Genomic DNA, 57,671 nt, shown 5'->3' on the forward strand with positions numbered 1-57,671 from the left:
CACGTGCGGCCGCACGCCGAATGACAGCGGAACACGGCCAAAGGCTGCAAGCCGACGTGGAGGCTGCCCTGCACGCGCGCGAATCCGAGCAGAAGCCGAAGCAGTACGTCGATCCGATCTCCGTGGCATCCCTGATCGTCAGCCTGACCGCCCTCACCTGGACGGTATACAAGGATCTTCGCACCAAAGCTCTGAAACCCAAACCTGAAGTAGTTGCGCGACACGTGCGAATCGACCTGCCGCCTGCGGAACACTCCCCATCTGTAGACATCGACCGGGTGATTGATATAGTCGTGGAGGAAATTATCAAGGACGCCACAGAGGGCGCAGACGGGTAAGTGCCCCGTCCCCAGTCGCTGCCTGATAGAACGCCAAGTCCGACCGATCTCACAGCGCTTCCTGACCGCACACGTGAATCCCGGAGGCGATCCGAACCAAACCATCAATACCTTCTGAGCAGACATAGACATCGACCTGACTGGGGTTAGATCCTTGACTTCGACATCACCGCGGCCGTATTCGAACAGCCAAGTTCGGTGCGGCCGAGTTTGATGAGGATGCCTGGTTCGGTGGGGCCATGTTCAGTGGGGACACCAGGTTCAGCGGGGCCAAGTTCAGCGGAGAGGCGGGTTCGGTGGTTCATTCACTCCGACGGCGTCCGAGTCCGCCTCGACGTGCATGTACAGGACGAACCGGTCTGGCCAGACGGTCTGGTTGTTGTCCAACCGCCCAGCAAGGACGAGGCGCGACTGCCCGATCGTGACGGCAGGTTGGGTACCTCATAACCACAGCAAGTGAGAAATTCTCTCCAGGCGAGTCGCAGACATGGCACCTGGTCAAAGGGTTGCTGTCCAGCAGCGAAGTACAGCAACCGTGATGACCAGGGGCGACCTTGAGCGAATGCCGCCGACCAGCTGACCTCGTACACAACCGGTGATGACCTTGCTGCCGGTAGTTCGCATCGAGATGGTCATGCCTGGCGCGGATGCGGTCCAATGTGGACTGACTTGGGCCGTCCTGGGGCCGTCAGACAGTGCTCGAAGACGCAAAACGACGCCGACCAACGGATGTTGTTTCCGCTGGTCAGCGTCGTTTTTGGCGTCCTGAACTCAGGCTGCCTTGGTCTCCCAGAAAATCTTGTCGATCTGGGCGATCAGGTCCAGCAGTTCCTGTCCCTTGGCCGGGTCCATGGAGCCCTTGGTGCCGCTGGCACCGGCCGCCTTGGTGGCGCGGTTGAACAGGTCGTGCAGTTCCGGGTACTTCTCGAAGTGCGGCGGCTTGAAGTAGTCCGTCCACAGCACCCACAGGTGGTGCTTGACGAGCTCGCTGCGCTGCTCCTTGATCAGGATCGCGCGCTCCCGGAACTCCGGGTCCTCGTTCGCCTGGTACTTCTCCTGGACCGCCTTGACCGACTCCGCTTCGATCCTGGCCTGAGCCGGGTCGTAGACACCGCACGGAAGGTCGCAGTGCGCGGTGGCCTCCAGCAGTGGGCGGCGGAGTTGGCGGATGCGCGACAGCAGTCGCATCTTGCCTCCCTGACAGTGAATGCTCCGACGTGGAGGACCCTACTCCGGACAGAACGGCGCGGCAGGCGGAGGTGATCGTTGGCACCGCGGGAGGAGAACCCGTTGCCGCTGCTCCGGGTGCGTGGACCGTCGATGGTTCCCGCGGTTCGGGACGGCGACGTCGTGGTGGTGCGGTACGGGGTTCCGCCGAAGGTGGGGGACCTCGTGCTGGTGAGGTGGGGTTCGCGACCCGACCAGCTGTCGATCAAGCGTGCCCACGAGCAGCGGGGAAGTGGCTTGTGGCAAGTACTTGGCGACAACCAGTTCGGGTCGACGGACTCGCGGACCCTCGGGCCCGCGGAGGTGCTGGGGGTGGTGCGGTGGCGGCTGTGGCCGCGACCGCGGCGGCTCAGGTAGTGCGGAGCTTCGCGTACCAGGCCTCGCACTCGGCGTAGTCCGGCAGGACGCCGTCGGCCACGGCCTGGGAGAGGCCGGGGGCGGCGGTGTCCTTCTCCGAGAGGATCGGGGTGAGGTCGGCGGGCCACGGGAGGGCCAACTCCGGGCACAGCGGGTTGAGGCCGCGCTCGCCCGCGGGGTTGTAGCCCTCCGAGCAGAGGTAGGCCATCGTCGTGTCGTCCTCCAGCGCGATGATCGCGTGGCCGAGGCCCTCGGAGAGGTAGACGGAGTTCAGCGTCGTCGAGTCCAGCCGGACGACGTCGTGCTCGCCGAACGTCGGGGAGCCGACGCGCAGGTCGACGATCACGTCGAGCAGGGCGCCGCGCGGGCAGTACACGTACTTGGCCTGCCCGGGGGGCACGTCGGCGAAGTGGACGCCGCGGATCGTGCCGCGCCTGGAGGTGCTGTGGTTCGTCTGCGCCAGGCGGAGCGGGTGGCCGACCGCCTCGACGAACGCGGGCTCCTGGAACGGCGCGGCGAACACCCCCCGGTCGTCCGGGAACGCCTTTGGGGTGAATTCCCAACTTCCGGGGATTTTCGTCTCGCTCACTCGCATGTCTCCTATGGTAAAGCGCGAGGTGATCTTGACCGATTCTGCCTGCGGAAATGGATCGGGCGTTCTAATAAACCGGACGGACGTCTTGGTAAACCCCCTCTGACCTGCGGCGGAAGTGTGACGCGCACCGCAGACACAAATCTTGATGACTGTCATGCTGACCGGACCGCAGCACTCTGACCGGACGGCAAAGCGCGTTCGGTCACACCCGTCAAGGCCCCGTGGATCGAGCGTGACAACGCTGGTCGCGGTGCGCCGCCAGGCACGCACCGCAGGAGGACCAGACGTGACCGCTTTGAACGAGAACCCCGTGACCACCGCCCAGCCGACGGACGACGAGATCTTCGAGGCGCACGTCGGCGGCAAGCTCAGCCTCGGCGTGACGGCGTCGCTGGCGGACCCGCGCGCGCTGTCCATCGCCTACACGCCGGGCGTCGCGAAGGTCAGCAGCGCCATCGCCCGCGAGCCGGAGCTGGCCGCCAAGTACACCTGGGCGCACCGGCTGGTCGCCGTGGTCAGCGACGGCACCGCCGTCCTCGGCCTCGGCGACATCGGCCCCTCGGCCTCCCTGCCGGTCATGGAGGGCAAGTCCGCGCTGTTCAAGACGTTCGGCGGGCTCGACTCCATCCCGCTGGTGCTGAACACGACGGACGTGGACGAGATCGTCGAGACGCTGGTGCGGCTGCGGCCGTCGTTCGGCGCGGTGAACCTGGAGGACATCTCCGCCCCGCGCTGCTTCGAGCTGGAGGCCAAGGTCGTCGAGGCCCTGGACTGCCCGGTCATGCACGACGACCAGCACGGCACGGCCGTCGTGGCGCTGGCCGCGCTGCGCGGTGCCAACACCGTCCTGGGCAAGGACATCGCGAACCAGCGGGTCGTCGTCTCCGGCGCGGGCGCCGCGGGCGTCGCCTGCGCGAAGATCCTGCTGGCCGCGGGCATCGGCGAGGTCACCCTGGTCGACTCGCGCGGCATCATCCACGAGGGCCGCGCGGGCCTGAACCCCGTCAAGGAGGGGCTGGCCGCCGTGACCAACGGCAGCGGGCTGCGCGGCGGCATCGCGGAGGCGCTGCGGGGCGCGGACATCTTCCTCGGCGTCTCGTCGTCGCAGGTCGGCGAGGACCTGGTCGCGAGCATGGCGTCCGACTCGATCGTGTTCGCCCTGTCGAACCCGCACCCCGAGGTGCACCCGGACGTCGCGAACCGGCACGCCGCGATCGTGGCCACGGGCCGGAGCGACTTCCCGAACCAGATCAACAACGTGCTCGCCTTCCCCGGCATCTTCCGCGGGGCGCTGGACGCGGGCGCCCGCCGGATCACCGAGGGCATGAAGCTCGCGGCGGCGGACGCCATCGCGGCCGTGGCCTCGGACGACCTGGCGGCGGACCGCATCGTGCCGAGCGCGCTCGACCCGAGGGTCGGTCCGGAAGTCGCGGCCGCTGTGGCTGCCGCCGCGCGGGTTGACGGCGTAGCCTGATCTTGCAGGAGTAGGACGAAATTCCGGTCCTGGCTCACTCGTCCGTCACCTTCAGGGAGAGCGTCTCCACGTTCGTGGTAGCGCCTTACCCCGCGAAGGGGGTGGGCGATGACGCTCCGAAGCGCTACCGTCCCTCTCCTCGGGTGAATGTCCGAGGAGAGGGACGCGTTTCTGCCGCAATTCGGGTGCAGCCAGGTCCGCCGGCTGATCACCCCTGCGCCGCGACAGACGTCGACGCGGGAAGGGTGGGGCCGTGCCCAAGCGGACCGGGAACGCTTCGGTGGCGCTCGAGCCTGCCCAGCGGAAGGCCGTCACACTGGACGGCGTGACGCTCCCCGACACCCCGTGCCTGCTGTGCGATTCCAAGGGTGTCGTCATGCAGGCGAACGCCTCCGCCGTGGAGCTGGCGCGGGCGGAGTCATCGGACGTCCTGGTCGGCAAGCGGCTCAGCCAGCTCCTGCTCGGCGACCAGTCGGACCTCCGGCTGCACCGGTCGACCGGTGCCCCGCTCCCGGTGCGCGTCGTGCGCAACCCCGTCCCCGGCACGGGCCTCCAGGCCGTGCTCCTGGTGGACGTCTCCGACCTGGCCTCCGTCGCCGACGCCCTGCGCGACGAGCAGCGCAGGCTGCGCACGGTGCAGCGGGTCGCGGGGATCGGGTCCTGGGAGTACGACCCGGCCACGGGCGTGACCGTGTGGTCGGACTCCCACTACGAGCTGCTCGGGCTCGAACCGGGCACGGTCGTGCCGGGCGCGCAGGCCGTGCTGGACGTCGTGCACCCGGACGACTACGAGATGGTCGCCAGCTACTGGACCAACCGGGAGCTGTCCGGCGACGCCATAGACGTCGAGTACCGGATCATCCGCCCGGACGGCGAGCTGCGGCGCATCCGCGGCGTCGCCGAGGCGAAGATGGCCGCGGACGGCAGCGCCCAGCTGATCACCGGCTACATCATGGACATGACCGCGCAGTGGCGGGCCGACCAGGAGCTGGCGCTCGAACGCCGCCGCCTGCTGGACGCCCAGCGGATCGCCCGCATCGGCAGCTGGGCCTTCGAGGTCGACACCGCGGCGATGCACCGCAGCGAGGTCCTCGTCGAGATGTACGACGAGATCGAGTACGAGCCGGGCGCCAAGCTGATCGACGGCGTGCACCCCGACGACCTCGGCCTGATGGACGAGCTGCGGGACAAGCTGCTCAGCGCCGTGGACGAGTCGACCGTCGAGGTCGAGGTGCGCAGCAAGCACAACGACAAGGTCTTCATCTGCCGCGCGCGCCCGGAGTTCGGGCCGGGCGGCCAGGTCGAGCGCCTGCACGGCACCGTCCAGGACGTCACCGAGGCCAGGCTGCTGGAGCGGCAGCTCCGCGAGGACCGGCGCAGGCTCGCCGACGCGCAGGCCGCCGCCAAGCTCGGCGTCTGGGAGTGGGACCTCCAGTCCGACGACACGGTGTGGTCGGACATGCTGACGGAGCTGTTCGGCGTGCCCCGCGACGAGCGGACGAGCTACCAGACCTACCTCGACCTGGTGCACCCCGACGACCGCGTCTGGGTGGACGAGCTGTGGCAGCAGCTGGTCGCCGACAAGTCGCCGGTGCAGTGCGAGCACCGGATCGTGCGGCGCGACGGCAAGGTCAGGGTGTTCCGCGCCCACGGCGTCGTCGTCGAGGGCCAGCCCGGCGACCGGCCGCGCGCGGTCGGCACGGCGCAGGACATCACCGAGCAGCGCGCCGCCGAGACGCGGATGAAGCGGTCCAGCCAGCGGTTCGCGGACCTCGTGTCGCTCACCCCGGTCGGCATCGGCCTGTTCGACGAGGCCGAGCGGCTGGTCGACGCGAACGACGCCCTGTGCGACCTGCTCGGCATGGAGCTGGAGGAGCTGCGCGGCGTGACCGCCGAGCAGATGACCCACCCGGACGACAACCCGTCGCGGCTCCAGTCGGTCGGCCGGATGACGGCGCTGGGCGCGGACCGCACCCACAAGATCCCGCAGCGCATCCTGATCCGCCCGGACGGCGAGCGGGTGTACTGCGAGCTGCACATCGCGCTGTCCGTGCAGGACGACGGCCGCCGGTTCTGGCTGATCGTGTTCCAGGACATCACCGAGCGCCGCCGCACGGCCGAGGCCCTGCGCCACCAGGCGACGCACGACGAGCTGACCGGCCTGCCGAACCGGGCGCTGGTCAAGGAGATCCTGGGCGAGCTGCTGGACGGCCCGGACCGCTCCAAGGTCGCGGTGCTGTTCTGCGACATCGACAACTTCAAGCGGGTCAACGACTCGCTGGGCCACGACGCGGGCGACGAGCTGCTGGTCGCGCTGGCGCGGAGGCTGGAGGACGGGCTGCCCGAGGGCTGCACGGCCGCCAGGCTGTCCGGCGACGAGTACGTGATCATCTGCGCCGACCTGGAGCAGGCGGGCGGGGTGGACGTGCTGGCCACCAAGGTCGCGGGCCTGCTGCGGACCGCCGTCCCGGTGCACGGCCAGCTCGTCCGGGTGTCCGCGTCGATCGGCGCCTCGGTGCCCAACGGCGCCCGCACGACCGGTGCCGACCTGCTGCGCTTCGCGGACGCGGCCATGTTCGAGGCCAAGAGGCGGGGCGCGGGCCGGGTGTCGCTGGCCAGCGCCGCGCTGATCGCCTCGGCCGACCGCCAGGTCCACCTGGAGGGCCAGCTCCGCGACGCGCTGGCCAACGACGAGCTCCAGCTCCACTACCAGCCCGTCGTCGGTGTCGACGGCACGGTCATCACGGCGGAGGCGCTGGTGCGCTGGCCGCACCCGGACCGGGGGCTGCTGCCGCCGGACGTGTTCCTGCCGGTCGCCGAGCAGGGCGACCTGATGCGCGACCTGGACCGGTGGGTGCTGCGGACCGCGCTGCGCGAGGCGTCGACGTGGCCGACCCACAACGGCAGGACCGTGTCCATCGCCGTCAACCTGTCCGGGCTCGTGCCCGGTGACGCGGAGTTCGTCGACATCGTCGCGGACACCATCGCCGAGGCCGGGATCCCGTGGAACCGGGTCGTGCTGGAGCTGGTCGAGACCGCGCTGGTCGACCTGCCGTCACGGGTGCGCCAGTCGATGGACGAGCTGGTGCAGCGCGGCGTGCAGTTCGCCGTGGACGACTTCGGCACCGGCTACTCGTCGCTGGCCCGCCTCAAGGACCTGCCCGCGCAGATCATCAAGGTGGACCGCCGGTTCGTCTCCGGGGTCGGCAACGACTCCTCGGACTTCGCCGTCGCGCGGGCCGTCGTCGACATGGCGCGGGCGATGGGCCGCAAGTGCGTCGCCGAGGGCGTCGAGACCGCGACCCAGTTCCACGTGCTGCGCGGCGTCGGCGTGGACGCCTACCAGGGCTGGCTGTTCTCCCGCCCGGTGGCGGCCAAGGAGTTCCGGGCCGTGCTCGCGCTCGGCCCGCTGCACGTCCCGCGCGCGGGTTAGCCCTCGACCGACGCCTCGACCAGCGGCAGCAGCGCGGCGATCCGGTGCCGCGGCAGGTCGACCAGCCGCACGTCCAGGTCGGGGTGCTCGCCGACGGCGGCGTCGATGCGCTCGCGCGCCGCGCGCTTGGTCAGCTCCCCGCGGGACGCGGTGATCAGCGCCTCGCGCCACACGTTGCCGAGCTTGCCGTGCGCGCGCAGCAGGACCTCGCGGACGACGAGCTTGCCGGGGCTCAGCTCACCCGCCAGAACCTGCTCCGCCACCACGACCGTGTGCTTGTTGTCCGGGGTGCCGCGGAGGAACCGGAGCCGGAAACGGCTGTCCACCAACGACGTCAGCTCGCGCTGGCCCTTCTCGCTCGACACGTTGGGGTGATTGTTGGGCACCAGCGCCGCCAGCCGCGCGGGGACGCTGGCGAGCAGCGTGCGCAGCAGCCACGGACCGGGGTCGCCGGTCAGGTCGACGGCGAGCGAGGCCGCGCCCCTGCCGATCGGCTCGTACCAGCCCGGCTTGCGGGGCTTCGGCGGCGGCGAGGACTCCGGGCGCGGCGCGAGGTCGGACAGCACCTCCAGCGCCTCCCGGCTGGGGCCCGCGCCCTCCAAGGACTGGGGTCCGTGGGTGTAGATGCCGGTCCGGCCGGACGAGCCCGAGCCCTTGCGGGACGTGGGGCGGCAGACGTAGAGGTCGGCGGCGCTGCCGATGGCCTGGGCGCCGTCGAAGCGGTGGAACGCGGGCAGGATCGCCTCGAACACCAGCCCGAGCCGTTGCAGCTCCTGCTGCACCTTCAGGCCGAGCGCGGGCGTGCGGTCGCTGAACCCGTACGCCAGCAGCACCCGGCCGAGGGCCGGGTCGGCGAGGCAGTCGATCGCGCGGCCCGCGAACAGGCCCATCCCCTCCGGCGTGTACGGCGGGTCGCTGAACACCAGGTCCGCCGACTCCAGCACCGACGGCGGCAGCCCGAACCGGAAGTCGGCGTGCAGGCAGCGGACGTTCCAGCCGCGCTCGGTCGCGAGGGCGTCGACGAACTCCAGCAGCCGGTCGTCCACGTCCACCACGGTGACCTCGACGTCCGGGTTCACCGCGCACACCGCCAGCGAGGTGAGGTCGTGGTCGCCGAGGCAGAGCAGCCTGCGCCCGCCCAGGTCGTACGTCGAGTCCAGCCACAGCGCCCGCTTCAGCGCCGTGTCGGCCGTGGCCTGCACGTGGTCGAGCGAGGTCAGCGGCGCGGGCACGCTGGCGATGTCCGCGAGGATCGACCGCAGGGTGTCGGTGTGCCGCGACACCAGGGTGTTCACCGGGTCCGCGAGGCCCTCGTCCACCCCGAACGCCTCGGCGTACGCCGAGGCCCGGTACGGGGCGAGCCGGTACCGGTCGCCCTGCGTCTCCAGGTCCTCCTCGGCGGCGGCCAGCAGCTCCTGCACCGTGCGCCGCGGCACCGCGGGAAGCCGCACCAGTTCGGCGAGGGTGTGCCAGTCCCGACCGAGCAGCGTCAGCACCGGGCGCAGCCTGCGCGCGTGCACCCCCCGTTCGGCCAGGAGGGCTCGTACTCGGTCGATCGGCTCGTTGGTACCCACAACCGGAGCAGAGTAGTGAGTGCGTTCCGGAAGGTTACGAGGAGGAGACGTCTGGCCTTCCACGCCTTGGAACGGCCTGCCGATGTCAGCCGTTCGGGCTAGGGTCGATTCTCCTGAACTTCGCTTTGTGTGAGAGCGGCCGACTGGCGGCCGTCCCTACCGGAGGGGTCTCGTGTGATCGAGTTCCGAGCCGTGACCAAGCGGTTCGACGACGGGACGATCGCCGTGAACAGCCTGGACCTGACGGTCGAAGCCGGCACGATCACCGTCTTCGTCGGACCGTCGGGCTGTGGCAAGACGACGTCGTTGCGCATGGTCAACCGCATGATCGACCCCACGTCCGGCACGATCCTGGTGGACGGGAAGGACGTGCTGTCCGTCGATCCACCGACGTTGCGCCGGGGGATCGGGTACGTCATCCAGCAGGCCGGGTTGTTCCCGCACCGCACCGTGCTGGACAACGTCGCCACGGTGCCGCTGCTGATGGGGTGGAGCAAGAACAAGGCCCGGAGCCGCGCCGCGGAGCTGCTGGAGCTGGTGGGACTGCCCGCCGAACTCGGCAGGCGGTACCCGGTGCAGCTCTCGGGCGGCCAGCAGCAGCGGGTCGGCGTGGCGCGGGCGCTGGCCGCCGACCCGCCGGTGCTGCTGATGGACGAACCGTTCAGCGCGGTCGACCCCGTGGTCCGGGAGGGGTTGCAGGACGAGCTGCTGCGCCTCCAGGCGGAACTGGACAAGACCATCGTGTTCGTCACGCACGACATCGACGAGGCCGTCCGCATCGGCGAGAAGGTCGCGGTGTTCCGCGAGGGCGGCATCCTGGCCCAGTACGACCAGCCCGCCGAGCTGCTCGCGCGGCCGGCGGACGACTTCGTCGCGCACTTCGTCGGCAAGGACCGGGGCTACCGCAGCCTGTCCTTCGTGGACGCGTCCGGTGTGGAGGTCGGCGCGGTGCCGACGGTCGTCGTCGGCGAACCGGTCGACGCCGCGCCCGCGTGGCGCCTCGCCGTGGACGAGCGGAAGCAGCCGCGCGGCTGGCTCCCGCCGGAGGCCACTGTGGACGGTGCGTTGACGGAGGACGTGCTGAAGCCCGGCGGCTCCCTGTTCGAGGTGGGGCAGTCGGTCCGCGGCGCGCTGGACGCGGCGCTGTCGTCGCCGTCCGGCCTCGGCGTGGCCGTCGACCCCGAGGGCGCGGCCGTCGGCGTGGTGACGGCGACCCAGGTGCTCGCGGTGATCGAGGGCCACCGCGAGAGCAGGGGCTGACCGTGGGCGACCTCGGCAAGTACCTCGGCGACGCGGGCACCCGCGGGCTGATCTGGGACATGCTGCTGGAGCACGTGTACCTGTCGCTGCTGCCGCTGGTGATCTCCGTCCTGCTGGCCGTCGTGCTCGGGTGGGTGTGCCACCGCTACGGCTGGTTCCGCGGCGCGCTGCTCGGCACCGCGAACATCGTGTACACGGTGCCGTCGCTGGCGCTGTTCGCGATCATCCCGGCGGTGATCGGCACCCAGGTGCTGGACATCAACAACGTGGTCATCGCGCTGACGGTCTACACGACGGCGCTGCTGACCCGCCCGGTCAGCGACGCGCTCGACGCCGTGCCCGCCCACGTCACCGCCGCCGCGACGGCGATGGGGTTCCGGCCGCTGCGCCGGTTCCTGACCGTCGAGCTGCCGCTCGCGGTGCCGGTGCTGTTCGCCGGGCTGCGGGTCGGGTCGGTCAGCAACATCAGCCTGGTCAGCGTGGGTGCCCTCATCGGCACCGGCGGGCTGGGCGTGCTGTTCACCGACGGCTTCCGCAGCCGCTACCTCGCGCCGATCGTCGTCGGCATCGTGCTGACGCTGCTGCTCGCGCTGCTGGTCGACGTGCTGCTCGTGGCGCTGCGCCAGTGGCTCACGCCGTGGAACAACCTGCGGGGGGTGAAGCCGTGATCTTCGCCGACGCCCTCGCGTGGCTGTTCGACCCGGTCAACTGGAGCGGGTCCAAGGGGATCCCGGTGCGCATCGGCGTGCACCTGCTGTACTGCCTGGGCGCCGTGCTCGGCGCGAGCGCCATCGCCGTGCCGCTGGGCCTGTTCGTCGGCCACACCGGCCGCGGCGGGACGTTCCTGGTCGGCGGCAGCAACGCGCTGCGCGCGCTGCCGACGCTGGGCCTGGTCACGTTCCTGTACCTGATCGCCGGTGGCGGAACAGGTCCCGTCCTGGTCGCGTTGATCGTCCTCGCCGTCCCGCCGATCCTGGCGGGGACCTACGCGGGCATCCAGGACGTCGACCGCGGCGTCGTGGACGCGGCCCGCGGCATGGGGATGACCGGCGGCCAGGTGCTGTGGCGGGTGGAGCTGCCCAACGCCCTCCCGCTGCTCATCGGCGGGCTGCGCAACGCGACCCTCCAGGTCGTGGCGACCGCGTCGGTCGCCGCGTACGTCGGGATCGAGACCCTCGGCCGTCCGCTGCTGGACGGCCTGCGCGTGCTGGACTACGGCCAGTTCGTCGGCGGCGCCGTGCTCATCGCGCTGGTCGCCGTCGCGCTCGACCTGCTGCTCGCGGGCGGGCAGAAGGTCGTCGTCCCCCGCGGCCTGCGGTTGACGGGCCAGCCGACCGGCCCGAAGAAGGGCAAACGCTCGCAGAAGCTGGTGGCAACCGCCGCTCAGCCTGATTCAGGAGGAAGCACGGCATGAAGCGCTCCTTGGCCGTGGTCGTCGCGGCGGCCGCACTGCTCGCGTCGGCCTGCGGTTCGGCGGAAGACCTCAGCGGCAGCGGACAGCAGGCCGCCTCGGGTGAGGTCGTCGTCGGCTCGGCCGACTTCACCGAGAACAAGATCCTCGCGGAGGTCTACGCGGGCGCGTTGAAGACCGCGGGGCTGAAGGCCACCGTGAAGTCGGGCATCGGCGCTCGCGAACTGGTCGTGAAGGCGTTGCAGGACAAGTCCTTGGGCGTCGTGCCCGAGTACACCGGCAACCTGCTCAACTACTTCGACAAGACGAACGCCACCACCACCGCCGAGGACGTGTACTCGGCGCTCAAGTCCAAGACCCCGTCCGGGCTGTCCGTGTTGGACAAGTCCGCCGCGGAGGACAAGGACGTGCTCGTGGTGACGAAGGCGACCGCGGACGCCGGCGTGAAGTCCGTCGCGGACCTCGCCGGGAAGCCGGACTTCGTGCTCGGCGCGGCCGGCGAGTGGGCCCAGCGCTGGGAAGCGAAGATCAACGAGGTCTACGGCGTGAAGTTCAAGGAGATCAAGACCACCGACGCCGGTGGCCCGGTCACCGTGGACGCGCTGAAGGGCGGCACCGTCCAGGTCGCCAACCTCTACACGACGTCCGCCGACATCAAGGCGAACGACTTCGTCGAGCTGGCCGACCCGAAGAACATGTACCCGGCGCAGAACGTCGTGCCGCTGCTGCGGTCCGACGCGCTGGACGACAAGGGCAAGGCGGCGCTGAACAAGGTGTCCGCCGCGCTCACCACGGAGAAGCTGGCCGAACTGGTCAAGCGCGTGGACGTCGACAAGGAGACGATCGCGAACGTCGCGGCCGACTTCCTGTCGAAGGAGAAGATCTGACGCTCCAGCTCGCGGAAGGGGCCGTCCCGATCGGGGCGGCCCCTTCCTTCACCTCACCGGACGGCCTCCGATGCGCGTGGTGAGCTCCTCGGCGGCGAGTCGCGCGTCCTCGGCGAGTTCGGGCCACGTTTCGCCGCACTCGGCGTCGCACACGTGGCGGAAGGTCACGGTGATGGCCGCGATGGGGCGTTCGCCGTGGTCGAAGACCGGAGCGGCGACGGAGGCGAAGCCCTCGGTCACGTAGCCGTCCTCGACCGACCAGCCCTGGCGGCGTTCGGTGCCCAGCACGGCGCGCAGCGCGGGCAGGCTGTGCGGGCCGCGGCCGGTGCGGTCCACGAAGCTCGCGGCGGTCGGGAACAGCGCCCGCACCTGGGCCGCGGGCAGCCTGGCGAGCATCGCCCGACCGGAGGCGGTCAGGTGCGCGGGGAGGCGGACACCGACGTCGGACACGATCGACTGCGGCTGCCTCGGCTGCTCCCGCACCAGGTAGAGGGCTTCGGCGCCGTGCAGGACACCCAGGTGGGCCGTCCGCTCGACGCGGTCGACGAGCCTGCGCAGCACCGGCCTCGCCAGCCGTTCGAGCGGGTCGTGGCGGAGGTAGGCCGAGCCGAGTTCGAACGACGCCACCCCGAGGCCGTACAGGCGCTCCTCGGGGAAGTGCGTGGCGAAGCCCGCCTCGGTCAGCTCGGACAGCAGGTGGTAGGTCGTGGACCTCGGCAACGCCAGTTCACGGGCGACGGCCGTCGCCGACACCGGGCCCGGTCTGCCCGCGAGGAACTGCAGAACGGCCAGCCCGCGGCGCAGCGCGGGCACGTCGCTGCTGATTCCCATGCGACCGAGGCTAGTTGGTCTTTTCCGTCCCGGGTGGGCGAAGTGGTGCCGCGGGACGTGGACCGCCACTCCCTCTCCGACCGTGCGCCGCTTCGCCGTTCCGAGAGGGTGGTGCTCGTCCCTCCCGGTCTTCTCCGCACGCCGCCATCAGCGGGAGGAGGTGGCTCCTCCTCGGCAGGCGGAGTGGTCCGGGAACGTCTCGCGGATCGCGCGGTCGATCGACCGCGGCGTTCCGCGCTTCACGAACAGCTCCCGCAGCATCAGATCGGCCATCCCGGCCGGGTTCATGCCGGACTGCTTGCCCGTCAGGTTCTGGACCAGCCCGGTGAGGGTCATGGCGCCGCGCACCGCCCCGGCGGGGAGGTCGTGGACCTTGCGGGAGTGACCGGCCGCGATGGCGATGCGGCTGATCAGGTCCTTCCACGTCAGGTTCTCGTCCACCACCGGGATGTCCTCGCCGGACGCCTCCTCCAGCGCCAGCACGGCGGCGTCCGCCACGCTGGTGGCGGTCGTCGCGGCGCTGCCGCCGGGCGGGACCAGCAGCGGCGAGCGCGACCGGACCCACCTGTCCAGGCCGCCCGACCAGTTCGGCAGCCTGCCCTCCGCGCGGCCGAACACGAACGGCAGTTCCAGCACGGCCACGGGCAGGTTCGGGCCCGCCGCCTCGCGGCCCGCCCGCGCCTGCTCGACCCGGCTGCGGACGTACGGGTGCGTGACCGCCAGCTCCCACTCGGGGTGCGAGCGGTCGAAGTGCGTGTAGTACGAGCCGAGCACGACCGCCCTGGTGGCGCCCGCCTTCCTGGCCGCCTCCATCAGCTTCACCACCGGTACCACGTTGCCCGCGTGGAACACCGGGTACGACGGCCTGCGCGGGATCCGCCGGTCGTCCCTGCCCGCGGCGAAGACGACGCCGTCGTGGCCCGCGAGCAGGGACGCAAGGTCGGCCTCGGTGACCTCGGTCGCGTCGAACGTCCTGTCGATCCCCGGCCGCGCGGTGCGGGCGACGGCGGTCACCTCGTGCCGCCGTTCCCGCAACCGCTCCACGACGTGCTGCCCGACCAACCCGCTCGCACCCACCACCAGGACCCTCATGGGAACGATCATGCCGGACGTCAGAGCCGGCCGAGGATGGTCGGGTCGGTCGTCCCGGTGTCCTCGGCAGGCAGCACGGCCTTGCTGAGGGTGATCGCCATCGTGCGGTCGCCCTCGAACGGCAGGTAGGTCTCGGTCCTCTCCGCCTTCGGCACGGTGCACAGGTACCGGTTGTGCGGCTCGATCATGGTGTTGCCGGAGCCGAGGTGGATCTTGTACGTGCGGCGGTCGCCCTTCACGTGCGGGAACCTGTCCTCGATCGTGCACCGCCCGCCGACCGCGCTCCCACCCCCGCTCCGGCGCCGGCGGCCCCGCGCCTGCCGCGACGGCGAGGGTGGCCGGTTGTCCGCCACCCCGGACGGCGGGGGACCACGTTCCTGCGGCGACCCGACCCGGCGGACGACGTCCTGGTCGAGGTGCTCGACAGCCGGTGGGAGGGCACGCGCCACGCCGCGGCGCTGGGTTCGCGGAAGCCCTTCGTCGACGGCGAGCCCGTGGAGGTCCGCGGGCCGCGGGGGATCGCCGGAGACCACGGCCTGGCCGCCCAGGTGGACCCCGGTGGCTCGGCGTCCAGCCCGTGGCGGGCACGGCCGACGTGATCCCCGTGGAGCGGCTGGTCGCCATCGCGAACGCCGCACGGGTCGACCCGCACCCGGACATGTCCTGGCCGGGCGAGCGCTGAACCGGTGCTGTCTGGGATACCAGACAAAGTCGTGCCCTCCGGGGTCGTGGAAACGGCCTCGGGGGGTTGTGATGTGCACATGGTGCAACCCGTGCAGCTGGGTCCGAAGCCGCTGACCCGCGAGGACGTGCAGGCCGTCGCCCGAGGCGGCGTGCCGGTGGAGATCCCGGAGGCCACCAGGGAGCTGGTGGCCTCGGCGAGGGCGCACATCGAGCGGCTCGCCACCGCGGAGCAGCCGACCTACGGCGTGTCGACGGGGTTCGGGGCGCTCGCGGTCCGGCACATCCCGCCGGACCGGCGGACGGCGTTGCAGCGGTCGCTGATCCGCTCGCACGCGGCCGGGGCCGGGCCGGAGGTGGAGCGGGAGGTCGTCCGCGCGCTCCAGCTGCTGCGGCTGCGGACCCTGTCGACGGGCCACACGGGCGTGCGGCCCGAGACGGTCGACGCGATGGCGGCGATGCTGAACGCGGGCATCACGCCGGTCGTGCACGAGTACGGCTCGCTGGGCTGCTCCGGCGACCTGGCGCCGCTGTCGGCCGCCGCCCTCGCGCTCATGGGCGAGGGGATGGTGCGCGACGCGTCGGGCGAACTGGTCGAGGCGGGCGTCGCGCTGCGCGCGGCCGGGATCGAGCCCGTCGTGCTGGCCGAGAAGGAGGGCCTGGCGCTGATCAACGGCACCGACGGCATGCTCGGCATGCTGGTGCTCGCCATCAGCGACCTGCACGCCCTGCTGGACCTGGCCGACCTCACGGCCGCGATGAGCGTCGAGGCGCTGCTGGGCACCGACCGGGTGTTCGCCGCCGACCTGCACGCCCTGCGCCCGCACCCCGGCCAGTCCGCGTCCGCCGCCCGGATCGCCGGGCTGCTGCGGGGCTCGGAGATCATGGAGAGCCACCGCGGCCCCGACTGCACCCGCGTGCAGGACGCGTACTCGCTGCGCTGCTCCCCGCAGGTGCACGGCGCCGCCCGCGACACCGTCGCCTACGCCGAGGTGGTCGCCGACCGCGAACTCGCGAGCGTGATCGACAACCCGGTGGTGCTGGCCGACGGCCGGGTGGAGTCGAACGGCAACTTCCACGGCGCCCCGATCGCCTACGTGCTGGACTTCCTGGCCATCCCGGTCGCGGACGTCGCCAGCATCGCCGAGCGCCGCACCGACCGGATGCTCGACGTGAACCGGTCGCACGGGCTGCCGCCGTTCCTCGCCGACGACCCCGGCGTCGACTCCGGCCACATGATCGCCCAGTACACGCAGGCCGCGATCGTGTCCGAGCTGAAGCGCCTGGCCGTGCCCGCCTCCGTCGACTCCATCCCGAGTTCGGCGATGCAGGAGGACCACGTGTCCATGGGCTGGTCCGCCGCCCGCAAGCTGCGCAAGGCCGTCGACGGGCTGACCACCGTGCTGGCCGTCGAACTCCTGACCGCCGCCCGCGCGCTGGACCTGCGCGCACCGCTCAAACCCGCGCCCGCCACCGCGGCGGCCGTGGCGAAGCTCCGCGAGACCGTCGCGGGCCCGGGCCCGGACCGGCACCTCGCCCCCGAAATCGCGGCCGCCGAGGCCCTGATCCGAAGTGGAGCCCTCCGTTGACCTCCGAGATTCGTGCCAAGCGCGGTCTGGACCTGACCGCCAGGAGCTGGTCCACCGAGGCCGCTCTGCGCATGTTCCACAACAACCTCGACCCCGACGTGGCCGAGCGCCCCGAGGACCTCGTGGTCTACGGCGGCACCGGCAAGGCCGCCCGCGACTGGCCGAGCTTCCACGCCATCACCCGCGAGCTGGAGAACCTGGCCGACGACGAGACGCTGCTGGTGCAGTCGGGCCGCCCGGTCGGCGTCCTGCGCACCCACGAGTGGGCGCCGCGCGTGCTCATCGCCAACTCGAACCTGGTGCCGGACTGGGCGAACTGGCCCGAGTTCCGCAGGCTCGAAGCCGCGGGCCTGACCATGTACGGCCAGATGACCGCCGGGTCGTGGATCTACATCGGCACCCAGGGCATCCTCCAGGGCACCTACGAGACGTTCGGCGCCGTGGCGGACAAGCGCTTCGGCGGCACGCTGCGCGGCACCCTCACGGTCACCGCGGGCCTCGGCGGCATGGGCGGCGCGCAGCCCCTCGCGGTCACGATGAACGAGGGCGTGGCCCTCTGCGTCGACGTCGACCCGCACCGCGTCCAGCGCCGGGTGGAGACCCGGTACCTGGACGAGGTCGCCGACGACCTGGACGACGCCGTCGCCCGCGTGCTCGCGGCCAAGGCCTCCGGCACCCCGCTGTCCGTCGGTGTCGTCGGCAACGCGGCCGAGGTGCTGCCGGAGCTGCTGCGCCGCGGCGTGGACGTGGACGTCGTCACCGACCAGACCTCCGCGCACGACCCGCTGGCGTACCTGCCCGCCGGGGTCGCGCTGGAGGACTGGCAGGACTACGCGGCCACCAAGCCGGAGGAGTTCACCGAGCGCGCCCGCGCGTCGATGGCCGCGCACGTCGAGGCCATGGTCGGGTTCCTCGACCGCGGCGCCGAGGTGTTCGACTACGGCAACTCGATCCGCGGCGAGGCCAAGCTCGGCGGGTTCGAGCGGGCGTTCGACTTCCCCGGTTTCGTCCCCGCCTACATCCGCCCGCTGTTCTGCGAGGGCAAGGGCCCGTTCCGCTGGGCCGCGCTGTCCGGAGACCCGGCCGACATCGCCAAGACCGACAGGGCGATCCTGGAGCTGTTCCCGGAGAACGAGAAGCTCGCCCGGTGGATCACGATGGCCGGTGAGCGCGTGGAGTTCCAGGGCCTGCCCGCCCGGATCTGCTGGCTCGGCTACGGCGAACGCCACCTCGCGGGCCTGAAGTTCAACGAGATGGTCGCGAGCGGCGAGCTGTCGGCGCCGATCGTCATCGGCCGCGACCACCTCGACTGCGGCTCCGTCGCCTCGCCGTACCGCGAGACCGAGGCGATGGCCGACGGCTCCGACGCCATCGCCGACTGGCCGCTGCTCAACGCCATGGTCAACACGGCGTCCGGCGCCACCTGGGTGTCCATCCACCACGGCGGCGGTGTCGGCATCGGCCGCTCCATCCACGCGGGCCAGGTCACGGTGGCCGACGGGACGGAGCTGGCGGCGCAGAAGATCGAGCGCGTGCTGACCAACGACCCCGGCACGGGCGTGCTGCGGCACGTCGACGCGGGCTACGACCGGGCCTCCGAGGTCGCCGCCGAGCGCGGGGTGCGCATCCCCATGTCCGCCCGTGGGTGACCTGCTCGCCGACATCGCGGACGTCGGCAGGGACGCCAAGCGCGGCGGGTACTCGCGCCACGCCTTCACGCCCGCGGAACTGGAGCTGCGGCAGTGGTTCACCGCCGAGGCCGCCCGGCGCGGCCTGGACGTGCGGGCCGACCGCAACGGCAACCTGTGGGCGTGGTGGGGCGCGCCCGGTCGCGACGCGGTCGTGACCGGCAGCCACCTGGACTCGGTGCCCGGCGGCGGTGCGTTCGACGGACCCCTGGGGGTCGTGTCGGCGCTCCAGGCCGTCGACCTGTTGAAGGCCAAGGGTTTCACGCCGACCCGACCGCTCGCGGTCGTCGTGTTCGCCGAGGAGGAGGGCGGCCGGTTCGGCGTGGCCTGCCTGGGTTCCCGGCTGATGACGGGCGCGATCACGCCGGAGGCGGCGTGCGGGCTGACCGACCCGGACGGCGTGACGTTCGGCGAGGCCGCCCACCGGGCCGGCTTCGACCCGTTGCGGATGGGCCGCGACGAGCGGTCGCTGTCGATGATCGGCGACTTCGTGGAGCTGCACGTGGAGCAGGGGCGGGGGCTGGACGTCCCCGTCGGCGTGGCGTCGTCGATCCTGGCCCACGGGCGGTGGCGGTTCAGCTTCACCGGCGAGGGCAACCACGCCGGTGCCACCCTGATCGAGGACCGCCGCGACCCGATGCTCCCGGCGTCGCAGGTGGTCCTCGCGGCCCGTCGCGCCGCCACCGGTGGCGCGCGGGCGACCGTGGGGCGGCTGGTCCCGAACCCCGGCGGCACCAACGTGATCGCGTCCTCGGTCGACGTCTGGCTGGACGCGCGCGCCGACGAGGACGCCCGGACGCGGGAGGTGGTCGCCGAGGTCGTGTCGGCCGCCGAGCGGGCCGCGCGCGACGAGGGCTGCTCGCTCAAGGTCACCGAGGAGTCCTACGGCGGCACCGTGCACTTCGACCCCGAGCTGCGCGACTCCCTCGCCGCCGTGCTGGGCGGCGTCCCGGCGCTCCCGACCGGGGCGGGCCACGACGCGGGTGTCCTCGCGGCGCACACCCGCACCGCGATGCTGTTCGTCCGCAACCCCACCGGCGTCAGCCACGCGCCGGAGGAGTTCGCGTCGTCGGACGACTGCGCCGCGGGCGTCGTGGCGCTGGCGACGACCCTGGAGCACCTGGCGACGTGACGAGCTACTGGTGCGAGCACGCGTGGCTGCCCGAGGGTGTCGTCCCCGGCGTGGTGGTCGACGTCGTGGACGGCCTGGTCGTCCGACTGTCCACCGCGGACGCTCCGGGTGATGCGCGCCGGCTGTCCGGCGTGGTGCTGCCGGGGTTCGCGAACGCCCACTCGCACGCGTTCCACCGGGCCCTCCGGGGGCGCACGCACGACGGCGGCGGCACGTTCTGGACGTGGCGCGACGCCATGTACGCCGTCGCCGCCGAGCTGACCCCGGAGAGCTACCTGGAGCTGGCCACGTCGGTGTACCGCGAGATGGCGGTCACCGGCATCACGGCGGTGGGGGAGTTCCACTACCTGCACGACCGGTCCAACGAGATGGGCGAGGCCCTCCGGCAGGCCGCCGCGAACGCGGGCATCCGCCTGACGCTGCTCGACACCTGCTACCTGGCGGGCGGCATCGACGTGCCCGTCAGGGGCGTGCAGGAGCGGTTCACCGACGGCACCGCGTCGGCGTGGGCGGCACGGGTGGCGGAGCTGCGCCCGGACGCCATGACCCGCGTCGGCGCGGCCATCCACTCCGTCCGCGCGGTGCCCCGCGCCGAACTGGCCGAGGTCGCCGCCGCCTTCCCGGACCGCCCGCTGCACGTCCACCTGTCCGAGCAGCCCGCCGAGAACGAGGCCTGCCTGGCGGCGTACGGGATGACCCCGACCGAGCTGCTGCACGAGGCGGGCGCCCTCTCGCCGCGCACCACGGCCGTCCACGCGACCCACCTGACCGGCGGGGACATCGCGCTGCTCGGCACCTCCGGCACCGGCGCCTGCTTCTGCCCCACCACGGAGGCCGACCTGGCCGACGGCATCGGCCCGGCCCGCGAACTGGTGGACGCGGGCAGCCCGCTGTCGCTGGGCAGCGACCAGCACGCCGTCATCGACCCGCTGCTGGAGTCGCGGGCGCTGGAGCACGGCGAACGCCTGCGCACCGGTCGCCGCGGCCGGTTCTCGCCGCGGGAGCTGATGGCGGCCCTGACCAACCACGCGTCCATCGGCTGGCCGGAAGCCGGGCGGATCGGCGTCGGCGCACCGGCCGACCTCGTCGCCGTCCGGCTGGATTCCGTGCGCACGGCGGGATCGCGGCCCGAACAGGTCGTCCTGACCGCGACCGCGTCCGACGTGGCCGCGGTCGTCGTGGCGGGCAAGGTCATCGCGGAGAACGGGGTGCACACGGCATGACCTCCAGCACGCTCATCACCGGCATCGGTGAGCTGACCACGAACGACCCCGAGGTCTCCGGCACCGCGCTGGTGCTGGAGGGCGACCGGGTCGTCTGGGTCGGCGCTGCCGCCGACGCACCCGCCGCAGACGAGAGCGTCGACGTCGAGGGCAGGGCCGTGCTCCCGGGGTGGGTCGACAGCCACACGCACCTGGTGTTCGCGGGCGACCGCACCGCCGAGTTCGGGGCGCGGATGGCCGGGAAGCCCTACGCGGCAGGGGGGATCGCCGTCACGGTCGGCGCGACCCGTGCCGCGTCCGACGACGAGCTGGAGGCGAACCTGCGCAGGCACGTCGCCGAGGCCGTCGGCCAGGGCACCACCTACGTCGAGACCAAGACCGGCTACGGGCTGACCGTCGCCGACGAGCTGCGGTCGGCGACGCTCGCGGCGCGGCACGTCGACGAGGTCACGTTCCTCGGTGCGCACCTGGTGCCCGCCGGTGTGGCCGCCGACGACTACGTGGACCTCGTGCGCGGCGAGATGCTGGACGCCGTGGCCCCGCACGTCCGCTGGGCCGACGTGTTCTGCGAGACCGGCGCGTTCGACGAGGACCAGTCGCGGGCGGTGCTGGAGGCCGCCGCCGCGAAGGGGCTCGGGCTGCGGGTGCACGGCAACCAGCTCGGCGAAGGACCCGGTGTCCGGCTGGCCGTCGACCTCGGCGCGGCGAGCGTCGACCACTGCACCCACCTGTCCGCCGAGGACGTCGACCTGCTCGCCACCTCGGAGGTGGTCGCCACGCTGCTGCCCGCGTGCGACCTGTCGACCCGCCAACCGCTGCCGAACGCCAGGGGCCTGCTCGACGCGGGCGCGACCGTGGCGCTGGCCAGCAACTGCAACCCCGGCTCGTCGTACACGTCCTCGATGGCCTTCTGCGTCACCACCGCCGTCCTCCAGATGCGGATGAGCGTCGAGGAGGCCGTCCGGGCCGCCACGCTCGGGGGCGCGCGAGCGCTGCGCCGCGACGACATCGGCGTCCTCCGCCCCGGTGCCCGCGCCGACGTGCACGTGCTGGACGCGCCGTCGACCACGCACCTGGCCTACCGGCCCGGTGTCCCGCTGACCCGCGCCGTGTGGCGCGCGGGCGCGCGGGTGCGGTGACGGGGCTCCGAGGCGGTCGGCGAGCGCGTGCGGCCACCGCCCGCCGACGCCGGTGAACAGCGGCGGCAGCTCGTCCGCCAGGTCGTGCGGCAGCGCGGGGCCCGCCGTCCCGGCGGTCATGACCGATCGCCGCTCCGTCCTCCCCAGCCCGGTGGTCGTCGGCGACCCGGTGAGCGCTTCCCCCCGGTGCACGCCGCGTGTTCACCGAGTCGGACGAACGGTCCTCGCGCGTTCGACCACGTAGGGTTCGTCCTCGTGGCGGAGGACTTCGGGGACGCGCTCACGCGCGCGATCGAGGCCAGCGGGCTGAGCCTGGAACGGATCCAGCACCACCTGGCCCGGCGCGGCGCGCAGGTGAGCGTGTCGACGTTGAGCTACTGGCGGCGCGGGCGAAGCAGGCCGGAACGCCCCGAGTCGCTGCGCGTCGTGACGCTGCTGGAGGAGGTCCTCGGCGTCGACGACCTGCTGCGCGGCCTCGGCCCGAAGCGGCCCCGCGGCCGGTGGACCGAGCAGACCGCCGAGCGGACGCTGACGCTGGAGGGCATCTGGGACGTGCAGGCCGACGGCCTCAACGACCTGATGCTCACCCTCGACCACCTGGAGCCGACCCCCGTCACCTACCTGAGCTGGCGCGACGTCGCCACGGTCGGCGCGGACGGGCGTGAGGTGGAGTGGCACTGCAACGGCGTGCTGCGCGCCGACGAGGACGGCATCGACCGGTTCATGGCGATCCAGCGGGCCGACGAGGACGACGAGACGGTGGGCACGATCTCGGCCGAGGGCGCGTGCCGCATCGGTCGGGTGCGGACCGAGCCGGAGCACGGGTTCCTGCTGGCCGAGGTGCTGTTCGACCGGATGCTGCGCGCGGGCGACACGGCGGTCGTGGACTACCGGATCACCGCCCGTCCCGGCGCGGCCAGCTCGTGCAGCGACCGCCGGTTCCTGCGCGGCGCGCGGGACTACCTGCTCCAGGTGAACTTCCACCCGGACGCGGTCCCGGTGCGCTGCTACCGGTTCCGCCAGGAGACCTCGCAGGACCCGGAGACCGACGTGCGGGACCTGTGGATCGGCACGACGCACAGCGCGCACCTGGTCGCGCACGACACCGGGCCCGGCATCATCGGCATCCGCTGGGAATGGGAGTGATGCCGGGCCCGGTGCCCGCGGCTACCTGACGGTCAGCGTGAACGTCGCCGCGGTGCTCGTCGTGCCGTCCGTCGCCGTGACCGTGATCGGGTAGGTCCCCGGCGTCCCGAACCCGGTGTACACCGTCAGCTGCGAGCTGCCCGCCGCCGAGAGCGCGGAGGGCTGGAAGAAGCTGAGCGAGCCCCGCGGTCCGCCGGTCGCGGACAGCCGGACCGTGCCCGTCCCGCCCTGGACGGTGACCGTCGTCCTGCCGACCTGGCCCGCCGTGATCGTCTGCGCGGCGGGGGAGGTCGCGGCGGTCAGCTTGCCCGCGGGCGGGTCCGGCGGGTTCGGGTTCTGGCCCGCCGACCCGGTGTGCAGGAACAGGTTCGGCGAACCGGTCCTGATGTCGGTCAGCAGGCCCCCGGTGGCGTTGGCGACCAGGGCGTCGCGGACCTGCTCGGGCGTGGCAGTCGGGTTCGCGCCCAGGTAGAGGGCCGCCGCACCCGCGACACCGGGGCTCGCCATCGAGGTGCCGCCCATCTCGGTGGAGGCGGTGTCACCGGAGTACGACGCCGAACGGATAGCCGTACCCGGCGCCCAGACGTCCAGGCACGTCCCGAAGTTGGAGCTGGCTGAGGAGTTCCACACCGACCTCTTCCCCGTCTGGTCGACCGCGCCGACCGTGATGGCTTCCGGAGTGCGCGCGGGCGTGAACCGGCACGCGTCCTGCCCGCTGTTGCCGCCCGCGAGGGCGTAGGTGAAGCCCGCGGCGATGGACCTGCGCACCGCGTTCTCCATCGTGGCGTTGCTGCCGTCGCCACCCAGGCTCATGTTGACCACGGCGGGCTTGACGCCGTTCGCGGTCACCCAGTCGATCGCCGAGACGATGCCCTCGAACGAGCCGGTGCCGTCGCAGCCCAGCACGCGCAGCGCGACGACCTTCGCCTTCTTCGCGACCCCGTAGGTCTTGCCCGCGACCGTGCCCGCGACGTGCGTGCCGTGGCCCTGGCAGTCCGACGCGTCCGGGTCGTCGTCGATGAAGTCGTACCCGTGGCTCGCGCGTCCCTCGAATTCCGAATGGGACTTGCGAATTCCGGTGTCGATGACGTACGCCGTCACGTTCGAGGCGGTGTTGTCGTAGGTGTACTTCTTGTCGAGGGGCAGTTCGCGTTGATCGATGCGGTCCAGGCTCCAGATCGGATCGGTCTGCGTGTCCTGCACCCGGACCACGGCGTCCTGCTCCACGTAGTCCACCGCCGGATCGGCGGCCAGCCGCCGCGCCTGCTTCTCGGAGAGCCCCCGCACCGAGAAGCCGTGCAGCGCGGAGTTGAACGAACGGCCGAGTTCGCCCTGGTAGCGAGTGGCGAGGGCGGTCGCGTCGCCGCGCACGCCGTCCCGGTAGACCACGAGGTAGCTCCCGGGAACCGCGTCCGCGCCCGCCGCCGCGACAACGGCCTCCTCGGGTTGCGCGGCCGTCGCGGTCGGGGCGAACAGGACCGCCCCGGTGAGGCCGAGAGCCGTGAACACCGCTCCTCGACGTAGTTTTTCCATCATTCGGGTCCTCCGCAGGGAATTGAGTGAACCGAGATGAAAATAACTCCACGACAGGGTGAAATGGCAGTGTCGAATATTCGAGGTCAATACTGTCAAATTTGTGGAAGCCGCCTGGCGCGGCCCCACCCGGCAGCCGCGGGGCATCCGGGGTTAGCTGGAGGTCATGGAGTACACGAACCTCGGACGGTCCGGCCTTTCCGTGTCCCGCCTGTGCCTCGGCACGATGAACTTCGGTCCTGAGACGACCGAGCCCGACAGCTTCACGATCATGGACCGCGCCCACGAGCACGGCATCAACTTCTTCGACACCGCCAACGTCTACGGCTGGAAGACGGGGGAGGGCGTCACCGAGCAGATCATCGGCCGGTGGTTCGCCACCGGCGGTCTGCGCCGGGAGAAGACCGTGATCGCCACCAAGCTCTACGGCAGCATGAGCGACTGGCCGAACGGCAACCTGCTGTCCGCGCTGAACATCCGCCGCGCCTGCGACGAGTCGCTGCGCCGCATGCAGACCGACTACATCGACCTCTACCAGATGCACCACGTCGACCGCGCGACGCCGTGGGACGAGATCTGGGAGGCGTTCTCCGTCCTGCGCCAGCAGGGCAAGGTGCTCTACTTCGGGTCGTCGAACTTCGCGGGCTGGCACCTCGCGCAGGCCCAGGAGGCCGCGCGCGCCAGGCACTTCCTCGGCCTGGTCAGCGAGCAGTCCATCTACAACCTGCTCAACCGCTGGGTGGAGCTGGAGGTGCTGCCCGCGGCCAAGCACTACGGCCTCGGCGTCATCCCGTGGTCGCCGCTCAACGGCGGCCTGCTCGGCGGTGCCCTGCGCAAGCAGCGCGAGGGCGGCGGCGGCCGGAGCAACTCGGGCCGGGCGAAGGAGGGTCTCGCCAAGCACCAGGAGGCCATCGAGTCCTACGAGAAGCTGTGCACGGACCTCGGTGAGGACCCGGCCAACGTCGGTCTCGCGTGGCTGCTGCACCAGGAGGGCGTGACGGCCCCGATCATCGGCCCGCGCACCACCGAGCAGCTCGACGGCTCGCTGCGCGCGGCTGAGCTGAAGCTGGACGACGAGGTGCTGACCAAGCTGGACGAACTCTTCCCGGCGCCGGGCCCGAACGGCTCGAAGCCCGCCCCGGAGGCGTACGCCTGGTAGTGCGGAGGAGGGGGCCCGCCCGGGCCCCCTCCGTCACTCGTCGTCCTCGTCGTCGCGCGCCAGGAACGTGGCCAGGCGTTCGATCGGGACTTCGAAGTCGGGGTTCAGGTCGACGAACGCGCGGAGCCGGTCGGCCAGCCAGGCGAGGCTGACCTCCTCCTCGCCCCGACGGGTCTCCAGCTCTTCGATGCCGCGGTCGGTGAAGTACATCGGGTCCTCCGTGAACGGCCGAGCCGCCGGAACCCACGTGCTCGGTTCCGGCGGCTCGGTGGTGGATCTGGCCTGCTAGTCGAACGCCTTCGCGATGATCTCGCGCTGCTCGACCTCGTGCACCTTGCTCGAACCGGCCGACGGGGCGGCCATCGGGCGGCGGGACACGCGCACCACGCGGAAGCGCTCGGGCAGCAGCTCCGGGAGCGCGAGACCGTAGAACGGCCACGCACCCTGGTTCGCGGGCTCCTCCTGCGTCCAGCGGACCTCGGTGGCGTTCGGGTACTGCTCCAACGCCTCGGTCAGCTTGCGGGCGGGCACCGGGTAGAGCTGCTCGACCCGGACCACCGCGGTGTCCTTGACCGTGCGCTTCTCCTGCTCGGCCGCCAGCTCGTAGTAGATCTTGCCGCTGCAGAGCACGACCTTGGTGACCTTCGAGGGGTCGGGCTTGGTCGGGTCCTGGATGACCGACTTGAACCGCTCCTCGGTGAAGTCCTCGACCGGGCTGGTCGCGGCCTTCAGGCGCAGCATCGACTTGGGCGTGAACACCACCAGCGGCCGGTTCACGCCGTCGAGGGCGTGGCGGCGCAGCAGGTGGAAGTAGTTCGCGGGCGTCGACGGCACGGCGATCGTCATCGAGCCCTCGGCGCACAGCTGGAGGAACCGTTCGATGCGACCCGACGTGTGGTCGGGACCCTGGCCCTCGTGACCGTGCGGCAGCAGCAGCACGACGTCGGAACGCTGGCCCCACTTGGCCTCACCGGACGAGATGAACTCGTCGATGACCGGCTGGGCACCGTTCACGAAGTCGCCGAACTGCGCTTCCCACAGCACCAGCGCGTCGCTGTTCGCGACCGAGTAGCCGTACTCGAAGCCGAGCGCGGCGAACTCCGACAGCACCGAGTCGTAGACCATGAACTTGCCCTGGTCGTCGGACAGGTTCTGGAGCGGCGTGTACTCCGCGCCGGTCTTGCGGTCGACCAGCACCGCGTGGCGCTGCACGAACGTGCCGCGCCGCGAGTCCTGACCGGCCAGGCGGACCAGGCGGCCCTCCAGCGTCAGCGAGCCGAACGCGAGCAGCTCGGCGAACGCCCAGTCGATGCCGCCCTCGCGGGCCATCTTCGCGCGCCGCTCCAGGACCGGCTTGACGCGCGCGTGCGGCGTGAAGCCCTCCGGGAGGTTGACGTGCGCGTCGGCGATCTTCTCCAGCACCTCGATGCTGACCCCGGTGGGGAGCTTCGCGGGCACCTGCTGCTCGGACTCGACCGACGGGCTGGCCTTGGCCGGGTGCTTCTCCAGCTCGCGGACCTCGTTGAAGACGTGCTCCAACTGGCTGGAGAAGTCCTGGAGAGCCTTCTCCGCCTCCTCGACGGAGATGTCGCCGCGGCCGATCAGCGACTCGGTGTAGGTCTTGCGCACCGAGCGCTTGGTGTCGATCACGTCGTACATGGCGGGCTGCGTCATCGAGGGGTCGTCGCCCTCGTTGTGGCCGCGGCGCCGGTAGCAGACCATGTCGATCACGACGTCCTTGTTGAACGCCTGCCGGTAGTCCACGGCCAGCTTCGCGACCCAGTAGCAGGCCTCGGGGTCGTCGCCGTTCACGTGGAAGACCGGCGCGCCGATCATCTTCGCCACGTCGGTGGAGTACTTCGACGACCGCGAGTTCTCCGGCGCCGTGGTGAAGCCGACCTGGTTGTTCACCACCACGTGGACCGTGCCGCCGGTGCGGTAGCCGCGCACCAGCGCCAGGTTCAGCGTCTCGGCGACCACGCCCTGGCCCGCGAACGCGGCGTCGCCGTGCATCGCGACGGGGAGGACGGAGAAGCCGTCGCCACCCTTGTCGAGGATGTCCTGCTTGGCGCGCACGATGCCTTCGAGCACCGGGTCGACCGCTTCGAGGTGCGACGGGTTCGCGGTCAGCGACACCTTCGTCTCACCGTCGCCGAACATCCGGAAGTACTTGCCCTCGGCACCGAGGTGGTACTTCACGTCGCCGGAGCCGTGCGCCTGGCCGGGGTCGAGGTTGCCCTCGAACTCGCGGAAGATCTGCGAGATCGGCTTGCCGACGATGTTGGCCAGCACGTTCAGCCTGCCGCGGTGCGGCATGCCGATGACGACCTCGTCCAGCTCGTGCTCGGCGGCCTTGTCCAGCACCGCGTCGAGCAGCGGGATGACCGTCTCGCCGCCTTCGAGCGAGAACCGCTTCTGGCCGACGTACTTGGTCTGGAGGAACGTCTCGAACGCCTCGGCCGCGTTCAGCTTCGACAGGATGTACTTCTGCACGGTGGCCGGGGGCTTCTCGTGCGGGACCTCGACGCGCTCCTGGATCCAGTTGCGCTCCTCGGGCTCCAGGATGTGCATGTACTCGACGCCGACGGTGCGGCAGTACGAGTTGCGCAGCACGCCCAGGATGTCCCGGAGCTTCATCCGCTCCTTGCCCGCGAACCCGCCGACCGGGAACTCGCGCTCCAGGTCCCACAGCGTCAGGCCGTGCGACAGGACGTCGAGGTCCTGGTGGCTGCGCTGGCGGTAGTTCAGCGGGTCCGTGTCCGCCATCAGGTGGCCGCGGGTCCGGAACGCGTCGATCAGCTCGATCACGCGGGCGGTCTTGTCGACCGAGCCCTCGGGGATGTCCGCGACCCAGCGGATCGGCTCGTACGGCAGCCGCAGCGACGTGAACACGTCGTCGTAGAAGCCGTCCTCGCCCAGCAGCAGCTGGTGGATGCGCCGCAGGAACTCGCCCGACTCGGCGCCCTGGATGATCCGGTGGTCGTACGTGCTGGTCAGCGTGATGACCTTGCTGACGCCCATGTCCGTCAGGGCCTGCTCGCTGGTGCCCTGGAAGTGCGCCGGGTACTCCATCGCGCCGACGCCGACGATCGTGCCCTGACCCGCGGTGAGGCGGGGAACCGAGTGGTTCGTGCCGATCGTGCCGGGGTTGGTCAGCGAGATCGTCGTGCCGGAGAAGTCCTCCGAGCCGAGACCGCCGGTGCGGGCCTTGCGGATCAGGTCCTCGTAGGCCTGCCAGAACTGCGTGAACGTCATGTCCTCGCAGCCCTTGATCGAGGCCACCACGAGGGTCCGAGCGCCGTCCTTGCCGGGCAGGTCGATCGCCAGGCCGAAGTTGACGTGCTCGGGGGTCACCACGAACGGCTTCGAGTCGATCGACGCGTAGTGCCGGTTCATGTTCGGGTACGCCTTGAGCGCCCGGACGACCGCGTAGCCGATCAGGTGCGTGAAGGAGACCTTCCCGCCCCGAGTCCGCTTCAGGTGGTTGTTGATGACGATGCGGTTGTCGGCCAGCAGCTTCGCGGGCACGGCCCGGACGCTCGTCGCGGTCGGAACGGTGAGCGACAGTTCCATGTTCTTCGCGATGGCGGCCGAGGCGCCTCGGAGCTGCTTCTGCTCCTCGCCCTCGGCGGGCTTCACCGGCGCGGCCTTGGCGGCCTGCTGCGGCGCGGGCTTGCTCGCGCTGGGAGGCGTCGCCTTGGGAGCGGCAGCGGGCGCGGGAGCCTTGGCGGCCGGCGCGGCCTGCTTGGGTGCGGCAGCGGGCTTGGCCGCCTGCGCCTGCCCGTTCTCGGCCGCACGCGTCGTGGTGGTGGTCGTCGTACCGGCCGAGGACGCCGCGACGCCCCCGTTGCCGGCTGCCCGCTGCGTCGGCTTGTAGTCGGCGAAGAAATCGTGCCACGCCGGGTCTACGGACGACGGGTCGGCGAGGAACTGCTCGTACATCTCCTCGACCAGCCACTCATTGGGGCCGAACTGTGACGCAGGACTACTGCTGGACACGGCTGCCGCTCGCCTCTATCCATCTCGCTCTTGGTGTCGACATAACTCCCTGCCAGGTTAGTCCCCCGCACATGCCACTTCATACGGAGGATGCACCGGCCAACGAGTGCTCAGTCACAGGATCGATCAGGATCCCGCGGGTGTTGCAGGTACTTGAGCATTCCTTGATGTGACGTCGCTGTCGACCTGGACCAACCCCGGTGTGAGCCCTCCTCGTCTGCTGGGACGCGGTTCCGGTAGGTGAACCGCACGACCTCGCACAGGCCGCCGCCGGGGCGACGACGACCTCACGCGCATCCGGACGAACCGGACGCCCAACCCGTGTGTACCCGATGGAGTGGAAACCACTCGACAGGCGCGCGAGGTTGGGTGGTCTGGACCTGGACAAGCCGCCAGACGGCCGAGGTGGAAGCAGCAGGACAGCCGAGACCTGGACCGCCGGCCAACCAGACCCGCTGCTGCGTGGACCCGCTGGCCACCGCGCCGGACCACTGGCCCTCCGGGCGAGCGGATCACCTGGACCCGCCGGCCACTGAAGTTGACCCGCAGGCCATCCGGACCCGCAGGCCAGCGGACCCCTTGACCGCTTGAAGTGGACCCACTGGCCGACTGAATCCGCCGACCAATTGGACCGAGGGCCACTGTGCCGGACCCGCTGACCAGTCGGGACAGCGACCAACCGAGGTGGACCCGCCGGCCGTCTGGACCCGCCGACCAACCGGGCCGACGGCCAACTCCGCCGGACCCGCCGACCCGCCGGCCATCTGGAACCACTGACCAGCCGAGCCGGAGACCAACCCGCGCCGACCACCTCGGACGCGCGGTCCTGCCCACCACCGCCCACACCGGACTGGCCCGACGGACCCGGCCACCTGCGAACCAGCGCATCCAACCCAGCCTCCTGCGAACCGGCACGGAAGCACGCAACTCGGGAGAAGCCCACACCCAGGCCGCCGCCCCGATCCGAAGCCGCTCTCATGGTCGGCCGTGCCGTGTCAAGGAATCTTTCCCGCCTTGACACGGTGCGTCCGACCATGACGACACTCGGCGATCGGGGCGACGACCCTTCCCGGAACGCGCCAGCCCTTCCCGGAACGCGCCGACCCCTTGCCGAACCCACACCACCCCCACCCCTCAAGCAGCCTGCTCCCCCGGCTGGCCGAACCTCCACAACCGGGCATACGTCCCATCAGCCCCCAGCAGTTCAGAGTGAGTCCCCACCTCCACGATCCGCCCCCCGTCCAACACCACGATCCGATCCGCCCGAGCCGCCGTGGCCAACCGGTGCGCCACCACGAACGTCGTCCGCTTCCCGGCCAGGTGATCACTGGCCGCCAGCACGGCGGCCTCGGTGGCCGGGTCCAACGCGGCCGTCGCCTCGTCCAGCAGCAGCAGGTCAGGGGCGACCAACTCGGCCCGGGCCAACGCGACCAACTGCCGCTGCCCCGACGACAACCCCTGCCCGCGCTCCCCGACCTGCTGGCGGAACCCCAACGGCAACGACGCCACCACCGGCAGCGCCCCCACCGCCCGGACCGCCTGCTCCACCTCCGCGTCGGACGCGGACACCCGCCCGTACCGCACGTTGTCCGCGACGTCCCCGCCGAACAGGTGGGCCTCCTGCGGCACCACCCCCAACCGCTGCCGGAACGACGACAACTCGTAGGACCTCACGTCGACCCCGTCGACCAGCACCGCCCCGGCCGTCACGTCGTAGAACCGCGCGATCAGCTTCACCAGGGTCGACTTCCCGGCCCCGGTCGCCCCGACGAGGGCCACCGTCTCCCCGGCCGCCACCCGGAGGGACACCCGGTCCAGCGCGGGCTCCTCGACGCCCTGGTACCGGAACGTCACGTCCCGCAGCTCGACCTCCCCGCGCAGCGACACCACCGCCACCGGATCGGCGGCGGGCGGCACGGTGCTCGGCGTGGCCAGCAGGTCGCCGATCCGCCGCAGACCCACCCTGGCCTGCTGGTACCCGTCGAACACCCCCGACAGCTGCATCAGCGGCGCGAAGAACAGCCCGAGGTACAGCAGGAACGCCAGCAGCACGCCCGGCGTCAACGTCCCCTCCGCGACCCGGTACGCCCCCACGGCCAGCACCGCCGCCTGCGCCACCCCAGACAGCATCGCCACGAACGGGAAGTACGTCGCGATGTACCGCTGCGCCCGCAGCCTCGACACCCGGTAGGCGTCGCTGCGCTCGGCGAACGCCTCCGCCGACCGGCCCTCACGCGTGTACGCCTGCGACACCCGCAGCCCGGACACGTTCTCCTGGAGGTCGGCGTTGACGACGCTGACCCGCTCGCGCGCCTCGGTGTACGCCGCCGACGACAGCCGCTGGAAGATGAAGGTCGCCACGAGCAGCACCGGCAGCACGGTCAGGGCGACCAGCGCGAGCCCCCAGTCGGTCAGCGCGAGCGCGACGGCGATGCCGCCGACGGTCAGCACGCTGATCACCGCCGTGGTCAACCCGGTCTGGAGGAACGTGGACAGGGCGTCCACGTCCGTCGTCATCCGGGTCATGATCCGACCCGCCATCTCGCGCTCGTAGTAGTCGAGCCCGAGCCGCTGGAGGTGCGCGTAGCTGCGGACGCGCAGCACGTACAGCAGCCGCTCGCCGACGCGCGAGGTCAGCACGGTGTTCAGCGCGGTGCTGCCCCAGTTCAGCCCCACCAGCAGCAGCCCGACGCCCGCCGCGATCCACAGCGCCGCGGTCGACCGTTCGAGGACGCCGTGGTCGATGCCGTACCGGACCAGCGTGGGCAGACCGATGGCCAACCCCGCGTCCACCACGATCAGCAGCCCCACCGCCGTCATCGCCCACCGCGCGGGCCGCAGCAGGTTCCGCAGCCGGAAGCCGGGGTCGGGCGCCGTCGGGTCGTCGCCCGCCAACCGGGGCTGCTCGTTCGCCGGTGGCAGCGCCTCGACCTGGGCCAACAGCTCCGGCGTCGCGGGCATCCCGCCCGCCAGCGCCGTCGTCGAACTGCCCCGACCGGGCTGCGCGACGGGCTTGACCGTCCGGTTTGCCGACGCCAGCAGCGAGAGGTCCGACGGGTCGATCGACGGCCACAGCGACGGCGTCGTGCCGTCCGGACCGGGCTCCAGCGGGGCGTCCGCCCGAGGGGCGACCTGCTCGATCGCGTCGGTCGGCCCGGCCAGCAGTTCGCGGAACAGCGCGCACCGCTCGTCCAGCTCGGCCCGCGTGCCCACGTCGACCACCCGGCCCCGGTCGAGCACGGCGATCCGGTCGGCCAGCGCCAGCGACGACCGGCGGTGCGCGATCAGCAGCGTCGTCCGCTGCGCCGTCACGGCCGCGAGCGTGCGGTGGATCGCCGACTCGGTCGCGGTGTCCACGGCCGACGTCGCGTCGTCCATCACCAGCACCCGCGGGTCGGTCAGCAGCGCCCGCGCCAGCGCCACGCGCTGCCGCTGCCCGCCGGACAGCGTGAGCCCGCGCTCGCCCACGACGGTGTCGTAGCCCGCGGGCAGGGCCCGCACGAAATCGTGCGCCTCGGCGGCCCGCGCCGCGGCCTCGACCTGCTCGTCGGTCGCGTCCGGCCGACCGTAGGCGATGTTCGCCCGCAGGGTGTCCGAGAACAGGAACGCCTCCTCGAACACCACCCCGACCGTCCCGCGCAACGACGACAGCCGCAGGTCGCGCACGTCCACCCCGCCGACCGCGATGGACCCCTCGTGCACGTCGTAGAACCGGGGCAGCAGCAGCGACACCGTCGACTTGCCCGATCCGGCCGTGCCGACCAGCGCCACCGTCTCGCCCGGCCGCACCTCCAGCGACACGTCCGACAGCACCGGCTCGCTGCGCGTGTACCCGAACGTCACCCCCGACAGCGAGAGCCCCACCGGCCCGGCGGGCACGTCGACCGCGCCCGGCCCGTCCACCACGTCCGGCTGGGAGTCGATCAGCTCGTACACCCGCTCGACGCCCGCGCGCGCCAGCTGCGCGTTCACCACCAGGCTGGAGATCAGCCGCGTCGGCCCGACCAGGTTCGCCACGTACGTCGCGAACGCGAGGAACGTGCCCAGGCTGACCTGCCCGTCCAGCGCCATCCAGCCGCCGAGGGCGAGCACGGCCACCTGCCCGACGGCGGGCAGCGCCGTCAGCGTCGCCGCGGGCCGCGCGGTCAGCCGGGCCGCCCGCATCCGCTCGGCGTACAGCGACCGCGCCTGCCCCTCCAGCCGGGTGACCTCGCGCGCCTCCTGCCCGAAGCCCTTCACCACGCGCACGCCGGTGACGGTCTCCTCCACGTGCTGCGCGAGGTCGGCCGCGCGCTGCTGCGCGGACCAGGTCGCGGGGAACAGCACCAGCCTGCTGCGGGCCGCGATCCACCCGACCGCGGGCACGATCACCAGCGCGACCAGCGTCAGCAGCGGCGACAGCCACACCATCGCCACCAGCGCGGCCGCCGCGAACACCACCGTGCCGACGGCCAGCGGCACCATCGACAGCAGGCTCTGCACGAGCTGGAGGTCGGTGATCGACCGCGACACCACCTGCCCGGTCCGCAGCACGTCCTGCTTGGCCCCGTCCAGCCGCTGCACCGCGCCGAACACGCCCTGCCGCAGGTCGTGCTGCACGTCGAGCGCCAGCCGTCCGCCCAGGTACCGGCGCAGGAACGCCGTGCCGAACGTCAGCAGCTCCATCCCGACCAGCACCGCCACCAGCAGCGCGAGCCGCTCGGTGCGGCCGATCACCGCGTCGTCGACGGCCAGCTTCACCAGCAGCGGGCCCGCGGCCTGCAACCCGACGCCGAGCACCGAGGCGACCAGGGACAGCAGCACCAGTGACCGGTGCCGCCAGCAGGCACGCGCCAGCTTGCGGATCCAGCCCGACGTGTCGGGGACAGAGGTAGTCACGCACCCACAGTAGGACGCCCCTCCGACAAAACCGGGCCCGCTGTGTTGTCGGTCCCTGCTCCGCGGACTCCGGCTCGGCCGCCTGGAGCCGGCAGTCCGTGCCCCGATCTTCGAGTCGGGGCAGGAACTCTGTCCCCACCCCAACTCGAAAAGATGGTGACCCGACCTACCGGCGCGGCCTCGCGCGGTGGTCGGTCATAACTCGATCAGGTGATGTCCTTCCGTTGCGTTGCAGCCCAGCCGCCCAGGAAGAACACGGCGGTCCAGACCAGGAAGATCAGGCCGCTGAGCCACCAGTCGAACGCGCCGAGCGCGCCCGCGATGCCGCGGATCACCTCGGCCAGTTCGTCCGGCACCACGCCCGCCGTCGACAGGAACAGGTTGGCGGCGACCGAGCCCGTGAGGCCGTTGACCGAGCCGTTCGGCAGGAACCCGATGACCGACGGCACGCCCTGCGCGGCCAGCACCAGCTGGATGCCGTTCTCCAGGATGAGCATGTAGAGGATCAGCACGATCGTCGTGGCGATCGGGCTGGTCATCAGGGCGCCGACGCCGACGCCGAACATCGTCATCAGGATCGACGACAGGATGCCGACGCCCGCCATCGCGATCCACCCGGTGGCGTCCGGCAGCGAGGAGGAGTCCGAGGTGAACACGATGCCGACGCTGACCGAGGCGACGATGGCGACGCCGAAGATCGCGCCCCACGCCAGGTAGACGAGCAGCTTCGCGGACAGGGCGGCGACCCGGTTCGGCGCGGTGAGGAACGTCGTGGTGATCGTGCGGCGGCTGATCTCGTTCGAGATCGCCAGGCCGCCGAAGATCATCGGGAACACCGTGGCGACGTTGATGCTGCGCGCCATCCCGAACACCGAGACCTGCCACTGCGACGAGTCGATGCCGAGGATCTCGGCGAGGTCCTGGGTGTCGGAGCTGTTGAGCACGTCCATGAGGCTCTTGCCGATGGCGCCGGTGCCCAGCGCCCAGCCCAGTGCGATGAGCACCGTGGGGATCATGATCCCCCACCACAGGCCGGTCGTGGTCGTCTTGCGGAACTCGGCCTTGACCAGGTTCATCAACATCAGTTGCCGCCCCCGTATCCACCCTGACCCGGCTGCTGGTAGCCCGGCGGGGGTTGTTGCTGTTGGTTGTCCTGCGGGGGCTGCTGGTACTGCTGGTAGCCCTGGGGTGGCGGCTGGTACTGCTGTTGCTGCTGGTAGTCCGGCGGCGGGAGCTGCGGCTGCTGGTACTGCTGGGGCGGGTAGCCCTGCTGCGGGAACTGCCCCGACGGCGTCGGCGGCGCGTAGTAGCCGCTCTGCTGCGGACCCTGCGGCCCGGCGAACGGGTTCTGCCCGGCGGCGGTGTACTGGCCGTTGGTCAGCTGGAAGAACAGCTGCTCCAGGTCGACCCGCTCCTCCTGGATGCCGTAGACCGACACCCCTGCCTTGAGCGCGGCGTCCGCGACCTGCTTGGCGTCCATGCCGGTGACCGCCAGCCTGCCGTCGGGGACCTGCTCGATCCCGGTCACGCCCTCGGCCTGGAGCGCGGTGACGAGCGCGCTCGCGTCCGACGGCTGCACCAGCACGCGGCTGCGCTGCGAACCGCGGAGCTGGTCGAGGCTGCCGTAGTACATGGTCTGGCCGCGGCTGACGATCACCACCTGGTCGACGGTCTGCTCGATCTCCGCCAGCAGGTGGCTGGAGATCAGCACCGTGCGGCCCGCGCGCGCGTAGCTCTGGAGGAACGTCCGCAGCCACGCGATGCCCTCGGGGTCGAGGCCGTTCGCGGGCTCGTCCAGCACCAGCACCTGCGGGTCGCCGAGCAGCGCGGTCGCCAGCGCGAGCCGCTGCTTCATGCCCAGCGAGAAGCCGCCCGCCTTGCGCCCGCCCGCCGCGCCGAGACCGACGAGGTCCAGCACGTGGTCGGCGGCCTGGTCGGGCACGCCGATGGCCGCGGCGTACACCCGCAGGTGGTTGCGGGCTGTGCGCTTGGGGTGGAACCCCTGCGCCTCCAGCACCGCGCCGACCACCCGTGCCGGGTTGCCGAGCTGGTGGAACGGCCGTCCGTTGATGAAGCTCGTCCCCGCGGTCGGCGTGACGAGGCCGAGCAGCATCCGCAGCGTCGTCGTCTTGCCCGCACCGTTCGGGCCGAGAAAACCGGTCACCGACCCCGGTTCGACCGTGAAGCTCAGGTTCTGCACCGCGGTGACCGGACCGAACTGCTTGGTCAGGCCTTGCACCACGATGCGCCCACTGCCGTCGTGCACGCGTCCCTCCCGATGTGCGGGTGTCGTGGCCCCGCTCGGGGTCATCCTGCCCTAGAGGGATCTCGGGCTCCGGGCGATCCGGTCAATCGGGCAGCGCGTGGCGCGCCCTGCTCACGACGGGGGCGCGGTGGAGGCCCGCTTCGGCGGCGACCCGCACGACCGGGAGTTCGGTCGTGCGTTCCGAGGACGACTCCGGCGGCACCTCGTCGTACTCCACGTCGTCGAGCTCGGTGGTGGGGTAGGCCGGGTCGGCGCTGCCCTCGCCCGTCCCCGATCGGGTGAACGGATTCCGCAACGGCGCGCGGCGGTCGCGGTGAGCAACCCCCTCGCCGATGAGGTGCTGGTGAGCCATCGTCCAGATCTGGCACGGCCACCTGCGGCGGCGCAGCCAACCGGGACAGGCGCGGCACCGGCTGTCCTCGTCGGGCTGGTGCACGGTCAGCAGCAGCCGCCACCCGTCGGCGAGCCGGTGGATCTCGGAGCGGGCAAGCGGGACGAGAGACTCGGCTTCGCCCTGCTCAGCAACCTTGTCGAGCAGCGCGAGCCGTTGGAGGACGGCCTTGCGCAACGCTTCTTCCACCGTGCGTCACCTCTGCTCGGGGGGTGCCGAGGAGGCCGCGGCGCGGTCGAGCAACTGGTGCAGTCGCCGCGTTTGAGTGGCGGACATCACAGCGGATTCTCCGGGGGGTGAGACCAGCAGAACGCGGTCGTTCTCGACCAGCACGGTCATCGACCGGTCCCTGCCGAAGGGGTCGTGGCAGTCGATCCAGCCCTGTGGTTCAGCCATGTGCGCTCCTAACGGAGTGTGCTCGGGCTTCCGGGGTTGACGGGGTGAGAGCGGGTGTATCCGCTGCGTAGCGACGCTGTCCCCTGATACGTCCATCGGTCGCGGGGGCCTCCGGGAGTACTGGTCACCGGGGAATTCACTCGTTTGTTTGAGGAGCGCACACGGGCGGTGGTCCACGACCCCGAAGGTCCAATGTCTCGAATCGGTGGGGCAACTGGGCACGGAGGCCGGTTGTTGTCTAAGCTTGTGCTCGGCGGCCCGCTCCCAGTGACCCCCAGGCTGGTTGAGCGGGTCGCTTTTTAGCGCCCTCGACTCCCCGCACGGCTTAACGCGTTGTTCCACGTCCGGCCATCTCGTACGGTGTACGGCAGTCGTACAACGTAAGGGGGAATCGTGGAAACTCGTGCGCACCCGCAGCGCTGGCTGGTGCTCGGGGTGCTCTGCCTGTCCGTGATGGTCGTGGTGCTCGACAACACCGTGCTCAACGTGGCCATCCCGTCCATCTCCACCGGGCTCGGGGCCAGCACCGCGGACATCCAGTGGATGATCAACGCCTACTCGCTCGTCCTCGCGGGCCTGCTGCTGACCTCGGGCGCGCTGTCCGACCGGTTCGGCCGCAAGCGCGCGCTGGTCGCGGGGCTGGTGGTGTTCGGCGTCGGGTCGGCCGCGGGTGCCTGCGCGGGCACGCCGGAGGCCCTCATCGGCGCACGGGCGTTCATGGGGCTGGGGGCCGCGTTCCTCATGCCCGGCACGCTCGCCGTGCTCGTCCAGCTCTTCGACGAGCGCGAGCGGCCGAGGGCGATCGCCATCTGGGCCGCGGTCTCGTCGATCGGCCTCGCGGGCGGTCCGGTCATCGGCGGCTTCCTGATCGACCACTTCTGGTGGGGCTCGGTGTTCCTGGTCAACGTGCCGATCGCGGCCCTGGCCGTGGTCGCGGTCGCGCTGCTGGTGCCGGAGTCGAAGGACCCGACCGTGCGCAGGCCCGACCTGCCCGGCTCGGTGCTGTCCACGATCGCCATGACCTCGCTCGTGTGGGCGGTGATCTCGCAGCCGGAGCACGGGTGGGGCTCGGCGCGCGTGCTCACCGCGCTGGGGGTGGGCCTCGTGGCGCTGCTCGCGTTCGGCTGGTGGGAGCGGCGCACCCCCGACCCCATGCTCGACCTGGGGTTCTTCGCCGACCGGCGGTTCTCCGGGGCGGTCACGGGCGGGGTGCTGGCGGCGTTCGGCATGGGCGGGTCGCTGTTCCTGCTCACCCAGCACCTCCAGTCGGTGCTCGGCTACTCGCCGCTGGAGGCGGGCGTGCGGGTCGCGCCGATGGCCGTGGCGGTGCTCGTCGTCAGCAACCTCTGCGCGGGCCTGGGGGCGAGGTTCGGCGCGGGCAACACGATGGTGCTCGGCATGTCCGGGGTCGCCGCGGGCCTGCTGGCGCTGTCGTTCTCCACCGCGGACGGCGGCTACACCGCGACGCTGGCCGGGCTGGTCCTGATCGGGGCGGGCGTCGGCATCGCCATGCCGGTCGCCGCGAACGCGCTCATGAGCGCCATCCCACCGGAACGGGCGGGCATCGCGTCCGGCCTGAACGGCACGCTCACCGAGCTGGGCAACTCGTTCGGCATCGCCGTGCTGGGCAGCCTGCTCTCCGCGCGGTTCGCCGCCGCGCTGCCGGACGCCCTCCCGGAGGGCGCGGAGCGGTCGATGTCGTCGGCGTTGCGGGCCGCGGCGGGCTCGCCGGAGACGGTCCTGGCGGTGCGCGAGGCGTTCGTGTCGGGGATGTCGGTCAGCCTCGTCGTCGGCGCGTGCGCGGCCCTGCTCGGCGGTGTCCTGTCCGGGCTCCTGCTGCGGCGGACGGATCGGCCGCACCCGGTGGCCGCCTAGGATCCACTCCCGTGGCGGACAAGACGCGGGACCCCGTGCTCGACAGCGTGTGGCTGGCGGAGCGCAGGCCCGCGTCCGCCGGGCACGTGGCGCTGAGCCGGGAGGCGATCGTGCGCGCCGCCGTCGAGGAACTGGACGCGCACGGGCTCGCGGCGCTGTCCATGCGCAAGCTCGCGACCCGGCTCGGCGTGGCCCCGATGTCGTTGTACTGGCACGTGCCGACCAAGGACGCCGTGCTGGAGCTGGCGCTGGACGAGGTGCTCGGCGAGGTGGGCCCGCCGGACCTCGACCGCGCGTGGACCGACGCGCTGCGGGGCCTGATGAGTCACTTCCGGCAGCTGTTCCACCGCCACACGTGGCTCCCGCACCTCCAGGGGCTCTACCCGAACATCGGGCCGAACGCGGTAGGGCTGGCGGAGTCGGTGCTGGCGGTGCTGGTGGGCACCGGGCTCTCGCAGGTCGAGTCGAGCCGCGCGGCCAGCACCCTGATGAGCTTCGTGACCGGCTTCGCGTCCTCCGAGGTGCGGTGGGCCGAGCAGTCGTCCCCCGCCGGGCAGCCCGACCCGGCGTGGATCGCGGTGCTGGTCGAGCGGTACCGCGAGCGCTTCCCGCTGTTCACGAGCCAGTTCGTCCTGACGGAGCTGTGGGAGGCCGACGCGCAGTTCGACCACGGCCTCGACTGCGTGCTCGCGGGTCTGGAAACGCGAACCGGGCAGCCGCACAGGTAGCTGCCCGGCCCGTCCCGCAGTGGTCAGACGACCTGGTCGAGGGGGGTGTGCGGGAGCGCGAGCGCCTCCGCCACCGGGAGGTTGACGAGCTGGCCGGCGTGCACGTTCAGGCCCGGCGCGAGGGAGGCGTCGGCGCGCAGCGCGGGCTGCCAGCCCTTGTCGGCCAGCGCGACCGCGTACGGCAGCGTCACGTTCGTGAGCGCGTAGGTCGAGGTGCGCGGCACGGCGCCGGGCATGTTCGCGACGCAGTAGAAGACGGACTCGTGGACCTGGAAGGTCGGGTCCGCGTGGGTCGTGGGGCGCGAGTCGGCGAAGCAGCCGCCCTGGTCGATCGCGATGTCGACGAGCACCGAACCGGGCTTCATCCGCGCGACCAGGTCGTTGCTGACCAGCTTCGGTGCCTTGGCGCCGGGCACGAGCACCGCGCCGATGACCATGTCGGCCTCGCGCACGGCCTGCTCGACCGCGTAGGCGTTGGAGGCGATCGTGCGGAGCTTGCCGCCGAACTGGGCGTCGACCTGCCGCAGGCGGTCCACGTTCGTGTCGAGGATCTGCACGTCGGCGCCCATGCCGACGGCGATCGTCGCGGCGTTCACCCCCGCCACGCCGCCGCCGATGACGACGACCCGCGCGGGGGCCACACCGGGCACGCCGCCGGGCAGCACGCCCCGGCCGCCGGAGGGCTTCATCAGCGCGAACGCGCCGACCTGCGGGGCGAGGCGGCCCGCGACCTCGGACATCGGGGCCAGCAGCGGCAGGGCGCCGTTCGCGGTCTGCACCGTCTCGTACGCGATGGCCGTCGTGCCGGACGCGATCAGCGCCTCGGTCAGCGGCAGGTCGGCGGCCAGGTGCAGGTAGGTGAACAGCACCTGCCCGGCGCGCAGCCGGTGGTACTCCGCCGCGACGGGCTCCTTGACCTTGAGCACCAGCTCACCCTCGGCCCACACCTCGTCCGCCGAGGCCAGCACCTTCGCGCCCGCCGCCTCGTACTCGGCGTCGGTGATGGCGGAACCCAGACCCGCGCCCGCCTCGACGAACACGTCGTGGCCGCGGCTGGTCAGCTCGTGGGCACCGGCGGGGGTCAGCGCGACGCGGTACTCGTGGTTCTTGACCTCGCGGGGAACGGCGATCCGCACGGTGACTCCTTCGACCTCGGAGAGCGGGAGCTGGGCTGCTGGTTCAAAGGTCCGGCATGCCCAGCACGCTGTCATCGTGTTCGCGGCACTACCGCGTAGGGGTCGGTTTGTGCGCGTGGCACAACGAGATCGGGTTTCGCCGTCCGTGCGCGCGTTGACACCCGATCTGCGGCCACATAGCTTTCAGCACGTTCGCCAACTGAAGAACGGCCGGGGCGCCCTCGCGGCGCCGCAACCCGAGCGGGAGAGTCCCCGGCAGTCGCCGGGGCGCCGAAGGAGCAAGTACCCCGCACACTCTCAGGCAACGAGAACCGCTCGGGCGAGGCGACTCTGGAAAGCGCGCTCCGGGCGCGCACCCACGGTGCAAGCCGCGTTCGCGCGGTGAAGCTCTCAGGTCCCATGACAGAGGGGGAGTCGGACCGACCCCAAGGTCGGCGCGGTTGTCGCGCGCCTGCCCCGAGCCCCGTGGAGTGCCGCTGTGGACCACCCCGAACACCTGCTCTACACCCCCGAACACGAATGGGTCGACTGGACGCCCGGCACGCAGGAGCCGGTCACGGTCGGCATCACGTCCTACGCCGCCGAGTCGCTGGGCGACCTGGTCTTCGTGCAGCTGCCCGAGGTCGGCGAGCGCGTCACGTCCGGCGACGTGTGCGGCGAGCTGGAGTCGACAAAGTCGGTCAGCGACCTGTACGCGCCGGTCAGCGGTGAGGTCGTGGAGGTCAACGGGGGCGTCGTCGACGACCCGGCGCTGATCAACTCCGACCCGTACGCGGCCGGGTGGCTGTTCAAGGTCCGGGTCGAGAACGCCGAGGGTCTCCTCACCGCCGCGAAGTACGTGGAACTGACGGGCAGCTGATGGCGATCAGCGTCTTCGACCTGTTCTCCGTCGGCATCGGACCCTCCAGCTCGCACACCGTCGGCCCGATGCGCGCCGCGTCGATGTTCGTCGACCGGCTGCGCTCGCGCGGCCTGCTGGACGGCGCGACGCGCGTGCACGCGGAGCTGTTCGGCTCGCTCGGCGCGACCGGCCACGGTCACGGCAGCCCCAAGGCGGTGCTGCTGGGCCTGGAGGGGTGCAGGCCCGAGGAGGTCGACCCGGCGGCGGCCGACGAGCGGTTCGAGGAGATCAAGCGGACCGGGCGGCTGAGGCTGGGCGGCGCGCACGAGATCGCCTTCGTCCACGACAAGCACCTCGTCATGCACCGCCGCAAGTCGCTTCCCGTGCACCCCAACGGGATGCGCTTCGAGGCGTTCTCGGACGACGGGTCCCTCGACCACGCCGTGTACTACTCGGTCGGCGGCGGGTTCGTCGTGGACGAGCACGCCAGCGGCGCGGACAAGATCAAGGCCGACGACACCCCGTTGGCCCACCCGTTCCTCACCGGCGACCAGTTGTTGGCCCGCACCAGGGAAACCGGGCTGTCCATCAGCTCGGTGATGCTGGAGAACGAGCAGTCGTGGCGCGGCGAGGGCGAGATCCGCTCCGGGCTCCTGCGGATCTGGCACGTCATGCAGGAGTGCGTCGAACGCGGCTGCACCGAGCACGGCATCCTGCCCGGCGGCCTGAAGGTGCGCCGCCGCGCCGCCGAGATGCGCAAGGCGTTGGCGGGCGAGCACTTCGCCACCGACCCGCTGCGCGTCATGGACTGGGTGACGCTGTTCGCGCTGGCCGTCAACGAGGAGAACGCCGCGGGCGGGCGCGTGGTCACCGCGCCCACCAACGGCGCGGCGGGCATCGTTCCCGCCGTCCTGCACTACTACACCCGTTTCGTGCCGGGCGCTTCCGATGACGGCGTGGTCCGCTTCCTGCTCACCGCGGGCGCGGTCGGCGTGCTGTTCAAGGAGAACGCGTCCATCTCCGGGGCCGAGGTCGGCTGCCAGGGCGAGGTCGGCTCGGCCTGCTCGATGGCCGCGGCCGGGCTCGCCGAGGTCCTCGGCGGCACGCCCGAGCAGGTGGAGAACGCCGCCGAGATCGCCATGGAGCACAACCTGGGCCTCACCTGCGACCCGATCGGCGGGCTCGTGCAGATCCCGTGCATCGAGCGCAACGCTCTGGCCGCCATCAAGGCGATCACCGCGGCCCGCATGGCGCTGCGCGGCGACGGCTCGCACTTCGTGTCGCTGGACAAGGTCATCAAGACCATGCGCGACACCGGCAAGGACATGTCGGTGAAGTACAAGGAAACGGCTCGCGGCGGGCTCGCCGTCAACGTCATCGAGTGCTGACCGGGCGCGCGTGGAGCCGGGCGTCGGCTCCACGCGCGGACCGGGTCAGCTCATGTGCCACACCTCGGTGGCGTCCGCCCACAGCCGCCCCTCCTCGGCCTCCGGCACCGGCACCTGGCACGGGTCGGTGAGGGTCCACCACTCCTGGGTGGTCGGGTCGGCGGCGATGAGCGCCATGTCCGCCTCGTAGTCGTCGCCGACGTACTCGTAGTAGGAGATCAGCCGGTCGCCGAGCAGGAAGATCGAGTAGTTGGTGATGCCGCTGGCGGTCAGCCTGGCCTCCACGTCGGGCCACACGACCTGGTGCAGCCGCAGGTACTCGTCGCGCTTCTCGGGGAGCACCCCGACGACTCGGATGTGCCGTTGTGGTGCGGAAGCCGACATCGCTGCTCCTCTGTCCGTTGGCCGTCGTCGCGAGAGTACAGACGTCCGATGTGTCGGTGCTCGTCGTGGCTCCGCGTAGGGTCGGGTCCGAGTCGGGGACCACCAACCTGGGAGTGATGGATGAAGCTGCTGGTCACGGGCGGCGCCGGGTACATCGGCAGTGCGACGGTCGCGGCGCTGGTCGCCGCGGGGCACGAGGTCGAGGTGTTGGACGACCTGTCGACCGGGTTCGTGGACAACGTGCCGGAGGGCGCGGTGCTGCACGAGTTGCCGCTCAGCGCGGCGGCGCAGGTGGTCGACTCGACGTTCGACGCGGTGCTGCACTTCGCGGCCAAGATCTCCGTCGCCGAGTCGGTGCGCAAGCCCGACCTGTACTTCGACGTGAACGTGCGCGGCACCATGACGCTGCTGGACTCCATGCGCGCCAACGACGTCAAGCGGCTCATCTTCTCCTCGACGGGGTCGATGTACGCCGACGCCGGGCTGGAACCGCTGGCGGAGGACTCGCCGGTCGACCCGCAGAACCCCTACGCCGCGAGCAAGTCCATCGTGGACACCATGTTGCCGTGGGAGTGCCAGGCGCACGGCCTCGGCGCGGTGAGCCTGAGGTACTTCAACGCGGCGGGCGCCAGCGGGCACCTCGGGGAGCGGCACACGCCCGAGACCCACCTGATCCCGATGGTGCTGGACGTCGCGGCGGGCAAGCGGGCGGAGTTCCTGCTGTTCGGCGACGACTACCCGACGCCGGACGGCACGTCCGTGCGGGACTACATCCACATCGAGGACCTGGCCTCGGCGCACGTCCTCGCGCTGGAGGCGGCCGAACTCGGCAAGCACAAGGTCTACAACCTGGGCAACGGCCGGGGTTTCTCGATCCGCGAGGTCGTCGACGCGGTGCTCGAGGTGACCGGCCACCCGGTGCCGACCCGCGTCGCGCCCCGCCGCGAGGGCGATCCGGTCGCGAGCGTCGCGTCCGCCGACAAGGCCCGCACCGAGCTGGGCTGGCGGCAGGCGAAGCCGGAGCTGACCGCCATCATCGCGGACGCCTGGGCGTTCCACCGCTCACGCCCGTGACGGGGAGCCCCTCGCCGGGGCTCCCCACCGCGCGTCACGCGGGCAGGACGGCCTCGATCGCCTTGACGACCTGCTCGTCATCGGGCTTCGTGACCGGCCGGAACCGGGCCACGACCTCGCCCTCGGGGCTGATCAGGAACTTCTCGAAGTTCCACTGCACGTCACCGGCGGCGCCGTCGGCGTCGGCGGTCTTGGTCAGCTCGGCGTAGACCGGGTGCCGGTCGGCGCCGTTGACCTCGATCTTCTCGAACAGCGGGAACGTCACGCCGTACGTGGTCGAGCAGAAGGTCTCGATCTCCTCGGCCGTGCCGGGCTCCTGGCCGTTGAACTGGTTGCACGGGAAGCCGACCACCGAGAAACCCTGCTCGCCGTACTGCTCCTGGAGCTGCTCCAGGCCGGTGTACTGCGGCGTGAGCCCGCACTTGGACGCCACGTTCACGACCAGGACGGCCTTGCCGCGCAGCGACTCCAGCGTGGTCGGCTCACCCGAGATCGTGTTGACCGGGATGTCGTAGATGCTCAAGAGGTCGCCCTTTCACCGTGGACCCGTTCCGTTCCCAGACTACGGCTCCGCCCGCGGTGGACGGGGGCGCGTGAGCCGGTCAGAACTGGAAGACCGACCCGGTGTCCACGCGCACCGCGCACGCGTTCGGGTAGACGTGGTCGAAGGTGCGCCGCTCACCGCGCCAGCTTCCGGAGGCCGTCACGTGCACGGGCCGGTACTCGAAGGTGCACAGCGAATCCGAGTCCTGCACGGCCTGCACGTCGCCGTCGGACCGCAGCAGGTCGTCGCACGCCACCCGCGCGTTCGGGTGCGACCCGCCGGACGGCTCGCAGTGCAGGGTCGTCGACCGCACGCCCGCCTCCTCGGTGGACGTGGTCAGCACGAGCGTGGAGGAGGGGACGAGTTCCGAGCCCGCCGGGGGAGCGATCTCGTCGACCGGCAGGAAGGGGATCACCGCGGCGAAGGCCGCGAGGAAGGGGAGGGGTGCCATGCGCCCACAGTGGCGCGACCGGACCCCTGACCACGACCCAACCGGGCGGTAACACCGGATCGAGTGGTTCCGGTGACCGTTGACCAACCGGATCCGCTCGACTTGCGTCGGACGGGGGTGTGCAGACCATGATCGACTCGGCACGCTGGGGCGATGGGGACATCAAGCGTGCGCCGGGTGGCACTGGCCAGTTCGGCGGGGAACGCGGTCGAGCTCTACGACTTCCTGCTCTACGGAACGGCGTCCGCGCTGGTCTTCGACAAGCTGTTCTTCCCGTCGTTCGACCCGAGGATCGGGACGCTGCTGTCGCTGGCCACGTTCGGCGCGGGCTTCCTGGCCAGGCCGCTCGGCGGGGTGGTGATCGGGCACTTCGGCGACCGGATCGGCAGGCGGACGATGCTCGTCCTGACGCTGACCGCCACGGGGGTGTGCACGGCCCTGATCGGGGTGCTGCCGACGTACTCGTCGATCGGGCTGCTGGCCCCGGTGCTGCTGGTCCTGCTGCGGGTGGTCCAGGGGTTCTTCCTGGGCGGTGAGCAGGGCGGGGCCACGCTGATGACGGTCGAGCACTCACCACCGGGGAGGACGGGCTGGTACGGGAGCTGGACGTTCCTCGGGTCGCCGCTGGGCCTGCTGCTCGCGAGCGGGGCGATGTCGCTGGCCGTGACCGCCTCCGGTGACGACTTCCTCGTCTGGGGCTGGCGCGTCCCGTTCCTGTTCAGCCTCGTCCTGGTCGGGGTCGGGCTGTACGTGCGGCTGTCGGTGCAGGAGAGCCCGGTGTTCGAGCGGACCCGTGCGGAGGAGGGCACGGCCAAGCTGCCGGTGGTCGTCGTGCTGAAGGACCACTGGCGCACGGTGCTGCTGGGCGCCGGGGTGAACTTCGGGTTCAACATGTTCATCTTCGTGCTGGCCACGTTCGCCGCGTCGTACGCCACCCGGCAGCTGGGGATGACCCGCTCGGTCATCCTCAACGCCACGCTGATCGGCGCGTTCTCCCAGGCGGTGGCGATCCTGCTGTTCGCCCGGCTGTCGGACCGGGTGGGGAGGATGCCGGTCATGCTGGGCGGCGCTGTGTTCCTCGGCGCGTTCGCGTTCCCGATGTTCTGGCTGCTGGAAACCCGCGACCCCGCGCTCGTGGTCGTGGCGATGCTGATCGGCTTCACCGGGTCCGCGGCGATCTTCGGGCCGATGCCCGCCTACTACGCGGAGCTGTTCGGCCCGAAGATCCGCTACAGCGGTGTGTCCCTGAGCTACCAGTTGGGCGCGGTGCTGGGGGGTGGTCTGTCACCGGTCGTCGCGGCGGCGCTGCTGGGGTTGACGGCGGACCAGGCCAGCTGGCCCGTGTCGCTCTACCTGATCGGCGGGGCGCTGGTCAGCGCGGCCTGCATCGTCGCACTGGGGGAGACGATCAGCGGTCGAGCACCGAGTCGAGCACCCGCCGAACCGTAGCCGCCGGGTCGAGCACCAGGTCCGGGCTGCGCCACGCCACGACGCCGTCCGGGCGGACCAGGCTCGCGCCGCGCTCGCCGATGCCGTAGCGCGCCGAGAGCTGTCCGGAGGGGTCGGTGAGGACCGGGACCGCCACCTCGCAGTCGTTCCACGCCGGGTCGAGGGTGATCAGGGTCCAGCCCCCGCCGAAGAGGTCCACCGTGGACACGCGCAGGCCGTCGTGGTCGACCTCGACGTGCGGTGCCCGGTAGCCGGGGCGACCGGTGGGGGCGAACGGGTCCTCCGGTGAGGTGTCGTCGTCCTCCGGGAGCACGGCGGTGGAGCGGCAGGGGAAGCCGAAGCCGAGTCGCAGGTGGTCGGTCGGTTCCGGGAGGTCCGAGGTCGCCAGGTGCGGGGCGAAGCGCTCCACGTAGTTGCGGTAGGAGGTGTCGACGACCGCCCGCGCGTAGGGGTGTCGTTCTGCGTCGTAGCTGTCCAGGAGTCCTGGGCCCGCCTCGCCCTTCAGCACCGCCGCCAGCTTCCAGGCGATGTCGTAGCCGTCCTGGACGGCCGTGTTGCCGCCGAGGCCGCCGGTGGGCGGGGTGACCTTGGCCGCGTCGCCCACCAGGAAGACGCGGCCGGAGGAGAACCGGTCGGCCGTCCACGCGGCCATGTGCCAGGTGGTGATGTCGAGGATCTTCGGGTCCAGGTCCGGGACGTCGGTGGCCGTGCGGATGAGGGACGTGCAGCGGGCCTCGTCGTGGTCGGCGGTGGATTCGCCGCGCTCGGGGTGGTGTTCGACGGTGAGGACGTGGCGGCGGTCCGTGGTGAGGGAGACGAACGCGCCGGTGGAGGTGGGGTTCTGGAGGTAGAAGAGGGTGGTCCGGGCTGGATCGGTGTGGAGGGAGAGGTCGGCCTCGAAGATGATGCCGATGTGGTGGGCCAGGTGGCCAGGGCCGTGGCGTTCCACTCCCGGGGAGTCCCGGATCCTGCTCCGGTGGCCGTCCGCGGCTATGAGGTACTTGGTTCTGGTGGTGGTTGATTCGTTGGTGGTCAGGTCCAGGAGGGTGGCCGTCGTGCCGGTGTCGTCCTGGGTGAAGTGGGTCAACCGGGTGGCGAAGTGGACTTGTGCGCCTAGTGTCCTGGCCTTGGTGAGGAGGACCGTTTCCACGTGGTCCTGGGAGGCCGTGCCGAACGGGGCCGGGGAGAGGGTGGAGTGGTCCGGGGGGTTGTCGTCGGTGGCTATGGATTTGTAGACGGTTCCCTTGAGGCTTTCGGCGATCTTGATGGTGAGGGGGCCGCCGCTGCCCGCGAGCACTTCCCCCGCTGCTCCCGCTCTGGTGAGCAGTTCCATGGTTCTGGGGGTTTGGCCTGTCGCCTTGGGGTGCAGGGCGGTGGTCGGGTGTGCGGAGATCGTGCGGACCTTGATGCCCTGTCGGGCCAGGAAGAGGGTGGCTGAGAGGCCTGCCAGGCCAGCTCCTCCTACCAGGACGTCGGTGTCTTCCATAGTAAGTATCTTAGGCTCTAAGAGACTTTGTGGGCAAGAGGGCGCGTTGGGGGTAGCCGTGGGGCTGGAGGGCTCGCCAGGTGGGGTCGGGGGTGCTCGCCAGGTGGCTGCCGGTTCCAGCGCCGTGCGGCCGGCGTGGGTTAGTCCAGGGAGATCGTGGTTTTTGTTCTTGCTGATTTTTCTGCTGCTTCCAGTACTTCCAGGCCTGTTGCTGCCTCCCAGGGGGATACTGGGGTTTCCGCGTTCGCTATTGCTTGGTAGAAGGCCGGGTAGTTGCCTGGGATTGTCGGTACCGGGGTTCTTTCTTGGTCTTGTTGTAGGTGGCCCCAGGATGACGGTTGTTCTGTTCCCCAGTCGGTTGCCGGGATTTTCCCTGCTTTGAGTTGTTCTTCCTGGGGGTCCATGCCGTGTTTCACGTAGGCCGCCTCGTCGCCCAGGACTCTGAACCTGGGGCCTCGGTCTGCTGCCAGTGCGCTGGCCCAGAGGTGGGAGGTGGTGCCGTCCTGGTGGGTCAGGGCCAGGAAGGCCTCGTCCGGCGCTTGTGCTCCTGTGCGCAGTGTCCTGATTTCCGCGTAGACCTCTGCGGGGCGGCCGAAGAGGGTGAGGGCCTGGTCGATCAGGTGGGTGCCCAGGTCGTAGACGATGCTGCCCAGGTCTGCCGGGTCCCCTGATTCCTTCCAGCTCGGTTTGAGGTTCGGGCGCCAGCGCTCGAAGCGGGACTCGAAGCGGTGCACCGCGCCCAGGGCTCCCTCCGCCAGGAGTCGTCGCACGGTCAGGAAGTCGCCGTCCCACCGCCTGTTGTGGAACGGGACCAGCGTTCGTCCTCGCTCCTCCGCCAGTTCCGCCAGGGCGCGGGCTTCCGCCGCCGTGCCGGAGAAAGGTTTGTCCACCACCACGTCGAGGCCGTGTTCCAGCGCCTCGCGGGCGTGCTCGTGGTGGAAGCGGTTCGGTGTCGTGACCACCGCCAGGTCGAAGTCGCCCGTCCACACCTCGTCCACTGAGGACAGCACTCTCGTGTTCGGGTACCTCGCCCTGACCTCTGCCGCCCGGTCCGGGTTGGCGGTCACGACGGCGCTCAGTTCCAGGCCCGGTGTCGTGTTCAGGAACGGCGCGTGGAAGGCCGAGCCGCCCAGTCCGTAGCCGATCAGTGCGGTGCGCATGGCACTGAACATAGGCGTCCCACGTCGTGGACGCCCTGTTGCGAGTTCGGCACCCGGAACTACCGTCGCTGTCATGAGTCTGCTCGTGACCAGGCGGCACGTGGACCACGTGCGCGTCACCAGCATGGCCTGTCCCGGCCGCGCTTGATCCACCCCGACTCCGCACAGCCATCGAGTGAAAACCAGGAGACAGCCATGTCCGCAGACACCTCCGCCTGGTCGTTCGAGACCAAGCAGGTCCACGCCGGAGCCGGCCCCGACCCGGCGACCGGGGCCCGTGCCACGCCGATCTACCAGACGACGTCGTACGTCTTCCGCGACACCGCCCACGGCGCCGCGCTGTTCAACCTCTCCGAAGCGGGCAACATCTACACCCGCATCAACAACCCCACCCAGGACGTGCTGGAGCAGCGGGTGGCCGCGCTGGAGGGCGGGATCGCGGCCGTGGCGTTCGCGTCCGGGTCGGCGGCCGTGACGGCGACGATCCTGAACCTCGCTCGATCGGGTGACCACTTCGTCTCCAGCGCCTCGCTCTACGGCGGCACGTACAACCTGTTCCACTACACGCTGCCCAAGCTCGGCATCGAGGTCACCTTCGTGGACGACCCCGACGACCTGGAGGCGTGGCGGGCGGCGGCTCGGCCGAACACGAAGCTGTTCTTCGCCGAGACGTTGGCGAACCCGCGCGCGCACGTGCTGGACATCGCCGCGGTGGCGGGTGTCTCGCACGAGGTCGGGGTGCCGCTGGTGGTGGACAACACCGTGCCGACGCCGTACCTGGTGCGGCCGATCGAGCACGGCGCGGACATCGTGGTGCACTCGGCGACCAAGTACCTGGGCGGTCACGGCACGACCATCGCGGGCGTGGTGGTCGACGGCGGCACGTTCGACTTCGGCACGGAGCGGTTCCCGGACTTCACCGAGCCGGACCCGAGCTACAACGGCCTGCGGTACTGGCCCGCGCTGGGCCACGGCGCGTTCGCCGCGAAGCTGCGCGTGCAGCTGCTGCGCGACACGGGCGCGGCCATCGCCCCGCTGAACAGCTTCCTGATCATCCAGGGCATCGAGACGCTGTCGCTGCGCATCGACCGGCACGTGGCGAACGCGCAGGCGCTCGCGGAGTGGCTGGAGCAGCGCGACGAGGTGGAGAAGGTCCACTACGCGGGTCTGCCGTCGAGCCCGTTCCACGAGAACGCGAAGAAGTACCTGCCCAAGGGCGCTGGGGCGATCGTGTCGTTCGAGCTGCGCGGCGGCGTGGACGCGGGGCGGGCGTTCGTGGACGGCACCGAGCTGTTCAGCCAGCTCGCGAACATCGGCGACGTCCGCAGCCTGATCGTCCACCCGGCCAGCACCACGCACAGCCAGCTTGCCCCCGAGGAGCAGGTCACGACGGGTGTCACGCCGGGTCTGGTGCGGCTGTCGGTCGGCATCGAGGGCGTCGAGGACCTCAAGGCCGACCTGGAGGCGGGGTTCCGCGCGGCGAAGTCCGCTCTGTGACCACTGGTGGAAAGACCCCTCGTGCCGCCGGCGGGTGGCGCGAGGGGGACCCCGCCGGGCGGCGGCTCTGGTACTCCCACGACGGCCCGCTGGCCGGGCTCCCCGCCGTGCGGCTCGCCTACGAGACGTGGGGGACGCTCAACGCGGACCGCTCCAACGCGGTCCTGGTCGAGCACGCCCTCACCGGCGACAGCCACGTGGCAGGCGTGGCGGAACCGGGTCACCCCACCCCCGGCTGGTGGGACGCGCTGGTCGGGCCGGGCAGGCCGCTGGACCCGGCGCACTGGTTCATCGTCGTCCCGAACGTGCTGGGCGGGTGCCAGGGCAGCACCGGCCCGCTGTCCACCGCCCCCGACGGGCGGCCGTGGGGCAGCAGGTTCCCCCTGGTGACCGCCCGCGACCAGGTCGCGGCGGAGGTGGCGCTGGCCGACGCGCTCGGCGTCGACTCCTGGGCCGCCGTCCTCGGCGGTTCCATGGGCGGGATGCGGGCGCTCGAATGGGCGGTCGGCCACCCGGACCGGCTGGGGGCGTTGCTGCTGCTGGCGTGCCCGGCGGCGGCGTCCGCCGAGCAGATCGCGCTGGCGTCGACCCAGATCCACGCCGTCCGCGCCGATCCGCTGCTGGGCCTGGGGATCGCCCGCCGGATCGCGCACATCAGCTACCGCACCGAGGCGGAGCTGGCCACCCGGTTCGGTCGGGAGCCGCAGGGCGACGGCAGGTTCGCCGTCGAGTCCTACCTGGACCACCACGCCGACAAGCTGGTCCGCCGCTTCGACCCGGACAGCTACGTCGTCCTCACCGAGTCGATGAACAGCCACGACGTGGGCCGCGACCGCGGCGGTGTGCGGTCCGCGCTGCGCCGCGTCACCGCTCGCACGATCGTCGCGGGCGTCGACACCGACCGGCTGTTCCCCCTCACCCAGCAGGAGGAGCTCGCCGCGGGCATCACCACCGCCGACGACCTGCGGGTCGTCACGTCGGACCACGGCCACGACGCGTTCCTCATCGAGTCCGACCAGGTGGGCGCGCTGGTGCGGGAACTGCTGCCGGCGCGGGTGCCCTCCGGCGCGTGACCGGAGAGCACCCGCCGAGGGCTAGAAACCGGCCGTGATGCGGGAGAACTCCCAGTCGGACTGGGCGATGCCGCTGCACGCCGCGGTCACGCCGCCGCCGGGGCAGCCCCGGTCGCGGTTCACCGACCAGAACGCGAGCCTGCCGAGGCCGTTGGTCTTCGACCAGTCGCGGATGGCGGTCCACGCCGCCACCGACGTCATCTCCTGCTGGTCGGACAGCCCGTTCATGCCGGAGATGCCGACGTGGTTGAACGCCACCGCGTCCGACCAGCCGAACGTGGCCCTGAGCTTGTCCTTCAAGCCGGTGGCCGCGTTGATCGTGTCGGTCTGGACGTCGGCGCTGCCGAAGTCGAACGGCATGATCGTGAACACGTCGATGCCCGCGTCCAGCGCCTTCGCCCGCTCGACCAGGCGACCGCCGTAGAAGTTCGGGCCGGTCGTCGTGGTGCCGAACGTGACGATGGTCTGGATGCCGGGGTTGTTCTGCTTGACGATCCTCAACGCCGTGAGGATGCGGTCCTGCACGACCTCGTTCTCGAACTCGTCGGTGTTCTCGATGTCGATGTCGATCGCCTTCAGGCCGTAGGCGTCGATGACCTTCTGGTAGGCGCCCGCGAGCAGTTCGGGGGTCGCGCAGTTCGGGCCGAGCTTGTTGCCGCTCCAGCCGCCGAAGGACGGGACGATGTCGCCGCCGTTCGCGCGGATCTCGGCGATGGCCGCCGCGTCGGCGCTGCCCGCCAGCGGTCGGCTGCCGTCCCACGCCGGGTTGCAGCCGCCCGAGGACAGGATGAACGCCATCGTGAACCACTTGACGCCGGTGGCCTGCATGACGGTGGTCGGGCTCGGCGGGTTGCCCCAGCCCACGTACAGGTACGGGGCCGCGGTCCTGGTGCCGTTCGACGGGTCCTCGCCGCCGGGCAGGGTGGTGGCGGAGACCTGGTTGCTGGCGCCGGAGGTGTTGCCCGCGGCGTCGCGCGCCTTGACCGTGAACGAGTAGGCCGTGCCTCCGGTCAGGCCGCTGACCGTGGCCGAGGTGCCGGTGGAGGTCGTGGCGAGCGAGCCGCCCCGGTAGACGTCGTAGCCGACGACGCCGACGTTGTCGGTGGCCGCGTTCCAGGTCAGCGACACGGAGTTCTTCGTGGTCCCGGTGGCGGAGAGGCCCGCGGGAGCGCTCGGAGCGGTCGTGTCGCCGCCACCGCCGCCGGTGCAGGGAGCGCCGTTGACGGTGCAGTTGAGCGGCGAGCCCGAGCCGGTGCCGGTGAGGCCGAAGCCCGCCTGGGCGCCGACGCCGACGCTGCCGTTGTAGTCCTTGTTGACGGCCACGTAGTGGTCGCCGGACCGGGTGACGACCGCGTCCCAGTGGCTCGTGACGGCGCTGCCGGACGGCATGTCGAACTCGACGCGCCAGCCGTTCAGGGTGCTGGCACCGTTGTTCGCGACGGTGAACCTGGCTTCGAAACCGGTTCCCCAATCGCCCGTCTTGGTGAAGGTGGCGGTGACGCCCGTGGCCGCTGACGCGGTCGGGGACGTCAGCGTCGCCACTGTCAGGGCGCTGATCGAAAGCAGCGCGCCGAAGCGGAATTTCATTGTTCTCCCTGATGGAGAGGTGGCGGGTGCAGGGTGACCGTCCACTCGACCTCGGGAACGTCCGGGCTGGTCAGCAAGAGACACTGGTCTGGACCACCGCACGTGTCAAGGGCGCGCACCGGTCATCGGCGCATTTCCGCAGGCACGACCGGGACAATTTTTCACGAACGTGAACAGGCGTGCGGAACAAATGGGGAATCCAGGGCGCCCGGTGTTGCCAATTCTCGGGGATCAGGCCGCGTTCGCGAGGACCGCGTCATTCCTCCAGCGACGTGGTGATCCAGTCCGGCACGTCCAGGTCGCGCGTCTGGCACTCGGCGGCGAGCTTCACCGTCCAGCGCAGCGCCTGGAGCACGACGGTCGCCAGCTCCTGCGGCGCGCCGTTCGTGAGCGCGATCTCGATCTGCTCGGCGGCGGCCTCCTCGTCGCCGTGCACCTCGGCCAGCAGCGTCCTGATCGCGGTCCGCACGGGCGGGTCCGCGTCGTCGATCGGGACCTCCTGCCCGTCCTCGTCGAAGACCTGCATCTTCACCGGGGTGGCGCCGCCCGACCCGAGCGCCGCGACCATGCCGCTGCACTCGGAGAACAGCAGCAGCACGAGCTCCCTGATCTCCTCGTTGCCCTCGGGCGACCCGCTGAGGTAGCCGGTGACGAGGTCGACCGCGACAGCGTCCTCCCCGACCTTGGCCGCGGCCAAGGCCTCGCCGGCCACGGCCGTCAGCCGGGACCAGCGATCCGGATCATGCTGCGAGGTCATCCCACCATCTTTCAACACGTCGGCCCTCGGCGCGGGCCGCCCTTCGTCTGCCCCACTGCCTACCGGTTGGTGATCGGGTGCCGCAATGCCCAATGGCCCACAGGTCCGGGTGATACCGGGGTATGTCACCCCACGGAGGCACGACCGGCACGGCCCTCCGCCCTAGCATCGGCTGGTGATCCGCTCCTTGCTCCAGGTCGTGGCCCTGCGGGACCACACACCGGCACTCGGGAACCTGCCCGTCCGCCTCCGGCGGCCGGGTGTGGCGGTGATCATGCTCTACGCCGTCGTGGTCGCCGTCGTGGCCAGCGCGGACTACGTTCGCCTCCACGAGCCGGACGGCGTCTGGCCCGTGTACTTCGCGGTCATCACGGGCTCGTACGCGCTGCTGGTCCGCTCCCCGCTGACCGGCTGGCGGGTCGCGACGATAGGTCTGTTCATCGACGTGTCGGCGCACGGCTCGGCCGCTCCCGTGCTCAACGGCTGGCAGTGGTGCTTCTACCTGCCCACCGTCGTCGGTGTCGCCCTGCTCTACTCGCGGCCCGTCGTGGTCACCGCGGGCTGGCTCACGCTGGGGCTGCTCGGCATCGCGGGGGCGATGAAGGGCGTCAGCTTCTACCCGGAGACGGCGATCGTGCTGGGCCTGGTCCTGCTGGTCGGGTACGCCTTCGGCTCCAGGGGCCGGGTCGAGGCGGAGATCGAGCGGGAGCGCGCGGAGAAGGGCGCGCTCGTGGAGCGGGCGCGCATCGCCCGCGAGATGCACGACGTCGTGGCCCACCACATGTCGATGGTGGTCGTGCGCTGCGAGACCGCCCCCTACCGGATCGCCGACCTGCCCGAGGCCGGTGTCCGGGAGTTCGCGGAGCTCGGCGCCGCGGCCCGCGAGGCGATCACGGACATGCAGCGGCTGCTCGGGGTGCTGCGCAGCGCGGGCCAGCGGGCCGACCGGGAGCCGCAGCCGGGGATCGCGCAGATCGCCGACCTGGCCGCCCGCGCGTCAGCCTCGGTCGAGGTGCCCTCGCTGGACGTGCCGGAGTCCGTCGGGCTGACGGCGTACCGGGTCGTCCAGGAAGCGCTGACCAACGCCGCCCGCCACGCGCCCGGCGGAGCGGTGTCGGTGGTGCTGCGGGTGGTGGACGGCTCGCTGGAGGTCCTCGTGCGCAATACTCGGGGCGGCGCGTCCCTCGGCGGTGGTGGCGGGCACGGGCTCACCGGGATGAAGGAGCGCGTCGCGGTGCACGGAGGGTCGATCACCGCCTCGCCGTCCGGTGACGGCGGGTTCGAGGTGCGGGCGCTGATTCCGCTGGGGGACGAGTGATCAGGGTGCTCGTGGTCGACGACCAGGAGATGGTGCGCGAGGGCTTCGCCGCGCTGCTGGCCGCGCAGGAGGACATCGAGGTCGTCGGGTCGGCCGGGGACGGCGTCGCCGCGGTGGCGGCGGTGCGGCGGCTGCTGCCGGACGTGGTGCTGATGGACATCCGGATGCCGGAGCTGGACGGGCTGGGCGCCACGCGGCTGCTCGCCGCCGAACCGCACCCGGTGAAGGTGCTGGTGCTGACCACGTTCGACCTGGACGACTACGTCTACGAGGCGCTGAGGGCAGGCGCCAGCGGGTTCCTGCTCAAGCACGCGCCCGCGCGGGAGCTGCTCGACGCGGTGCGGGTCGTGGCGCGCGGGGAGGCGCTGCTGGCGCCGTCGATCACCAAGCGGCTGATCGAGGACTTCGTGAAGTCCAGGCCCGCGCAGGGGGTTCGGCCCCGCGCGCTGTCCTCGCTGACCGAGCGGGAGACGGAGGTGCTGAGGCTGATCGCGCAGGGGCTGTCGAACGGGGAGATCGCCGGGCACCTGTTCGTCGCCGAGCAGACGGTGAAGACCCACGTGGGTCGGGTGCTGATGAAGCTGGGCCTGCGCGACCGGGCCCAGGCCGTGATCGCGGCGTACGAGAGCGGGCTCGTCGTACCGGGGTAGTGGGCCCGCGGGGTGATGATCCCGTCGGCGTGGTCTTCGTAGTTTTCGGCCATGTCCAAGGTGATCGCCCTCGTGGCCGCGCTGCTGGTCGTGGTGTCACCGGTGTCCGCCGGTGCCGTCGCGCAGACCGAACCCGAGTTCCCCGCCGACGTGCGCGTGCTGCGGTTCGAGCCCGCAGGCCGGGGACGGCTCGTGGTGGCGCTGGGCGATCTCCCGCGCGCCCGGCACGTCGCGGTGGTGGTGCCGGGGTCCGATGTGGACGTTCGGAGGTTCGGCAGGCTGCTGGCTGTGGCCCGCGCCGTGCACACGGCCGCGGGTCGGGACGACGTGGCCGTGGTCGCGTGGCTCGGGTACGACACGCCCGAGGGGCTGGGGATCGACGCCGCCACCGGCGGTCTGGCGCGGGCCGGGGCCGAGGAGCTGTCGTCGTTCGTGCGCGGGCTGCCCGCCGCGCACGTGTCGTTGCTGTGCCACAGCTACGGGTCGGTGGTGTGCGCGTCGGCCGACCTGGGCGGCGTGGGGGACGTCGTGTTCACCGGCAGTCCGGGCGTTCGGGCGTCGTCGGTGGCGGAAC

Annotated in this window: 49 protein-coding genes and 1 riboswitch (1 of these 50 running past the window's edge); of the genes, 27 read left to right on the plus strand and 22 right to left on the minus strand. The window is 71.3% G+C overall.

The window, feature by feature from the left end:
• Positions 1 to 338 (plus strand): hypothetical protein (locus AC156L_RS18695; RefSeq protein WP_484407108.1); only part of this gene is annotated, 338 nt, incomplete at its 5' end.
• 771 nt (positions 339 to 1,109) lie between these two features.
• Here the strand turns inward: AC156L_RS18695 and sodN are convergent.
• Positions 1,110 to 1,526: a superoxide dismutase, Ni gene (sodN, locus tag AC156L_RS18700; protein WP_259627126.1), complete on the minus strand. Its 417-nt coding sequence runs from the start codon at positions 1,524 to 1,526 to the stop codon at positions 1,110 to 1,112.
• Positions 1,527 to 1,628: 102 nt separating this feature from the next.
• Here sodN and AC156L_RS18705 point away from each other — a divergent pair, with 102 nt between their 5' ends.
• The gene (locus AC156L_RS18705; protein WP_330879619.1) at positions 1,629 to 1,922 is read left to right on the plus strand and encodes a S26 family signal peptidase; all 294 of its coding nucleotides are present in this window, start codon (positions 1,629 to 1,631) and stop codon (positions 1,920 to 1,922) included.
• On the opposite strand, the gene AC156L_RS18710 is transcribed toward AC156L_RS18705, so the two are convergent.
• Complete coding sequence (locus AC156L_RS18710; protein ID WP_330879605.1) at positions 1,915 to 2,517, minus strand: dTDP-4-dehydrorhamnose 3,5-epimerase family protein; 603 nt, start codon at positions 2,515 to 2,517, stop codon at positions 1,915 to 1,917. The two genes, AC156L_RS18705 and AC156L_RS18710, sit on opposite strands and share 8 nt — an antisense overlap.
• 286 nt (positions 2,518 to 2,803) lie before the next feature.
• Here AC156L_RS18710 and AC156L_RS18715 point away from each other — a divergent pair, with 286 nt between their 5' ends.
• Together AC156L_RS18715 and AC156L_RS18720 are read left to right on the plus strand one after the other, a co-directional pair.
• On the plus strand, positions 2,804 to 3,991 hold the full coding sequence (locus AC156L_RS18715; protein ID WP_330879606.1) for an NAD(P)-dependent malic enzyme: 1,188 nt from the start codon (positions 2,804 to 2,806) through the stop codon (positions 3,989 to 3,991).
• Between the two features lie 253 nt (positions 3,992 to 4,244).
• On the plus strand, positions 4,245 to 7,424 hold the full coding sequence (locus tag AC156L_RS18720; RefSeq protein WP_330879607.1) for a sensor domain-containing protein: 3,180 nt from the start codon (positions 4,245 to 4,247) through the stop codon (positions 7,422 to 7,424).
• Here the strand turns inward: AC156L_RS18720 and AC156L_RS18725 are convergent.
• On the minus strand, positions 7,421 to 8,998 hold the full coding sequence (locus AC156L_RS18725; protein WP_330879608.1) for a bis-aminopropyl spermidine synthase family protein: 1,578 nt from the start codon (positions 8,996 to 8,998) through the stop codon (positions 7,421 to 7,423). The two genes, AC156L_RS18720 and AC156L_RS18725, sit on opposite strands and share 4 nt — an antisense overlap.
• A 174-nt stretch (positions 8,999 to 9,172) precedes the next feature.
• Here AC156L_RS18725 and AC156L_RS18730 point away from each other — a divergent pair, with 174 nt between their 5' ends.
• From AC156L_RS18730 to AC156L_RS18745, 4 genes are read left to right on the plus strand one after another with little or no spacing between them, the layout of a single operon-like run.
• Positions 9,173 to 10,258, plus strand: coding sequence for an ABC transporter ATP-binding protein (locus tag AC156L_RS18730; RefSeq protein ID WP_330879609.1), 1,086 nt, complete (start codon positions 9,173 to 9,175; stop codon positions 10,256 to 10,258).
• Between the two features lie 59 nt (positions 10,259 to 10,317).
• Positions 10,318 to 10,926, plus strand: a complete 609-nt coding sequence (locus tag AC156L_RS18735) for an ABC transporter permease (protein WP_414720071.1) — start codon at positions 10,318 to 10,320, stop codon at positions 10,924 to 10,926.
• Positions 10,926 to 11,672: an ABC transporter permease gene (locus AC156L_RS18740; protein ID WP_414720072.1), complete on the plus strand. Its 747-nt coding sequence runs from the start codon at positions 10,926 to 10,928 to the stop codon at positions 11,670 to 11,672. Before AC156L_RS18735 ends, AC156L_RS18740 begins: the two co-directional genes overlap by 1 nt.
• A complete protein-coding gene (locus tag AC156L_RS18745) occupies positions 11,669 to 12,556 on the plus strand; it encodes an ABC transporter substrate-binding protein (protein ID WP_330879612.1) in 888 nt (295 codons plus the stop codon). The genes AC156L_RS18740 and AC156L_RS18745 overlap by 4 nt, the downstream gene beginning before the upstream one ends.
• 48 nt (positions 12,557 to 12,604) lie before the next feature.
• On the opposite strand, the gene AC156L_RS18750 is transcribed toward AC156L_RS18745, so the two are convergent.
• The 3 genes from AC156L_RS18750 to AC156L_RS18760 all read right to left on the minus strand — a co-directional run bounded on the left by AC156L_RS18750 (position 12,605) and on the right by AC156L_RS18760 (position 14,928).
• Positions 12,605 to 13,387, minus strand: coding sequence for an IclR family transcriptional regulator (locus AC156L_RS18750; protein ID WP_330879613.1), 783 nt, complete (start codon positions 13,385 to 13,387; stop codon positions 12,605 to 12,607).
• Positions 13,388 to 13,534: 147 nt separating this feature from the next.
• Positions 13,535 to 14,479 carry an NAD-dependent epimerase/dehydratase family protein gene (locus tag AC156L_RS18755; protein WP_330879614.1) on the minus strand — a complete coding sequence of 315 codons (945 nt, stop codon included), beginning with the start codon at positions 14,477 to 14,479 and terminating at the stop codon, positions 13,535 to 13,537.
• A 20-nt stretch (positions 14,480 to 14,499) separates the two neighbouring features.
• Positions 14,500 to 14,928 carry a DUF7737 domain-containing protein gene (locus tag AC156L_RS18760; RefSeq protein ID WP_484407110.1) on the minus strand — a complete coding sequence of 143 codons (429 nt, stop codon included), beginning with the start codon at positions 14,926 to 14,928 and terminating at the stop codon, positions 14,500 to 14,502.
• On the opposite strand from AC156L_RS18760, the gene AC156L_RS18765 reads away from it, so the two are divergent.
• The 7 genes from AC156L_RS18765 (at position 14,896) to AC156L_RS18795 (ending at position 23,077) form a co-directional block, all read left to right on the plus strand.
• Positions 14,896 to 15,078, plus strand: a complete 183-nt coding sequence (locus AC156L_RS18765; protein ID WP_330879616.1) for a hypothetical protein — start codon at positions 14,896 to 14,898, stop codon at positions 15,076 to 15,078. The two genes, AC156L_RS18760 and AC156L_RS18765, sit on opposite strands and share 33 nt — an antisense overlap.
• Before the next feature lie 162 nt (positions 15,079 to 15,240).
• Positions 15,241 to 16,749, plus strand: coding sequence for a histidine ammonia-lyase (gene hutH, locus AC156L_RS18770; protein WP_414720070.1), 1,509 nt, complete (start codon positions 15,241 to 15,243; stop codon positions 16,747 to 16,749).
• Positions 16,746 to 18,398, plus strand: a complete 1,653-nt coding sequence (hutU, locus tag AC156L_RS18775; protein WP_484407111.1) for a urocanate hydratase — start codon at positions 16,746 to 16,748, stop codon at positions 18,396 to 18,398. Before hutH ends, hutU begins: the two co-directional genes overlap by 4 nt.
• On the plus strand, positions 18,391 to 19,569 hold the full coding sequence (locus AC156L_RS18780) for an allantoate amidohydrolase (RefSeq protein ID WP_330878418.1): 1,179 nt from the start codon (positions 18,391 to 18,393) through the stop codon (positions 19,567 to 19,569). Before hutU ends, AC156L_RS18780 begins: the two co-directional genes overlap by 8 nt.
• Positions 19,566 to 20,792 (plus strand): formimidoylglutamate deiminase, encoded by a 1,227-nt coding sequence (locus AC156L_RS18785; RefSeq protein WP_330878417.1) that lies wholly within the window; start codon positions 19,566 to 19,568, stop codon positions 20,790 to 20,792. Before AC156L_RS18780 ends, AC156L_RS18785 begins: the two co-directional genes overlap by 4 nt.
• Positions 20,789 to 21,931: an imidazolonepropionase gene (hutI, locus tag AC156L_RS18790; RefSeq protein ID WP_330878416.1), complete on the plus strand. Its 1,143-nt coding sequence runs from the start codon at positions 20,789 to 20,791 to the stop codon at positions 21,929 to 21,931. The genes AC156L_RS18785 and hutI overlap by 4 nt, the downstream gene beginning before the upstream one ends.
• 255 nt (positions 21,932 to 22,186) lie before the next feature.
• Entirely contained in the window at positions 22,187 to 23,077 is an 891-nt protein-coding gene (locus AC156L_RS18795) for a helix-turn-helix domain-containing protein (protein WP_330878415.1), read from the plus strand.
• A gap of 21 nt (positions 23,078 to 23,098) precedes the next feature.
• On the opposite strand, the gene AC156L_RS18800 is transcribed toward AC156L_RS18795, so the two are convergent.
• The gene (locus AC156L_RS18800) at positions 23,099 to 24,586 is read right to left on the minus strand and encodes a S8 family peptidase (RefSeq protein ID WP_330878414.1); all 1,488 of its coding nucleotides are present in this window, start codon (positions 24,584 to 24,586) and stop codon (positions 23,099 to 23,101) included.
• A gap of 190 nt (positions 24,587 to 24,776) precedes the next feature.
• On the opposite strand from AC156L_RS18800, the gene AC156L_RS18805 reads away from it, so the two are divergent.
• A complete protein-coding gene (locus AC156L_RS18805) occupies positions 24,777 to 25,769 on the plus strand; it encodes an aldo/keto reductase (RefSeq protein ID WP_330878413.1) in 993 nt (330 codons plus the stop codon).
• Between the two features lie 33 nt (positions 25,770 to 25,802).
• On the opposite strand, the gene AC156L_RS18810 is transcribed toward AC156L_RS18805, so the two are convergent.
• The 7 genes from AC156L_RS18810 to AC156L_RS18840 all read right to left on the minus strand — a co-directional run bounded on the left by AC156L_RS18810 (position 25,803) and on the right by AC156L_RS18840 (position 37,699).
• Entirely contained in the window at positions 25,803 to 25,979 is a 177-nt protein-coding gene (locus AC156L_RS18810; RefSeq protein WP_330878412.1) for a DUF6104 family protein, read from the minus strand.
• Positions 25,980 to 26,054: 75 nt separating this feature from the next.
• Complete coding sequence (locus tag AC156L_RS18815; protein WP_330878411.1) at positions 26,055 to 29,768, minus strand: multifunctional oxoglutarate decarboxylase/oxoglutarate dehydrogenase thiamine pyrophosphate-binding subunit/dihydrolipoyllysine-residue succinyltransferase subunit; 3,714 nt, start codon at positions 29,766 to 29,768, stop codon at positions 26,055 to 26,057.
• Between the two features lie 1,134 nt (positions 29,769 to 30,902).
• Positions 30,903 to 34,646 carry an ABC transporter ATP-binding protein gene (locus AC156L_RS18820; protein WP_330878410.1) on the minus strand — a complete coding sequence of 1,248 codons (3,744 nt, stop codon included), beginning with the start codon at positions 34,644 to 34,646 and terminating at the stop codon, positions 30,903 to 30,905.
• Between the two features lie 206 nt (positions 34,647 to 34,852).
• On the minus strand, positions 34,853 to 35,728 hold the full coding sequence (locus AC156L_RS18825) for an ABC-2 transporter permease (protein ID WP_330878409.1): 876 nt from the start codon (positions 35,726 to 35,728) through the stop codon (positions 34,853 to 34,855).
• Positions 35,728 to 36,912 carry an ATP-binding cassette domain-containing protein gene (locus AC156L_RS18830; RefSeq protein WP_330878408.1) on the minus strand — a complete coding sequence of 395 codons (1,185 nt, stop codon included), beginning with the start codon at positions 36,910 to 36,912 and terminating at the stop codon, positions 35,728 to 35,730. The genes AC156L_RS18825 and AC156L_RS18830 overlap by 1 nt, the downstream gene beginning before the upstream one ends.
• 82 nt (positions 36,913 to 36,994) lie before the next feature.
• The gene (locus AC156L_RS18835) at positions 36,995 to 37,492 is read right to left on the minus strand and encodes a hypothetical protein (RefSeq protein ID WP_330878407.1); all 498 of its coding nucleotides are present in this window, start codon (positions 37,490 to 37,492) and stop codon (positions 36,995 to 36,997) included.
• A 6-nt stretch (positions 37,493 to 37,498) separates the two neighbouring features.
• Positions 37,499 to 37,699 (minus strand): hypothetical protein, encoded by a 201-nt coding sequence (locus AC156L_RS18840; protein WP_330878406.1) that lies wholly within the window; start codon positions 37,697 to 37,699, stop codon positions 37,499 to 37,501.
• Positions 37,700 to 38,092: 393 nt separating this feature from the next.
• Here AC156L_RS18840 and AC156L_RS18845 point away from each other — a divergent pair, with 393 nt between their 5' ends.
• Positions 38,093 to 39,574, plus strand: a complete 1,482-nt coding sequence (locus AC156L_RS18845; RefSeq protein ID WP_330878405.1) for an MFS transporter — start codon at positions 38,093 to 38,095, stop codon at positions 39,572 to 39,574.
• An 11-nt stretch (positions 39,575 to 39,585) separates the two neighbouring features.
• On the plus strand, positions 39,586 to 40,302 hold the full coding sequence (locus AC156L_RS18850) for a TetR/AcrR family transcriptional regulator (RefSeq protein WP_330878404.1): 717 nt from the start codon (positions 39,586 to 39,588) through the stop codon (positions 40,300 to 40,302).
• Positions 40,303 to 40,325: 23 nt separating this feature from the next.
• Here the strand turns inward: AC156L_RS18850 and ald are convergent, their stop codons facing one another.
• Positions 40,326 to 41,438, minus strand: a complete 1,113-nt coding sequence (ald, locus tag AC156L_RS18855) for an alanine dehydrogenase (RefSeq protein ID WP_330878403.1) — start codon at positions 41,436 to 41,438, stop codon at positions 40,326 to 40,328.
• Between the two features lie 231 nt (positions 41,439 to 41,669).
• A riboswitch (glycine riboswitch) is annotated at positions 41,670 to 41,762 on the plus strand.
• Between the two features lie 154 nt (positions 41,763 to 41,916).
• Here ald and gcvH point away from each other — a divergent pair.
• Positions 41,917 to 42,297, plus strand: a complete 381-nt coding sequence (gene gcvH, locus AC156L_RS18860) for a glycine cleavage system protein GcvH (RefSeq protein WP_330878402.1) — start codon at positions 41,917 to 41,919, stop codon at positions 42,295 to 42,297.
• Positions 42,297 to 43,667 carry an L-serine ammonia-lyase gene (locus tag AC156L_RS18865; RefSeq protein ID WP_484407114.1) on the plus strand — a complete coding sequence of 457 codons (1,371 nt, stop codon included), beginning with the start codon at positions 42,297 to 42,299 and terminating at the stop codon, positions 43,665 to 43,667. Before gcvH ends, AC156L_RS18865 begins: the two co-directional genes overlap by 1 nt.
• Positions 43,668 to 43,712: 45 nt before the next feature.
• Here the strand turns inward: AC156L_RS18865 and AC156L_RS18870 are convergent, their stop codons facing one another.
• Positions 43,713 to 44,051 (minus strand): L-rhamnose mutarotase, encoded by a 339-nt coding sequence (locus AC156L_RS18870; RefSeq protein ID WP_330878998.1) that lies wholly within the window; start codon positions 44,049 to 44,051, stop codon positions 43,713 to 43,715.
• Positions 44,052 to 44,171: 120 nt separating this feature from the next.
• Here AC156L_RS18870 and galE point away from each other — a divergent pair, with 120 nt between their 5' ends.
• Positions 44,172 to 45,125: a UDP-glucose 4-epimerase GalE gene (galE, locus tag AC156L_RS18875; RefSeq protein WP_330878997.1), complete on the plus strand. Its 954-nt coding sequence runs from the start codon at positions 44,172 to 44,174 to the stop codon at positions 45,123 to 45,125.
• Positions 45,126 to 45,159: 34 nt separating this feature from the next.
• Here galE and AC156L_RS18880 read toward each other — a convergent pair whose 3' ends face one another.
• On the minus strand, positions 45,160 to 45,648 hold the full coding sequence (locus tag AC156L_RS18880; protein WP_330878996.1) for a glutathione peroxidase: 489 nt from the start codon (positions 45,646 to 45,648) through the stop codon (positions 45,160 to 45,162).
• Positions 45,649 to 45,727: 79 nt separating this feature from the next.
• Entirely contained in the window at positions 45,728 to 46,120 is a 393-nt protein-coding gene (locus tag AC156L_RS18885) for an SSI family serine proteinase inhibitor (RefSeq protein ID WP_330878995.1), read from the minus strand.
• A 153-nt stretch (positions 46,121 to 46,273) separates the two neighbouring features.
• Between AC156L_RS18885 and AC156L_RS18890 the strand changes: the two genes are divergently transcribed.
• Positions 46,274 to 47,569, plus strand: coding sequence for an MFS transporter (locus AC156L_RS18890; protein ID WP_330878994.1), 1,296 nt, complete (start codon positions 46,274 to 46,276; stop codon positions 47,567 to 47,569).
• Here the strand turns inward: AC156L_RS18890 and rdmE are convergent.
• Together rdmE and AC156L_RS18900 are read right to left on the minus strand one after the other, a co-directional pair.
• Positions 47,529 to 49,055 (minus strand): aklavinone 12-hydroxylase RdmE, encoded by a 1,527-nt coding sequence (gene rdmE / locus AC156L_RS18895; RefSeq protein ID WP_484407116.1) that lies wholly within the window; start codon positions 49,053 to 49,055, stop codon positions 47,529 to 47,531. The genes AC156L_RS18890 and rdmE overlap by 41 nt on opposite strands.
• A gap of 140 nt (positions 49,056 to 49,195) precedes the next feature.
• Positions 49,196 to 50,215, minus strand: coding sequence for a Gfo/Idh/MocA family protein (locus tag AC156L_RS18900; RefSeq protein WP_330878992.1), 1,020 nt, complete (start codon positions 50,213 to 50,215; stop codon positions 49,196 to 49,198).
• A 195-nt stretch (positions 50,216 to 50,410) separates the two neighbouring features.
• Here AC156L_RS18900 and AC156L_RS18905 point away from each other — a divergent pair, with 195 nt between their 5' ends.
• Both AC156L_RS18905 and metX read left to right on the plus strand, forming a co-directional pair.
• Positions 50,411 to 51,712 (plus strand): bifunctional o-acetylhomoserine/o-acetylserine sulfhydrylase, encoded by a 1,302-nt coding sequence (locus AC156L_RS18905; RefSeq protein ID WP_330878991.1) that lies wholly within the window; start codon positions 50,411 to 50,413, stop codon positions 51,710 to 51,712.
• Positions 51,709 to 52,785 carry a homoserine O-acetyltransferase MetX gene (gene metX / locus AC156L_RS18910; protein WP_330878990.1) on the plus strand — a complete coding sequence of 359 codons (1,077 nt, stop codon included), beginning with the start codon at positions 51,709 to 51,711 and terminating at the stop codon, positions 52,783 to 52,785. Before AC156L_RS18905 ends, metX begins: the two co-directional genes overlap by 4 nt.
• A gap of 21 nt (positions 52,786 to 52,806) precedes the next feature.
• Here the strand turns inward: metX and AC156L_RS18915 are convergent, their stop codons facing one another.
• Entirely contained in the window at positions 52,807 to 54,372 is a 1,566-nt protein-coding gene (locus AC156L_RS18915; RefSeq protein WP_484407117.1) for a cellulose binding domain-containing protein, read from the minus strand.
• Positions 54,373 to 54,628: 256 nt separating this feature from the next.
• Entirely contained in the window at positions 54,629 to 55,129 is a 501-nt protein-coding gene (locus tag AC156L_RS18920) for a hypothetical protein (protein ID WP_330878988.1), read from the minus strand.
• Positions 55,130 to 55,304: 175 nt separating this feature from the next.
• Here AC156L_RS18920 and AC156L_RS18925 point away from each other — a divergent pair, with 175 nt between their 5' ends.
• The 3 genes in view from AC156L_RS18925 to AC156L_RS18935 are tightly spaced (at most 51 nt apart) and all read left to right on the plus strand, a layout consistent with a single transcriptional unit that may run on beyond the window.
• A complete protein-coding gene (locus tag AC156L_RS18925; protein ID WP_330878987.1) occupies positions 55,305 to 56,447 on the plus strand; it encodes a sensor histidine kinase in 1,143 nt (380 codons plus the stop codon).
• Complete coding sequence (locus AC156L_RS18930; RefSeq protein ID WP_330878986.1) at positions 56,444 to 57,097, plus strand: response regulator transcription factor; 654 nt, start codon at positions 56,444 to 56,446, stop codon at positions 57,095 to 57,097. The genes AC156L_RS18925 and AC156L_RS18930 overlap by 4 nt, the downstream gene beginning before the upstream one ends.
• A gap of 51 nt (positions 57,098 to 57,148) precedes the next feature.
• On the plus strand, positions 57,149 to 57,671 hold the 5' portion of the coding sequence (locus AC156L_RS18935) for an alpha/beta hydrolase (RefSeq protein WP_330878985.1). 224 nt of this gene lie beyond the right edge of the window; only the first 523 of its 747 coding nucleotides appear in the window; its start codon is at positions 57,149 to 57,151; its stop codon lies beyond the right edge, outside the window.

This window comes from Umezawaea sp. (assembly GCF_057122925.1).

Bases quoted from the DNA above. Each gene is read 5' to 3' on its own strand.
- AC156L_RS18710 (WP_330879605.1), bottom strand. From the start codon at position 2,517: ATGCGAGTGAGCGAGACGAAAATCCCCGGAAGTTGGGAATTCACCCCA.
- AC156L_RS18865 (WP_484407114.1), top strand. From the start codon at position 42,297: ATGGCGATCAGCGTCTTCGACCTGTTCTCCGTCGGCATCGGACCCTCC.
- AC156L_RS18905 (WP_330878991.1), top strand. From the start codon at position 50,411: ATGTCCGCAGACACCTCCGCCTGGTCGTTCGAGACCAAGCAGGTCCAC.
- AC156L_RS18750 (WP_330879613.1), bottom strand. From the start codon at position 13,387: ATGGGAATCAGCAGCGACGTGCCCGCGCTGCGCCGCGGGCTGGCCGTT.
- AC156L_RS18735 (WP_414720071.1), top strand. From the start codon at position 10,318: ATGCTGCTGGAGCACGTGTACCTGTCGCTGCTGCCGCTGGTGATCTCC.
- AC156L_RS18755 (WP_330879614.1), bottom strand. From the start codon at position 14,479: ATGAGGGTCCTGGTGGTGGGTGCGAGCGGGTTGGTCGGGCAGCACGTC.
- AC156L_RS18805 (WP_330878413.1), top strand. From the start codon at position 24,777: ATGGAGTACACGAACCTCGGACGGTCCGGCCTTTCCGTGTCCCGCCTG.
- hutH (WP_414720070.1), top strand. From the start codon at position 15,241: ATGGTGCAACCCGTGCAGCTGGGTCCGAAGCCGCTGACCCGCGAGGAC.
- AC156L_RS18840 (WP_330878406.1), bottom strand. From the start codon at position 37,699: ATGGCTGAACCACAGGGCTGGATCGACTGCCACGACCCCTTCGGCAGG.
- AC156L_RS18745 (WP_330879612.1), top strand. From the start codon at position 11,669: ATGAAGCGCTCCTTGGCCGTGGTCGTCGCGGCGGCCGCACTGCTCGCG.
- AC156L_RS18825 (WP_330878409.1), bottom strand. From the start codon at position 35,728: ATGTTGATGAACCTGGTCAAGGCCGAGTTCCGCAAGACGACCACGACC.
- AC156L_RS18885 (WP_330878995.1), bottom strand. From the start codon at position 46,120: ATGGCACCCCTCCCCTTCCTCGCGGCCTTCGCCGCGGTGATCCCCTTC.
- sodN (WP_259627126.1), bottom strand. From the start codon at position 1,526: ATGCGACTGCTGTCGCGCATCCGCCAACTCCGCCGCCCACTGCTGGAG.
- AC156L_RS18900 (WP_330878992.1), bottom strand. From the start codon at position 50,215: ATGCGCACCGCACTGATCGGCTACGGACTGGGCGGCTCGGCCTTCCAC.
- rdmE (WP_484407116.1), bottom strand. From the start codon at position 49,055: ATGGAAGACACCGACGTCCTGGTAGGAGGAGCTGGCCTGGCAGGCCTC.
- AC156L_RS18890 (WP_330878994.1), top strand. From the start codon at position 46,274: ATGGGGACATCAAGCGTGCGCCGGGTGGCACTGGCCAGTTCGGCGGGG.
- AC156L_RS18920 (WP_330878988.1), bottom strand. From the start codon at position 55,129: ATGACCTCGCAGCATGATCCGGATCGCTGGTCCCGGCTGACGGCCGTG.
- AC156L_RS18870 (WP_330878998.1), bottom strand. From the start codon at position 44,051: ATGTCGGCTTCCGCACCACAACGGCACATCCGAGTCGTCGGGGTGCTC.
- AC156L_RS18915 (WP_484407117.1), bottom strand. From the start codon at position 54,372: ATGAAATTCCGCTTCGGCGCGCTGCTTTCGATCAGCGCCCTGACAGTG.
- hutI (WP_330878416.1), top strand. From the start codon at position 20,789: ATGACCTCCAGCACGCTCATCACCGGCATCGGTGAGCTGACCACGAAC.
- galE (WP_330878997.1), top strand. From the start codon at position 44,172: ATGAAGCTGCTGGTCACGGGCGGCGCCGGGTACATCGGCAGTGCGACG.
- AC156L_RS18810 (WP_330878412.1), bottom strand. From the start codon at position 25,979: ATGTACTTCACCGACCGCGGCATCGAAGAGCTGGAGACCCGTCGGGGC.